Source organism: Paenibacillus spiritus, from assembly GCF_008710135.1.
In the GTDB taxonomy this organism is placed as follows: Bacteria; Bacillota; Bacilli; order Paenibacillales; family Paenibacillaceae; genus Paenibacillus_AQ; species Paenibacillus_AQ glufosinatiresistens.
This window is the reverse complement of the sequence record NZ_VYKK01000029.1, coordinates 1-57,671: the sequence shown is the minus strand read 5'-3', so window position 1 is coordinate 57,671 and position 57,671 is coordinate 1. Positions and strand designations below refer to the sequence as shown.

The 57,671-nt window shown below is 58.5% G+C and carries 49 protein-coding genes and 1 pseudogene (1 of these 50 running past the window's edge); 39 read left to right on the top strand and 11 right to left on the bottom strand.

What is annotated here, in order from left to right; all coding sequences use genetic code 11:
- Positions 1–177, top strand: the 3' portion of a protein-coding gene (locus tag F4V43_RS17650; RefSeq protein WP_150459582.1) for a DUF2628 domain-containing protein. 132 nt of this gene lie to the left of the window's left edge; the window shows 177 of its 309 coding nt (coding positions 133–309); the start codon falls outside the window, past its left edge; it ends in the stop codon at positions 175–177.
- Between the two features lie 67 nt (positions 178–244).
- Here the strand turns inward: F4V43_RS17650 and F4V43_RS17645 are convergent, their stop codons facing one another.
- Together F4V43_RS17645 and F4V43_RS17640 are read right to left on the bottom strand one after the other, a co-directional pair.
- Entirely contained in the window at positions 245–1,237 is a 993-nt protein-coding gene (locus F4V43_RS17645; protein WP_150459581.1) for an LLM class flavin-dependent oxidoreductase, read from the bottom strand.
- On the bottom strand, positions 1,234–1,731 hold the full coding sequence (locus F4V43_RS17640; RefSeq protein WP_150459580.1) for an RrF2 family transcriptional regulator: 498 nt from the start codon (positions 1,729–1,731) through the stop codon (positions 1,234–1,236). Before F4V43_RS17640 ends, F4V43_RS17645 begins: the two co-directional genes overlap by 4 nt.
- Positions 1,732–1,894: 163 nt before the next feature.
- Between F4V43_RS17640 and F4V43_RS17635 the strand changes: the two genes are divergently transcribed.
- The gene (locus F4V43_RS17635; RefSeq protein WP_223879950.1) at positions 1,895–2,482 is read left to right on the top strand and encodes a GNAT family N-acetyltransferase; all 588 of its coding nucleotides are present in this window, start codon (positions 1,895–1,897) and stop codon (positions 2,480–2,482) included.
- On the opposite strand, the gene F4V43_RS17630 is transcribed toward F4V43_RS17635, so the two are convergent.
- Entirely contained in the window at positions 2,476–3,261 is a 786-nt protein-coding gene (locus tag F4V43_RS17630) for a thermonuclease family protein (RefSeq protein ID WP_223879949.1), read from the bottom strand. The genes F4V43_RS17635 and F4V43_RS17630 overlap by 7 nt on opposite strands.
- A gap of 255 nt (positions 3,262–3,516) precedes the next feature.
- On the opposite strand from F4V43_RS17630, the gene F4V43_RS17625 reads away from it, so the two are divergent.
- Together F4V43_RS17625 and F4V43_RS17620 are read left to right on the top strand one after the other, a co-directional pair.
- Positions 3,517–5,412, top strand: a complete 1,896-nt coding sequence (locus F4V43_RS17625) for a putative bifunctional diguanylate cyclase/phosphodiesterase (protein WP_191089638.1) — start codon at positions 3,517–3,519, stop codon at positions 5,410–5,412.
- Between the two features lie 23 nt (positions 5,413–5,435).
- Entirely contained in the window at positions 5,436–6,023 is a 588-nt protein-coding gene (locus tag F4V43_RS17620) for an SMI1/KNR4 family protein (protein WP_150459577.1), read from the top strand.
- Between the two features lie 174 nt (positions 6,024–6,197).
- Here the strand turns inward: F4V43_RS17620 and F4V43_RS17615 are convergent, their stop codons facing one another.
- Complete coding sequence (locus tag F4V43_RS17615; RefSeq protein ID WP_150459590.1) at positions 6,198–7,736, bottom strand: acyl-CoA synthetase; 1,539 nt, start codon at positions 7,734–7,736, stop codon at positions 6,198–6,200.
- Between the two features lie 256 nt (positions 7,737–7,992).
- On the opposite strand from F4V43_RS17615, the gene F4V43_RS17610 reads away from it, so the two are divergent.
- The 3 genes from F4V43_RS17610 to F4V43_RS17600 all read left to right on the top strand — a co-directional run bounded on the left by F4V43_RS17610 (position 7,993) and on the right by F4V43_RS17600 (position 11,170).
- Positions 7,993–9,978, top strand: coding sequence for an asparagine synthase-related protein (locus F4V43_RS17610; protein ID WP_191089637.1), 1,986 nt, complete (start codon positions 7,993–7,995; stop codon positions 9,976–9,978).
- Positions 9,975–10,883 carry a hypothetical protein gene (locus tag F4V43_RS17605; protein WP_150459575.1) on the top strand — a complete coding sequence of 303 codons (909 nt, stop codon included), beginning with the start codon at positions 9,975–9,977 and terminating at the stop codon, positions 10,881–10,883. Before F4V43_RS17610 ends, F4V43_RS17605 begins: the two co-directional genes overlap by 4 nt.
- Positions 10,884–11,032: 149 nt before the next feature.
- Positions 11,033–11,170 (top strand): paeninodin family lasso peptide, encoded by a 138-nt coding sequence (locus F4V43_RS17600; protein WP_150459574.1) that lies wholly within the window; start codon positions 11,033–11,035, stop codon positions 11,168–11,170.
- 110 nt (positions 11,171–11,280) lie between these two features.
- On the opposite strand, the gene F4V43_RS17595 is transcribed toward F4V43_RS17600, so the two are convergent.
- Positions 11,281–12,993: an ABC transporter ATP-binding protein gene (locus F4V43_RS17595; protein ID WP_150459573.1), complete on the bottom strand. Its 1,713-nt coding sequence runs from the start codon at positions 12,991–12,993 to the stop codon at positions 11,281–11,283.
- Between the two features lie 194 nt (positions 12,994–13,187).
- Here F4V43_RS17595 and F4V43_RS17590 point away from each other — a divergent pair, with 194 nt between their 5' ends.
- The 3 genes from F4V43_RS17590 (at position 13,188) to F4V43_RS17580 (ending at position 16,445) form a co-directional block, all read left to right on the top strand.
- A complete protein-coding gene (locus tag F4V43_RS17590) occupies positions 13,188–14,933 on the top strand; it encodes a class I adenylate-forming enzyme family protein (RefSeq protein ID WP_150459572.1) in 1,746 nt (581 codons plus the stop codon).
- Entirely contained in the window at positions 14,926–16,014 is a 1,089-nt protein-coding gene (locus F4V43_RS17585; protein ID WP_150459571.1) for an acyltransferase family protein, read from the top strand. The genes F4V43_RS17590 and F4V43_RS17585 overlap by 8 nt, the downstream gene beginning before the upstream one ends.
- A gap of 101 nt (positions 16,015–16,115) precedes the next feature.
- On the top strand, positions 16,116–16,445 hold the full coding sequence (locus F4V43_RS17580) for a hypothetical protein (protein WP_150459570.1): 330 nt from the start codon (positions 16,116–16,118) through the stop codon (positions 16,443–16,445).
- Positions 16,446–16,516: 71 nt separating this feature from the next.
- Here the strand turns inward: F4V43_RS17580 and F4V43_RS17575 are convergent, their stop codons facing one another.
- Complete coding sequence (locus F4V43_RS17575) at positions 16,517–20,623, bottom strand: S-layer homology domain-containing protein (protein WP_150459569.1); 4,107 nt, start codon at positions 20,621–20,623, stop codon at positions 16,517–16,519.
- Positions 20,624–20,854: 231 nt separating this feature from the next.
- On the opposite strand from F4V43_RS17575, the gene F4V43_RS17570 reads away from it, so the two are divergent.
- The 11 genes and pseudogenes from F4V43_RS17570 (at position 20,855) to F4V43_RS17525 (ending at position 33,319) form a co-directional block, all read left to right on the top strand.
- A complete protein-coding gene (locus F4V43_RS17570; RefSeq protein WP_150459568.1) occupies positions 20,855–22,993 on the top strand; it encodes a right-handed parallel beta-helix repeat-containing protein in 2,139 nt (712 codons plus the stop codon).
- Between the two features lie 154 nt (positions 22,994–23,147).
- Positions 23,148–23,894, top strand: coding sequence for a YveK family protein (locus tag F4V43_RS17565; protein ID WP_150459567.1), 747 nt, complete (start codon positions 23,148–23,150; stop codon positions 23,892–23,894).
- The gene (locus F4V43_RS17560; RefSeq protein WP_191089636.1) at positions 23,884–24,546 is read left to right on the top strand and encodes a CpsD/CapB family tyrosine-protein kinase; all 663 of its coding nucleotides are present in this window, start codon (positions 23,884–23,886) and stop codon (positions 24,544–24,546) included. The genes F4V43_RS17565 and F4V43_RS17560 overlap by 11 nt, the downstream gene beginning before the upstream one ends.
- Before the next feature lie 17 nt (positions 24,547–24,563).
- Positions 24,564–26,405 carry a polysaccharide biosynthesis protein gene (locus F4V43_RS17555; RefSeq protein ID WP_150459565.1) on the top strand — a complete coding sequence of 614 codons (1,842 nt, stop codon included), beginning with the start codon at positions 24,564–24,566 and terminating at the stop codon, positions 26,403–26,405.
- 26 nt (positions 26,406–26,431) lie between these two features.
- Positions 26,432–27,610 carry a glycosyltransferase family 4 protein gene (locus F4V43_RS17550; protein ID WP_150459564.1) on the top strand — a complete coding sequence of 393 codons (1,179 nt, stop codon included), beginning with the start codon at positions 26,432–26,434 and terminating at the stop codon, positions 27,608–27,610.
- An 18-nt stretch (positions 27,611–27,628) separates the two neighbouring features.
- Positions 27,629–28,753, top strand: coding sequence for a glycosyltransferase family 1 protein (locus tag F4V43_RS17545; RefSeq protein WP_150459563.1), 1,125 nt, complete (start codon positions 27,629–27,631; stop codon positions 28,751–28,753).
- A gap of 4 nt (positions 28,754–28,757) precedes the next feature.
- Positions 28,758–29,702 carry a glycosyltransferase family 2 protein gene (locus F4V43_RS17540; protein ID WP_150459562.1) on the top strand — a complete coding sequence of 315 codons (945 nt, stop codon included), beginning with the start codon at positions 28,758–28,760 and terminating at the stop codon, positions 29,700–29,702.
- Positions 29,699–30,763, top strand: a complete 1,065-nt coding sequence (locus tag F4V43_RS17535) for an EpsG family protein (protein ID WP_150459561.1) — start codon at positions 29,699–29,701, stop codon at positions 30,761–30,763. Before F4V43_RS17540 ends, F4V43_RS17535 begins: the two co-directional genes overlap by 4 nt.
- 25 nt (positions 30,764–30,788) lie before the next feature.
- Positions 30,789–31,100 (top strand): annotated as a pseudogene (locus F4V43_RS20040) (glycosyltransferase family 32 protein); the annotation flags it as partial.
- Between the two features lie 402 nt (positions 31,101–31,502).
- Positions 31,503–32,144, top strand: a complete 642-nt coding sequence (locus F4V43_RS19925) for a sugar transferase (RefSeq protein ID WP_223879951.1) — start codon at positions 31,503–31,505, stop codon at positions 32,142–32,144.
- A complete protein-coding gene (locus tag F4V43_RS17525; RefSeq protein WP_150459559.1) occupies positions 32,141–33,319 on the top strand; it encodes a DegT/DnrJ/EryC1/StrS family aminotransferase in 1,179 nt (392 codons plus the stop codon). The genes F4V43_RS19925 and F4V43_RS17525 overlap by 4 nt, the downstream gene beginning before the upstream one ends.
- Here F4V43_RS17525 and F4V43_RS17520 read toward each other — a convergent pair.
- Positions 33,316–33,972 (bottom strand): acetyltransferase, encoded by a 657-nt coding sequence (locus tag F4V43_RS17520; RefSeq protein WP_150459558.1) that lies wholly within the window; start codon positions 33,970–33,972, stop codon positions 33,316–33,318. The genes F4V43_RS17525 and F4V43_RS17520 overlap by 4 nt on opposite strands.
- Positions 33,973–34,132: 160 nt before the next feature.
- On the opposite strand from F4V43_RS17520, the gene F4V43_RS17515 reads away from it, so the two are divergent.
- Genes F4V43_RS17515 through galE form a run of 10 tightly spaced genes read left to right on the top strand, consistent with a single transcriptional unit; the run spans position 34,133 to position 46,066 of the window.
- Positions 34,133–35,320, top strand: a complete 1,188-nt coding sequence (locus F4V43_RS17515; RefSeq protein ID WP_150459557.1) for a nucleotidyltransferase family protein — start codon at positions 34,133–34,135, stop codon at positions 35,318–35,320.
- Positions 35,321–35,349: 29 nt separating this feature from the next.
- Positions 35,350–36,531, top strand: a complete 1,182-nt coding sequence (locus tag F4V43_RS17510; protein ID WP_150459589.1) for a glycosyltransferase — start codon at positions 35,350–35,352, stop codon at positions 36,529–36,531.
- Positions 36,532–36,539: 8 nt separating this feature from the next.
- A complete protein-coding gene (locus F4V43_RS17505; RefSeq protein ID WP_191089635.1) occupies positions 36,540–37,559 on the top strand; it encodes a glycosyltransferase in 1,020 nt (339 codons plus the stop codon).
- Positions 37,560–37,576: 17 nt separating this feature from the next.
- Positions 37,577–38,734 (top strand): polysaccharide pyruvyl transferase family protein, encoded by a 1,158-nt coding sequence (locus F4V43_RS17500; protein ID WP_150459555.1) that lies wholly within the window; start codon positions 37,577–37,579, stop codon positions 38,732–38,734.
- A gap of 7 nt (positions 38,735–38,741) precedes the next feature.
- Complete coding sequence (locus tag F4V43_RS17495) at positions 38,742–39,956, top strand: glycosyltransferase (protein WP_150459554.1); 1,215 nt, start codon at positions 38,742–38,744, stop codon at positions 39,954–39,956.
- A 6-nt stretch (positions 39,957–39,962) separates the two neighbouring features.
- On the top strand, positions 39,963–41,171 hold the full coding sequence (locus F4V43_RS17490; protein ID WP_150459553.1) for a glycosyltransferase: 1,209 nt from the start codon (positions 39,963–39,965) through the stop codon (positions 41,169–41,171).
- Positions 41,172–41,195: 24 nt separating this feature from the next.
- A complete protein-coding gene (locus F4V43_RS17485; protein WP_150459552.1) occupies positions 41,196–42,383 on the top strand; it encodes a glycoside hydrolase family 88 protein in 1,188 nt (395 codons plus the stop codon).
- 13 nt (positions 42,384–42,396) lie between these two features.
- Positions 42,397–43,449, top strand: coding sequence for a hypothetical protein (locus F4V43_RS17480; RefSeq protein ID WP_150459551.1), 1,053 nt, complete (start codon positions 42,397–42,399; stop codon positions 43,447–43,449).
- Between the two features lie 26 nt (positions 43,450–43,475).
- The gene (locus F4V43_RS17475; RefSeq protein ID WP_150459550.1) at positions 43,476–45,023 is read left to right on the top strand and encodes a lipopolysaccharide biosynthesis protein; all 1,548 of its coding nucleotides are present in this window, start codon (positions 43,476–43,478) and stop codon (positions 45,021–45,023) included.
- A gap of 5 nt (positions 45,024–45,028) precedes the next feature.
- Positions 45,029–46,066 carry a UDP-glucose 4-epimerase GalE gene (gene galE / locus F4V43_RS17470; RefSeq protein ID WP_150459549.1) on the top strand — a complete coding sequence of 346 codons (1,038 nt, stop codon included), beginning with the start codon at positions 45,029–45,031 and terminating at the stop codon, positions 46,064–46,066.
- 196 nt (positions 46,067–46,262) lie between these two features.
- Here the strand turns inward: galE and F4V43_RS17465 are convergent, their stop codons facing one another.
- The 3 genes from F4V43_RS17465 to F4V43_RS17455 are packed head-to-tail and all read right to left on the bottom strand — an operon-like array spanning position 46,263 to position 47,362.
- Positions 46,263–46,592 (bottom strand): helix-turn-helix domain-containing protein, encoded by a 330-nt coding sequence (locus F4V43_RS17465; protein WP_150459548.1) that lies wholly within the window; start codon positions 46,590–46,592, stop codon positions 46,263–46,265.
- 15 nt (positions 46,593–46,607) lie between these two features.
- A complete protein-coding gene (locus F4V43_RS17460; RefSeq protein WP_150459547.1) occupies positions 46,608–47,066 on the bottom strand; it encodes a lasso peptide biosynthesis B2 protein in 459 nt (152 codons plus the stop codon).
- A complete protein-coding gene (locus tag F4V43_RS17455) occupies positions 47,063–47,362 on the bottom strand; it encodes a lasso peptide biosynthesis PqqD family chaperone (protein ID WP_150459546.1) in 300 nt (99 codons plus the stop codon). Before F4V43_RS17455 ends, F4V43_RS17460 begins: the two co-directional genes overlap by 4 nt.
- A gap of 325 nt (positions 47,363–47,687) precedes the next feature.
- Between F4V43_RS17455 and htpG the strand changes: the two genes are divergently transcribed.
- From htpG to F4V43_RS17415, 8 genes are all read left to right on the top strand, one after another.
- Positions 47,688–49,568 (top strand): molecular chaperone HtpG, encoded by a 1,881-nt coding sequence (gene htpG, locus F4V43_RS17450; RefSeq protein ID WP_150459545.1) that lies wholly within the window; start codon positions 47,688–47,690, stop codon positions 49,566–49,568.
- A 361-nt stretch (positions 49,569–49,929) separates the two neighbouring features.
- Complete coding sequence (locus tag F4V43_RS17445; protein ID WP_150459588.1) at positions 49,930–50,394, top strand: HEAT repeat domain-containing protein; 465 nt, start codon at positions 49,930–49,932, stop codon at positions 50,392–50,394.
- A 174-nt stretch (positions 50,395–50,568) separates the two neighbouring features.
- Positions 50,569–51,885: a diguanylate cyclase gene (locus tag F4V43_RS17440; protein WP_150459544.1), complete on the top strand. Its 1,317-nt coding sequence runs from the start codon at positions 50,569–50,571 to the stop codon at positions 51,883–51,885.
- Positions 51,885–53,168, top strand: coding sequence for an extracellular solute-binding protein (locus F4V43_RS17435; protein ID WP_150459543.1), 1,284 nt, complete (start codon positions 51,885–51,887; stop codon positions 53,166–53,168). The genes F4V43_RS17440 and F4V43_RS17435 overlap by 1 nt, the downstream gene beginning before the upstream one ends.
- Positions 53,169–53,180: 12 nt before the next feature.
- A complete protein-coding gene (locus F4V43_RS17430) occupies positions 53,181–53,924 on the top strand; it encodes a hypothetical protein (RefSeq protein ID WP_150459542.1) in 744 nt (247 codons plus the stop codon).
- Between the two features lie 192 nt (positions 53,925–54,116).
- Positions 54,117–55,250, top strand: coding sequence for an alanine dehydrogenase (gene ald, locus F4V43_RS17425; RefSeq protein ID WP_150459541.1), 1,134 nt, complete (start codon positions 54,117–54,119; stop codon positions 55,248–55,250).
- Positions 55,251–55,373: 123 nt separating this feature from the next.
- On the top strand, positions 55,374–56,627 hold the full coding sequence (locus F4V43_RS17420) for a PucR family transcriptional regulator (protein ID WP_150459540.1): 1,254 nt from the start codon (positions 55,374–55,376) through the stop codon (positions 56,625–56,627).
- Positions 56,628–56,650: 23 nt separating this feature from the next.
- Complete coding sequence (locus F4V43_RS17415; RefSeq protein ID WP_150459539.1) at positions 56,651–57,118, top strand: DUF523 domain-containing protein; 468 nt, start codon at positions 56,651–56,653, stop codon at positions 57,116–57,118.
- A 65-nt stretch (positions 57,119–57,183) separates the two neighbouring features.
- Here the strand turns inward: F4V43_RS17415 and F4V43_RS17410 are convergent, their stop codons facing one another.
- A complete protein-coding gene (locus F4V43_RS17410) occupies positions 57,184–57,315 on the bottom strand; it encodes a DUF4023 domain-containing protein (protein WP_150459538.1) in 132 nt (43 codons plus the stop codon).
- Positions 57,316–57,671 lie beyond the last annotated feature (356 nt).

The window sequence follows — 57,671 nt, the reverse complement described above, 5'->3', positions numbered from 1 at the left end:
ATTTTCGCCGTAGTGACAGGCGTCTTCACGCTTGGGTGGGGCACCTGGATTCCGAGCCTGATCTTCTCGTTCTTCTACAATAAGATCTATTTGAAAGAACTTCTGGAGAAAGGATACGTGCCTGCCGACGACATGGCGAAGTACCTTCTCCAGGAACGGGGCATCATCGCAGCCTAAGTTTTTTTAAATAAAAAGCGGACGTCTCCCCCTTCGGGCGGATGTCCGCTTTTGCTAATTCCTGGCGTTACAACAGCTCTTTCGCCAGCAGTCGGTACACATTTAGCCGGGCCTCTTGGTCGAACTGGTTGCTGTTGATCATGATTTCGTCAAAACCGTACAGTTCCTGCTCCTGCCGGAGCTGCTCCGCGATCTCGCGGGGTGTGCCGACCAGATGCAGCCTCCGGTTATGGGCGATCATGGCCCGGTCCATCTCCGTCAGCGGATAATCCTGCGCTTCCTGCGGAGACAACGTCTGGCTGAGTCTGCCCTTCATCAGGAACAGCCGGGACAAGTCAATCGGTCCGGCCAGCCATTCGGCTTCTTCCTTCGTCTCGGCAACGGTAACCGCATAGGAGACGCTGACCGCCGGCTTCTCCATGAAATAGGAAGGCTCGAAGTTCGACCGGTACGCTTCGAGAATATCCCGGGACAATTCTCCGTTGAAGAATTGGGCGAACGAATAGCCGACGCCGAGCCTTCCGGCGCGAATGGCGCTGTTGCCGCTGGAGCCGAGCAGCCAGGCTTCGGGAAGCGTCACTTCGGCAGGCGCGGCGACCACGCGGGAGTAGGCCGGGTGGTTCGGCTTGCGGTCGTTGATAAGCTGAAGCGTGACATCCAGCTTGTCGTACAGGTCGCTGTGCACATAGGGCCGTCCTTCGGCCAGCGCCTGGGTGGCGATCGGGTCGCCGCCGGGAGCGCGTCCGGCCCCGAAGTCGATCCGCCCCGGAGCCAGGGCGCTCAAGGTCTTGAACACCTCGGCCAGCTTCAGCGGCGAATAGTGCATAATCATGACGCCGCCGGTGCCAATGCGGATGCGCTCCGTCTTGGCCGCCAGATAGGCGGCGGTCACTTCGGGGGCCGAGCTGGCGAGAGAGCGGCCGTTGTGGTGCTCGGCCAGCCAGATCCGGTGATAGCCCAGCTCGTCCCCGAGCCGAGCCAGTTCGACCGAATGGCGCAGCGCGTCGGTTGACGTGCTGCCCTGCGGAATAGGAGCTTGATCCAGTATACTGATTCTCATGCGATTTCATCCTTTCGGCTTCTATTGTTGACCCACAGCCGCAGGCCGTTCATTTCTTCCCTATATTCGCCGCCGCACATGGAGTCGGCCAGAGAAGCGATCGTTTCCCGTCCCAGAATGGAGCGCCAGGAGGCTTCGGCCTCGTCCATCAGGCCAGACAGCCGGCAGCTGCAGCCCTCCTTGCGGGGCCGCTCCAGCATGTCCTCCAGAGTGCCGCGCGGGGCAAAAAGCGACTGGCGGCCTTCCACCGCCAGATAGACGTCGTAGACGGTAATCGCCTGCGGTTCCCGCTTCAGACGGAAGCCGCCCTTGGCGCCGGGCGAGGATTGGACCAGCCCGGCGTCTACCAGCCGGCGCAGCAGCTTTTGCATATAGGTAGGAGAACCGCCGAGCCGGGAGCCGATGGCTTCCCCGGGCAGCACGGCTTTATCCGGCAGCAGGCTCAGCAGCAGCAGTGCATAGACGGCCTGTTCGACTCCGGTCTTCATCTGCATAACATCACCTTCTTGCTCTATAATCTGTACAACCCGGATAATTATTATCCACGTTACTAGTATAACAAGAGCGCGGCAGTTATTCCAGCAAGGGGACAGGCGAGGAATTGAGCGAATGAAAGTCGAATAAATGAAGCATTCGAATATAGAGGAGGGATTGGGATTGGAGAGGAGAGAAGGCCCTGAACGGAGGAGAGGGGACGGAGAGGAACCGCTGCGGCTGGTACGTCCGTCCGGGGAATACCGGGAAGCTTATCTGGACTTCTACCGGGAATGGAAGGAGAGCGGCGAGACGATTGTCCCTTGGGTGGTCGACCGTGACCCCGTTGATTTTGAAGCGTATCTTCTGTTCCTAGAAGGAATGGAGAAGCGGGAAGGACTTCCGGAGAATGGGGTCCCCTCCAGCACCTTTTGGCTGGTTGGCCGAACAAGGAGGGTTCTGGGAGCCGTCAATCTTCGTCATGAGCTGAATGAGTGGCTGCTTCAGAGCGGCGGACATATCGGCTACGGAATTCGTCCCTCGCAGCGGGGACGGGGATATGCGGCCGTTCAGCTTGCTCTGGCGCTGGAACAGGCCCGCGAACGGGGCATTCCCCGATGTCTTGTCGTCTGCGACCGGGACAATCTTCCGTCGGAGCGGACGATTCGCCGCTGCGGCGGGGAGCGGGACGAGGATTATACCGAGGAGGACGGGAACGTTATCCGGCGGTTCTGGATCGGAACCGGGGGAAAGGGCGGCCTGTCCTACTGACAGGCTACCCCGTCCCCGTCGCGGTCCAGCCTGCGCGAATAGCCGGGCTCTCCGCGCCGGAGCGGAGCGGCGCCAGCGGCGCGGACGGCATCGCAGTTCGCATAGGTCACTGTTCGGGCGGACGAAGCGGAAGGGGAGCGGTCTGCGGCTGATGGCCGGGACGAATCGGCCTTGCCCGGCGCGGCTGTCTGCTTCGGTGCTGCCGATTGCTGGGGCTCAGCCGCTTCGGTTACCGGATTCCGCCCGGCTTCGCTCTCGTCGAAGCCGCGGTCCGTCGCATAGTCCTCCATGCTCCAGATGCCCCGCCGCTGCAACCGGGCGCGGTCCTGGAGGCGGCGGAATTCATCCACGTACTTGACGTTGGGCGGGTATACGGCAACGCGGGCCAGTCCTTCGGTCAGGAGCAGCTCGTTGAGCATGCTCCCGTCCTGGAGGTAGACGTAAGCGAGCAGGCGGCCGTAGCGGTCGCGTTCGGCGGCGTCGAATTCAAGCCGGACCTGTGCGTTCTTCAGCCTGCCTGCCGTATAGGCGCTGGCTTCCGGCCCGAAGGGCTGCACCGGCTTGGTCGGATGCTTCGTCTCGGGCGTATCGACCAGGAGCAGCCGGATTTTCTCGCGGGAGCCGTCAGCCATCTCGGCTGTAAAGGTGTCGCCGTCGGTTACCGCTACGACAGTGGCCCGAAGCGGATCGGGTTCGCCCGTCTCCGGACGGCTTAGCCATAAGACGGCCAGCGCGGCGAGCAGCAGACAGGGAAGAAGAATACGAAGCGTGCGAGACAATGGAAATCTCCTTTCCGTAACAGGGGATCGAATGTTCCTATGGTAGCATAGTAAGGGTTTTTACTGAAGTGTAAGTGCGAAAATGCAAGACAATATTCGACAAAAGTTCTAAACAAAGCCTGACATTTTAACGAATTATGGTGGATTCTAGGTCCAAAGTTCGGCTTTATTCATTCCCTATCTTTACAAATTGCGGTATGATGAATGGGAAAGAATAACTTGGCTGGTATTGGAGAAGGGATCAGGGATCGTCACATGTACAATCGTATTCATATTCTAAATCACCGGATTCGTTCTGTGGCGATTTATCTGATTGGGCTGTCATTCATCGCCGGAGCGGCGATCAATTATGCTTTTCAGTATCATATGAAAGATGGCCCTCTTCACGCCGTACTGCTCAACAGCGGTATTCTGGTGCTGCTGGGAACCTTGATTATGGGAATCTTCTATTCCGGTCTGCGGTCCAGAACCGTGCTTGTCGGTATTATCATTGCGCTCTCCATCCCGATTATCACGCTCCGGTTCGCCGACTGCGCGGGTGTTACGATCTGGGCATTCCCGTTCCTCTTTCTGATTCTGATGATGGTGGTAACGAATCGGGCAATCTTCGCCCTGCTGAGTCTGTCGATCCTGACGACCCAGATTCTGATGTGGGCGGCACAGCCGAAGCTTACGGTCGAGATCAACGGCGCCGACCATTTGGGGCGGATCGCCTTTTTTGTTGCCGGAATCATTTCGGCGTATTTTGTCAATAAAAGTTATATTGAGCGGCTAAGAGAGAATCACGAGCAGCTGCGGCAGATCGAGAAGCTGGCCTACCGGGACCATCTGACCGGCCTGCCGAATCTGGTGCAGTTCAGCCGCATGCTGGAGGAACGGCTGGCCAACGACGCGCCGCGGCGCCAGGGGGCTGCCGTGGTGCTGCTGGATGTGGACGAATTCAAGCTGATCAACGATACATTGGGGCATGACAAAGGCGACCGGCTGCTGCTGGAGGCGTCCAAGCGACTCGTCGGCGCCGTGCAAGGCGCCGAAATGGTCGCCCGCATGGGGGGCGACGTGTTTCTTGTGCTGCTGGAGCTGGAGCCTGAACGGATGAAGGAGCGCTATGAAGCGCTGCTCCAGTGCTTCCGCACGCCTTTTCAGATTGACGATCAGGAGATTGAGGTCACGGCCAGCGTCGGGGTAACGGTCTATCCCGAGGATGGAGTCACGGCCGCGCAGCTGACCAAGAACGCCGAAATTGCGATGTACGAGGCCAAGAACCGCGGCAAGAATCAGATCGCCGAATGCACGCCGGGACTGCGCAGCAAGGTGGAAGTGACGGTCGGAATGATGAGGCAGCTTCTGCGCGCCCAGGAGCGCAACGAGCTGGAATTGTTCTACCAGCCTCAGGTATGCTGCGGAACCGGAGCGGTCGTCGGCCTGGAAGCGCTGATCCGATGGCGCCATCCCGAGAAAGGAATGATTCCGCCGGGACTGTTCATCCCGGTGGCCGAGCAGACCGGGCTGATTCTTCCCATTGGGGAATGGGTGCTGCGCACCGCCTGCGAGCGCAACAAAGCCTGGCAGGACGCCGGCCTTCCGCCGGTACGAATCGGAGTCAATCTCTCCGTTCGCCAACTGCAGAACCCGGGCATCGTCGATACGGTCAAGGCTGCGCTGCGGGATTCGGGTCTTGAACCGCGCTATCTGGAACTGGAGATTACGGAGAGCGTCGTCATGAAGGGCACGGATACGATCGAGACCATCAACCGCCTGAAGGAACTGGGCGTATACATATCCATCGACGATTTTGGAACCGAGTATTCTTCGCTGAACTATTTGCGCAGCCTCGACGTAGACCGGATCAAGATCGCCATGCCGTTCGTACAGGGCGTGGAAGAGAGCCGGAAGGACCGGGCCATTACGAAGGGCATTATCGTGCTGGCGAAGACGATGGGCCTCGGCGTCATTGCCGAGGGCGTCGAGACCCGCACCCAGCTTGATTATGTCACTGAGCACGGGTGCGACGAAGTGCAGGGATATTATTATTACAAGCCGCTTCCGTCCGCCGAAATGGAAGAGTTGCTTCGCCAGCAGGGACTGAGCGAACGGCTGGTAACGCTGGGCCGGACCGGGCATTCAGCGGATGGATCGGCAAGAAGCTAGAATACAGACAGGGAGGCCGAAGCATGCTGCAATCTTTACTTCAGGAATATTTAACGTTGTCGGAGTCGCTTCGTCCCGGCTATATCGCCAGTCTGGGCCAGGGCGGTCCGGAGGCGGCCGCGAAGCTGGAGGCCAGCGTGCCGGATGCGCCGGAGCTGCTCCGCGTGATCTACGGAACCGTTAAAGGGACGGACAGCGGACTGGAAGAAGCCCGGCTGATCGAATTTATGCCGGGCTACCGGCTGATTCATATCGACGAGTACGAGGCGGAACGCAGAGCCTTGGCGGCTGTGCTCCGGGACAAAGGCGTCGAAGGCGGCGAGAGGCTGCTGCCGGTGCTTGCGAACTACGGGGGAGACTATATTTGCTGGATGAGGGATTCGGAAGGCGCAGAGCGCCTGTGCGATGTTTTGGCCGATTACGGCGATCCGATGATCATGTTCGATTCTCCGGAGCTGTTCCTGCGGACGCTGTGCGCGTTCTACCGGGAATCCGTCTATGCGGCCGATGAGGAGGGCTATCTCGACAGCGATCTGATCCGCGAAGGCGAGGTGGCGGCGGAGCTTAATCCGCAGTCGCCTTACTGGACTGAGCAGGAGCTCGGGGAATAGCAGCCGGCAGCCTGAGGCCGGCTCGCGGCAATGGAGTTCGGCATGCCTTACAGGAGCAAGACCGTGTTATACCGAATCGCAAAGAACCTGCCGCCCGGAGAGGCGGCAGGTTCTTTGTGATTCAGTAGAGAGGCGCCGGGGACAGACCGGACCGGCCCGGACCCCGGCAAGGGATCAAGCGTTATAGCGCTCGCGTTCGCGCAGCTCGACGCGGCGGATTTTGCCGGAGCTGGTCTTGGGAAGATCCTCGATGAACTCAATACGGCGCGGGTATTTATACGGCGCGGTCCACTCCTTGACATGCTGCTGAAGCTCCTTGACCAGCTCGCTGCAGGCGTCCTCGGCCTGGCGGAGAACCACAAAGGCTTTGACGACATGGCCCCGAATCTCGTCGGGACTGGCTACAACGGCGCATTCCCGAACCTTCGGATGCTTCATGAGCGCTTCTTCGACTTCGAACGGTCCGATTGTATAGCCGGAACTGATAATAATATCGTCGCCCCGGCCCTGGAACCAGAAGTAGCCGTCCTCGTCCTTCGCGGCCCGGTCGCCGGTGATGAAGAACTCGCCGCGGGTGGCTCCGGCTTTGCGTTCAGGGTCCTTGTAGTAATTGTGGAACAGGGCGGGCATGGAGACATGCACGGCAATGTCTCCGACTTCTCCGGCCGGAAGCGGAACGCCGTTCTCATCGACGACTTCGATGAGTCCCGGAGCCATTGCTCTGCCCATGGAGCCTACGCGCACCGGAGTGTCCGTCAGCGTGCCGATCAGCAGCGTGCTCTCGGTCTGGCCATATCCGTCGCGAATGGTCAGATTGAATTCGCGCTGGAAGGTCTCGATGACCTCGCGGTTCAGCGGCTCGCCGGCCGAGACGGCGCAGCGCAGCTTCGAGAGATCGTAGCGGCCGAGGCCGTCGAGCTTGGCCATCAGCCGGTATTCCGTAGGCGTGCAGCAGAGAACGGCGACGCCGCCGTCCTGAAGCAGCTGGAGGTAACGGTGCGGCTGGAAAGTGCCGCTGTAGACGAAGCCGGTCGCCCCGTTGCCGAGCACCGCAAGGAACGGGCTCCAAATCCACTTCTGCCATCCCGGCGCGGCGGTGGCCCAGACGACATCGCCTTCGCGGATGTCGAGCCACTGCGGCGTCGTAATCCGCAGATGGGCGTAGGCCCACCCGTGGCTGTGTACGACGGCCTTCGGATTGCCGGTCGTGCCGGAGGTGTAGGCGAGAATCGCCATATCGTCCCGGTGGGTATCGACGGCAGGCCGTTCGGCGGGCTGCCCCTTCATCAATGAGGCCAGATCGGTCCAGCCGGGAGCCGGCTCTTCCTCGCTGTCATCGAGCATCGTCAGGCGATGCGCAAGGGCCGGCAGATCGTCGCCGATCCGGTCCACTTCGCCGCAGACGCGGGACCAGGAGATGACGGCCCGGGCTTCGGAGTGGCGCAGCCGGTAGGAGAGATCCTTGGCGCGCAGCATTTCCGAAGAAGGAATAACGGCCAGCCCGAGCTTGAGGCAGGCCAGATAGACCACATAGGCCGTGATGCGCCGCGGAACCATAACCAGCACGCGGTCGCCTTTGGCCAGACCCAGCTCCGCCAGTCCGCCGGCCAGCCGGTTGGCCCGGCTCACCAGATCGCCGTAGGTGATCTCTTCGCGCGTCCCGTCCTCGCCCAGCCATTTCAGCGCCGTTCGCCCGGCCGGATGGCGTTCCATCTCTGAAGTGAGATTATAGCGCTCCGGCGCAATCCATTGCTCTATATTCAATTGAATTCATCTCCCGTAGTCGTAGGTATAAAATCGCAGTTACGCTGCTATTATAGCACGAACTTCTAGTACCAGGTTCTAAAGGTATGAACATTTCATGTAACCCCGGCCCCGAGGCTAAGGGTTGAACCTTCGTTCTTTATAAAGTACGATGAGAAGGACAGGTCTGCGAACGGCGAGCGGACCGCAAGCGATGGAGGGAATTATGGCGGCAATTAGCGGAATGTTTGCGCTCGGGAGGGCGTCCGGCGTAGAATGTGCCAAGGCCGGCGCGGAGATATGGAGCCGGCTGAACGGCTACAGGTTTGACCGAACCGGAGAATGGGGAGGGCCAAGCGGCTGGATGAGCTGCGGGCTGGTCTTCAATACCCCCGAATCCAGACGGGAGCGTCTGCCGTTCAGCCGCGAAATCGGCGGACGGCCGCTCGCGATCACGGCGGATGCGATTATCGACAATCGCAGCGAACTGCTGGAGCAGTTCGGTATTTCATCCGGCGACGCGCCCCTGACTCCCGACAGCGAGCTGATTCTGAGAGCCTATGCGAAGTGGGGAACGGACTGCGTGCGCCACCTTATCGGCGATTATGCGTTTGCCGTCTGGGACAAGAAGGCGGATCGGCTGTTTCTGGCCCGGGACCCGATGGGCTCCCGGAGCTTATACTATACGCACAGCGAGCAATTTATAGCTTTCTGTACGCTGGAACGGCCCCTGCTGGGGACCTGCGGATACAAGCCGGAACTGAATGAGCGCTGGATTGCGGATTTCCTGGCCATCGAGGGCATTCCGCATGAGACCCAGTGCGAAGAGACAATATACCGCCACATTCTTCAGCTTCCGCCCGCGCACTATGCCGTCGTCCAGGGCCGGCGGCTTGAGGTGGTTCGTTACTGGGATTCGCTGCGGGATATCAAGCCGGTGCGCTATGCCGCCGACCAGCAGTACGTTGAAGCGTTTAACCGGATATTTGAGGAGGCGGTGGCCTGCCGTCTGAGAAGCGCGGGAGAAGTGGGCATTTTTCTGAGCGGGGGAATGGACTCCGGTTCGATTGCCTCGGTGGCCGCTCCGCTGCTGGAACGCGAGGGCCGCAAGCTGTACGGCTATACGTCCGTTCCGCTGGCGGAATTCAAGGAGCAGCAGCCCAGCACCGTGATCTATAATGAATCACCGGAGGTCATGGATCTCGTTCGGGCCTATCCGAATATCGAGCCGTATTTCTCCAGTTTGCCGGGCGAGAGCAGCTTCAGCAGTATCGACGAATTGCTGGCTGCCCTGGAGCACCCCTACAAAATCTTTCAGAACGGCGGCTGGCTGCTGTCCTTCATGCGGGAGGCCTCCGGGAAGGGCTGCACGCTGATGCTGAACGGCCAGACCGGCAACGGAACGATCTCCTACGGTGTATTCCCGATTCATATGAAGACCTTGTTCCGCCAGGGCAGATGGCTGTCCCTGCTGCGGGAGATGCGGGCGGTCAGCCGGCAGAAAGGGGTGCCGGTTCGTAAGGTGGCGCTCCGCACACTCCCGGTCCTGGTTCCCTATCGGCTCAAGGCGTGGAAGAACCGCAAGGCGCTCCGCCGCTTTGACCGCTACGAGCAGGTCCCGGTATCCCGAAGCCTGGCGGCCAAGTGGTCGGTGGCGGACCGCTTGGACCGGATGGAAGCGAACCTGCCGCCGATCGAGGATTATCCCGACTACGGGGAGGATCAGAAGAGCAGAGCAGACCTGCTCGCGCTGGCGCACATCGGAGCGATCGAGACGAAGCTGTCGCTGGCAGCCCGGATTACGGTGCGAGATCCTTCGCGGGACCGCCGCGTCTACGAATTCTGCATGGGCATTCCTTATGACCAGTATGTCAAAAATGGACAGGACCGGCGGCTGCTTCGCCGGGCCATGGAAGGCAAGCTGCCCGATTCCATCCGGCTGAATACGGATTCGAAGGGCGTGCAGAGCGCCGACTGGCTGTTCCGCCTCGGGGCGGACAAGTCGGCGCTGCTGCGGGAGCTTAGCAGGGCGCTGGACGAAGGAGAGGTCCTGCCGTATGTGGAAGAGGAACGTCTTCGGGCAGGGCTCCGGCTGGAGGAAGGCCGTTCAGGTCCGATGGACGATTCGTTTGCCCGCATGGCATTGACTACGATTATTCTGGCAAGGTTCATTCAGAAGTTCAATACACCCAGGAAGGAAGAAGCCGAATGATTCCTACGAGCAGTTATGAATATCGCGCATTTGGTCTGAACATTGCTTCCGCCATCCGGCTGGACGGTCTCCTGCCGTCTTCGGGAGAACCCGATGTGCAGATTCGGGAAGGGCGGCTTCCCGTCGAGATTCCCGGGCCCGAGACGGAACCGGCCTGTGCCCGGATCGGCGAAGACGGCTTTGCTTTTCGCGTGCCGGAGATCGGCCGCTTCCTCGTCACCGGCGATTCGATACTGGTGGAGAAAGACGAGCGGAACGGTACGGACTCGCATCTGCTCTTCGTATTGGGAACCTGCATGGGAGCGCTGCTGATGCAGCGGAACCTGCTGCCGGTTCACGGAAGCGCGCTGCAGGTCGGAGACAAGCACATCATCCTTACCGGCGAATCGGGAGCCGGCAAATCGACGCTTGCCGCCGCGTTCAACCGGCGCGGCTATTCCTTCCTGGCCGACGACGTGTCGGCCCTGGAGGAGAAGGGGGACGGCTCTTTTGAGATTGTCCCCGCTTTTCCGAGGCAGAAGCTGTGGCGGGATACCGCCGAGCATTTTTTTGGCAGCGCGGAAGGGTTGGAGCGGATTCCGGGCTCCCGGGACAAGTACCATGTGCCGATGGAAGGGCTCTTCATTACGGAGCCGAGACGGGCGGATGCGCTCTTTCAACTGTCGGTTCATGAGGGGGACGACGTGCGCGTAACACCGGTAACCGGGCCCGACAAGCTGGCCGTTCTGATGAACAATGTCTACCGGCCCGAGATTGTCGGCATCTTCGGAAGGGAGCGGGAGCATTTCCTGAAATGCGCCCGTCTGGCGTCCCGGCTGTCCGTCTACAACGTGGAACGCCCGGCGGCAGGATTTACGGTGGAACAGCAGATCCGCGCCATCGAGGAACAGCTCAATCAAGGGTGAGCGAACCCTCTGTTCTTTATAACGATCAATTTGTCTTGATTTTTGGAAATAAATGAGGTATCGTAAGCACAACGATATTGCTTGACTCCCAGGCTGCTATTGCAGAACTGCCGGAGAGAGCAATATACGAAATTTAGGAGGTGAAAAGGATGACGAAAAAAGCTTGGCAGAAACCGCGTGTTGAAGAACTGAAGGTGAGTGCCACAGAGTACGGCACCAAAATCAAGGTTAACCCTGACGCTCAATTCGCTGACGGTAAAGGCAACATCTTCTATTCCTTCTCCTAATGATTCGAAGCAACGACAGCAAAGGAGCGTATGTGGATGCACATCCACATACGCTCCTTTTTTAGGTTCCGCCTCCGAAGGCGGCAGATGCCGCGCAGGCGTTCCCGGGATTAGAGCGCCTGGGATTCCGCATGCTTCAGGGCATCCTCCCGCTGCTGGCGGTAGAGGCGCCCGTCGGAGAGGCGGTAAATCTCGTCGCATACATCGAATACGGACAGGCGGTGGGTAATGGCGATGCAAGTCCGCCGGGGCTTGAGCGACCGGATGTTGCACAGCACCTTCCACTCGGTATCCATATCGAGAGCGGAGGTGGCCTCGTCCAGCAGAAGGATGGGAGCCGGACGGAGCAGCGCGCGGGCGATGGCAATCCGCTGCGCCTGCCCTTCGGACAGGCCGCTGCCGTGCTCGCCGATCCGAGTATCGACTCCTTCCGGCAGCCGCTCGACGAATCCCTTGGCGCAGGCCGCCTCCAGCGCGTCCATCATCTGCTCGGGCGTCGCGTCGGGACGGCCGATGCGAAGGTTGTCCGCAATCGAACCCGAGAAGAGGGTATTGCCCTGCGGCACATAAGAGAAATAGGCGCGCGTATCGGCGGACAGCGTCCGTTGTTCGCCGCTGCCGCTCTCCAGCAGGATGCGTCCGGCATCCGGCTCCATGAGGGCCAACAGTAGACGAAGCAGGGTGGTTTTGCCTTCTCCGGAGGTTCCGACCAGTGCGACCAGTTCTCCCGGCCGGATCTTCACATTCACATCCCGGAGAATCGGCTTCCCGGTCACGTAGCTGTAGGCGGCTCCCTCGATGCTGAGGCCGGCCTCCCCTTCAGGCGCTGCGGCTGCCGTCCGCTTCTCGGGCTTGATCCGGTGAAAAGCGACAAGCCGCTCCGCCGAGGCAATCATTCCGAAGACGCCCGGAAGCATCCGGGACAGTCCCTCCAGCGGCCCCTGAATCTGGCCGACGAGCTGGAGAAAGGCCGTGAACATGCCGAAGCTGGCCTGGCCGTTCGAGACGCGGTAGGCCCCCCAGATGAAGGCCAGGAAGAAGCCGAAGCGGTAGCCGCTTCCGAGGGTCACGTCGGCGGCAACGTTGAAGCGGTTCCGGCGGATTATCCAGTACAGCCGGTTGTCCTGCGAACGGCGGATCTGCCGCAGGCTGTCCTCTTCGTTCTCGAACGTTTTGACGATCATCAGATTCTGAATCGATTCATGCAGCAGGGAGCGGTACTGGCCCTCCGCGTTCTGGATCTGATGCTGCAACGCCTTGAGCCTGCGTCCGATGAACCAGCTGGCAAGGACCGAGACCGGTCCCAGAACAAAAGCGAACACGGCGAGCGTCGCATCATAGAACAGGAGCGTGCCGAACGCGGTAGCGAACTGCACAACCAGCGCGAGAACGCCGGGCGCAGTAACGGTAATGGTCTCGGATACCGAGTTGACGTCGCTGGTTAAATGAGTCAGCAGATTGCCGCTGTGATACCGGTTGGCCGCTCCCCATTCGGACCGGTACAGCCGGTGCATGAACTTGTGTTGCAAGTCGTTGTTCAGCGATTCCCGAAGCCGGACCACCCGCAGGGAGAGGAAGGCGTTCAGCACAATCTGCATGACCAGGATAAAGGCGAACGCCAGCAGAAAAGGAAGACCCTGGCGGAATCCCGAATGAATGGAGCGATCGATCAGCTCCTTGGAGAAGATCGCCTGAAGCGCTCCGCTTGACGAGATGATGATCTGAAGGATGGCGATGATCCAGAATGCGCCCCATTTCCCCTTCATGACGTCGCGAAGCCAAGGGTACGCATCGGTATTCACAAGGCGTTTGATTCGGTTCATGAATGGCTACTCCAGTCTGCCCGAAGGCGTTGTTCTCTGTAAGGAACAGTCTTTTAGGTGAAGTCTATCAAAGTTGGCTGAAAAATCAAGAGAGAGGATGCGTTTGAACGAAGACGATTGTTCTTTATTAAGTACGGAATTGGTGATAAATTTAATATATCGAATTGATGAGAAGTGTCGAGGGGGACTAAAGAATGCGCAGCACCCGCCGCTACAACCGGAATACCATTCCGGCGCTGCTGTACGGCCGAGCCGTCTCTTTTCCGAAAGATACCGCTTACTGCTATCCCGAATGGGGACAGTCGTACAGCTGGTCAGGGCTATGGCGAGAGACCCGGCAGCTGGCCAAAGCCTTTCTCGGCGTTGGCGTTCAGAAGGGAGACCGAATCGCTCTCTTGATGCAGGGGCGCATGGAAATGATATTGGGGATGTTCGCCGCCGCGTGCATCGGCGCTGTCGCCGTTCCGCTCAACGCCTATTCCAGAAAGGATGAAGTCCGCGAATATCTCCGGCAAACCAGGCCGGTCCTGATGATGGCAGGGACAGAAGGGCACCGGATTCATTATCCTTCTCTGCTCCGGGAGATCGTAGATGAAGCCGAGACGGCCGGGGAGGACCCCTCCTGGCTGCCGCAGCGGATTGTTGTAGTGGGCGTAGACGCCGGGGAGAATTCGTTTGATTGCTCCGGCCGGTTTGAAACGTACAGCCAGCTCATGGACCGGAGAACCGCCGTGAATGACCTGGATCTGGATTCGGCTTGCGCGGAGGTCCGGGATGAAGACCCGCTGATTCTTCTTTATACCTCCGGGACTTCAGGCGAACCGAAAGGAGTTCTGCGTTCCACCCGTTCTTTTATCGGCAAGGAGGGCTTCTCCGCCAAAACCGGGCGATCGGGTAAATTCTCCGCTTACCTCACGGACCGCATCGCCAAACGCTTCTCGGTGTTGAACCTGCTCCCGCTGTATCATTTAGGCGGATTCAGCGCCATCTTTATTTCGCTGCAGACCTGCTGCTTGCGGATGGTCATGCTGTCGCACTACAATCCGGTACAGGCGCTGACCGCTATTGAGCATGAGCGGTGCACGGTGCTGGCAGGAACGCCGTTTATGGTCCAGCAGATGCTGGCCTCGCCCAAGAGAGCCCAGTTCGATCTGACCTCGCTCCGGGGGATCACCTTTACTTCGGCCCCCATGAACAGAGTGCTGCTGGATAAAGTGTACCGCGACTCGGGCTTGCGGCTGCTGTTTCTGATGCTCAGTTACGGCTCCTCCGAAGCGGGTATAGTAGCTACAGGAATCTGCTTTGTCAATAAGCGCCCGGGAGCGCTGTCGCATTTGCTGCATCGGCTGCTCTCCCGCCGCTCTTTCCTTGGAGGGAGTATCGAACCGGGAGAGATGGAACTCGGCGATTACAGTTTTGGAGGCAAGCTGGAGCAGGGAGTTGAAGTTAAGATTGATCAGCGGGGAGAGATATTGATTCGCAGCCATAAAGTTATGCGCTACTGGAAAGAAAATCCTGAACAATTTACAGAAGACGGCTGGTATCGCTCCGGAGACTACGGAAAGCTCGGTCCGGGCAATCTGCTGATGATCGGCGGCCGGCTTAACCGGATCATCTCACGCGGCGGGGAGAAGATTGCGCCGGCAGAGATTGAGAACGCGCTGCTGCGTCTGCCCGGTGTGGAGGATGCCTTTGTGCTGGGCGTGCCGGATGAATTGTACGGAGAACAGGTCTGCGCCTGCATTGTTCCTTGTTCCGAAGCGAAACTCAGCGCAGTGACGGTTCGGGAAGAGCTGAGCGTCCATCTCTCTGCCTTCAAGATTCCCCGCCACATTCTGTTCATGACCGATTTCCCGATGTCGCCGTCCGGTAAAGTGGCTGCCTCTGACATTCGCCGGCTTGTCCTGGAACAGATGGAGGAGATGGCGGTCCATGCGTAAATACTATCCAGGCATCACACTGTTCAAAATAGCGGGTTCCCTCCTTGTGCTGGCCGCCCATATTGTGCTGTTGCAGGTTCTAAGCACAGCGATGAACGGTTCCGGTTCGCAGCTTCATTATCTTTTTAACGGCCTGAAAATCGTGGTGCCCTGCTTTTATCTGATTTCGGGCTTTCTGGTCTACCGGGGCTGGAACCGGTCGGGCTCGCCCAAGGTTTATGTGAGATCCTATCTAAGAAAGCTGCTCTTTCTGTATCTGCTCTTCATGGCCATGTTCGCCCTTCAGTACCTGCTGCCTCCGCTCATTCATGAATTCAGTCTCCACAACCTGCTTCTTCAGGCTAAAATGCTGGCTGTGGCGTTCGTTCTGAACGGTCCTTATGTCCAGCTGTGGTTCATCCCTCCGCTTTTGTTCGGAACGGCCGCCGCTTTCTGGCTGATGCGCAGACAGTCGGGCAAGGCGATTGCCGCTTGCATCGCGGCGTCCTTTCTGGCCGGACAGCTCGTCCAGGGCAGCCTTCGAGCGCTGCTTGAGTCCGTATGGGGTCCGTTCTCCTTTCTGGAGACAGGCATCGGACCCTATGCCGTGCTGATGATCGCCCGCTATTTGGGCTACGGTCTGACATTCACCGGTCTCGGCGCTCTGCTCGCGAAGCATGAAGCGAACTTTACCGGCCGCAGGGGAAGCGGACTGCTGTATACGGCACTCGGATCGTTCTTTATTGAGATCGTCTTATTGGGGGTTCTTATTCCCTGGAAGGAGAGCTATGCGCTGTCGATAAGCATGCTGCCGATGTCTGTCCTCCTGTTCTATGGGGTGCTGCGGATTCGGAGCAGCCGGCTGGAGAATTGTCACCGGGCCCTGAACCTCGGGACGATGGTCATCTTTTTCGGACATATTCCCTTGATGCAGCTGAATGTATGGATGACGGGGGATACGGCGTCGCAGGTGGGGATAGGGTCTTCGGTAGGGTACTACGTATTGACCCTTCTGGAATGCATTCTTCTGACTTGGATTATGATCCGATGGAACGGAAGACATGGGAGGCGGCCCAGACAAGGGGTAACCGCCTCTAAATAAATTGTGACCAAGGTCCCGGCTTGCTATTTACAATCTTTTGTTCCCATTATATTCTTTATAAAGAACTATCACTTGTTCAGATTGGGGGAAAACGGATAAGAATGAAGAAAAGGGTGAAACGGTTGTCCGGTTCGCTGATGGTCATGCTGTTGCTGGCTTCCATTATGCTTCCGGTTTCAGCCTCTGCTTCGCCGAGTCAATCAGCGGCCTATCAATCCTCGACCGCCACGTCTTTTTTGTCCTCGCTGCTGGGTGCCATTGGTTCGCTCTTCCACAAGGACACCCCTCCCGCCAACAACCCTCCTCAGAATCAGCAGCCAAGCGGAATCAACTGGTCGGATTGGCTGAAGGGCAACAACTGCGGAAATGGATGGTGGGGAGACACCAAGAACGACTCCTATAAGATTTGGGAGAAGTACTACTGCTATTGATTCGGCTTGAACCGCAGATGCGGAGCATCAAAAAGCTGGGTTCCGTTAAAGGAATCCAGCTTTTTGGCGTTTCAGCGCTGCACGTTGCCGCTCTGGCTGTCATTGGCCTTGAGCAGCATGGAGGCGTGGTCGAAGATATTGTTCTGAATGAGATAGGCGGGGGCTCCCGCGCCGGCATAGAGCGTGGAGAGTCCGATGCCCGCCACATTGGTGCTGACGGTATTGCCGGTGAAGCTGAAGCCGAGAACCCGGGACGGCTCATCCTTCTTGAAGAAGTTCCCTATTTTGACTACTTCCAGATTGGTTCGTTTCAGATTCATGGCGTTGAAGACATTGTTGCTCATGACCACCTTCTTCGCGCCCTGTAGCGTAACGGCGCTGGAGTCTCCTTTGACATTGAACACGGAATTCGTTACGGTCAGATCCAGATTGTCATTGTCGGCGACGAGTGCCGTATTCCCCGTCAGATTCGTGCCGAAGGAGCTCTTGTCGAACACATAAGTTCCGGCGGAGAGGGTAACCGAGCCGAAGGTGCTGCCCTCCGCCGGCTCAAAGACCGAGTTCGTATACGATCCCGGCGGAAGGGCGAGGCCGTAGGTCGGATTATAATCCAGAATCCGCAGATTGCTGAATTTATTCCCGATTGCGCCGCCGGTCAGGCTTCTCAGCGCAGGCTGGCCGGTAATGGTAATGTTCGAAGCTTCGATCGGCTGGTTGTTGACGCTCATGCCGCCGCTGGCTTTGTTCGTCAGCGTAATATTGACATTGCGGACCGTTACGCCGAAGGGAACCTTGGCATTGGTCTGAAGCGTAGCGTTCGTCATATCCATGCCGTCCACAACAATGTCGGGCCCTTCCAGGAACGTGGACGCGTCATTCATCCGGTTGTTGGTGAACCGCGCATCGTGGTAGGCGACAAGCCGGGTGGCGTCAAAATGGTTGCCGGTTACGTCGGCATTCTTGAAGGTCTGGGAGACGGCAAGGCCGATGACTCCCCGGGATGCCAGATGATTGCCCTCTACGGTAGCATTGTAGCCGTCATAGAGAATGACGTCATAGGCAGCGTTGTTATAGAACTCATTGTCCTTGATCGTTATGTTCGTATTGAGACTGCCGTTCTCGCCGTATCCGCCCTCAACGTCGATGCCCGACTGCGGAGCAACGCCCTTGATATCATGCAGGACATTGTTGAGAATAAGCGCATGGTCCGCACCGCCTACGGTGATGCCCTGACGCCGGTTGAAAGCGAACTCCGAATTGCGGACGACCGCATTCTTGGTCACGGAGCGGTTCCAGAGTTCGGCGTAGGCATCCCCGGCCCCGACTTTGTCGAAGACGAGATGGACATAAGCGGCTCCGGCCGGAAGGGTCATGGTCTCGCGGGGGGAAGCCGTCTGCTTCTTCAGGAAGCTTCCGTCCGCTTTATAGAAGAACACCTGGAAGCTGTTCGACAGGTTCGTAATATTCGAGAGCTCGAACGTGTTCTCGGTCTTGAAGATCGCATTGTTCAAGTAAATCGGGTCCTTCGTGCGAACCTGGCCCGGGCTTCCGCTTACACTCTGGCCGCTGTCATTAATGGAGCCGCTCACAAAGCTGGAAGCATACAAATCTTTGAACATAACCCCGTAACCGCCGAGCATCAGACCGTCGCCGGTGAAGTTGAAGGCTTTGACGTTCTCGACCACTGTATGGACGGCCCCTTCGATGAAAATGCCGTATCCGCCTTCATGGGTGCCGGGACTGTAGGGGTCGCGTCCCGAATAGTCATGGGTGAGACGGTCGCCCATATAGGTCCCGCCCCGGAGTGTAACATTGTTGGCCCCGTATCCGATATACATAAGATCGTAGCGTTCAACGCCGTTGGTCTCTTTCTGGAGAGTAACGTCGTCCGGGAGATCGAAGAGCATGTTGCCGACCATCTTGATTCGGCTGCTCTTGTCGATCAGATAGGTCCCTGAAGGCAGTGTGGTGGCTGTAATTCCCTGCTTATACGCCCAGGACAGCGCGCTGTTGATTCCGGCTGTCGTCTCGGCCGGATGCGTGCCGTCGTTGTAGATGCCCCACCGCTTGAGGTCGATCAGATAATGGGTCGGCTTGGCGACGGCTTCGGAGCTGGGCTGCGAGACGTTCTCCTGCTTGTCCACAGCCTGCACCTGAAACGTATAGGAGGTGCCAAAATCAAGGTCGGATACGGTATAACGGGTATCGGCCACCGGCTCCTGGTTCACAGGCTTGCCGTTAAGCAGAACCTGATAACCGGCGACATCCTTGCCGGGGCTTGGCGACCAGTTCAGCGTGACCCGGCTGGGCCCTCCGGCAGCCTGAAGATCTTCGGGCGCATCGGGAGGCGCAGCCTTCGCCGTGCGAAGAGAGGCCTCGTATCCCGGGGAGCGGTTGCCGTATTTATCGACCGTCCGCAGCGTATATCGGTATTCCTGGTCCGCCTTGAGACCGGCCGCCGTAAAAGCGCCGTCGGTAGAGATGCCCAGAAGCTCGGTTCCCGCGTAGATCTCAACCTGCTTGAAATCGGCATCGGCCGGATTGCTCCAGCTCAGGCGAAGGCTGGTATCCTTGGCTTCCGCCGCGAAGCCGCTGATTTCGGCGGGAGCCAGCTGGTCGGCCAGTGTGGCCGCCTGCACACGAACCGGCGGCGACTCTTGGCCTGCCGGATCGACCGCAACCACCTGAAGGCTGTAAGAAGTCGCGGGTTCCAGTCCCCGGAAGGTGACGGGACCGGCAAGCTCCGGTTCCTGCCGGATACCGTCCAGATAAAGACGGACTTCCTTGACCGCAGCCTGATCTGCGAGCTTCCATTCGAGCGTGATGCTGCTGCTTGTTGCCGTCCACTTCACGCTGATCGGCTCCGCCGCCGGCGCTTGGGAAGGCGAAGCGGAAGGCGCGGCCGCAGGCGAAGAAACAGCCGGTGCCGTTGGAGCCGCAGCCGAAGGCGCCGGCGTCGGACCGGCGGAAGGCGCCTGGGTAGCCGCCTGCGAAGGTGCCGGAGCGGGAGTCGGCGCCTGGGAAGCCGCGGCCGAAGGCGCCGGCGTCGGACCGGCGGAAGGCGCCTGGGTAGCCGCCTGCGAAGGCGCTGGAGCGGGAGTCGGCGCCTGGGAAGCCGCGGCCGAAGGTACCGGCGTCGGACCGGCGGAAGGCGCCTGGGTAGCCGCCTGCGAAGGCGCCGGAGCGGGAGTCGGCGCCTGGGAAGCCGCGGCAGAAGGTGCCGGCGTCGGACCGGCGGAAGGCGCCTGGGTAGCCGCCTGCGAAGGCGCTGGAACGGGACTCGGCGCCTGGGAAGACGCGGCCGAAGGCGCCGGCGCCGGAGCGGGAGTCGGCGCTACGGGCGGCTTGGCTGCCGCCTCCGGCGGAGCCGGAACGGCAACGGCTCCGCCGCCGGACGCGCCTCCGCCGATGGGCTCCGCCATTCCGCCCCCTGCGAAGCCACCGCCACCGCCTGCCAACAAGGCTTCGGGGGCGGCAATGGCCTCCGCTTCAGGCGACGCGGGGGCCGCGGAGGCCGGAGCCGCAGAAGGCTCGGCGGCTGCGGTATCATTCACTCTCAGTTCTTTATATAAAGTCCGGGCCAGAAGGGCGGCGAATTCGGAACGCGTTACCTTCTTGGAGGGCTGAAAGTTGCCGTTCTCGTCGCCGTTGGCAATTCCGCTTGCGACCAGCTTGGAGATAGCTTCGGCGGCCCAATGGCTGCCGGAGACGTCGGAGGGCGTAGGGGTCCGTTCCCCCGAATCCGGAAGATGGAAGGCTCTGGCGATAATTACCGCACTGTCCGCCCGGGTAAGCGTGTCCCCAGGCCGAAATGAACCGTCGGCATATCCTGTAATAATCGAACTCTTCTGGGCAGCCTCGATATAGGAGTAGGCCCAGTAGCTGCCGGGCACGTCCTTCAACGGCTGGGCCGGACCTGCGGCCTCGGCGCGGAGGTCGGCGGCTTGCACGATCAGCTTGACGGCCTCGGCCCGGGTAATCAGGTTCGCGGGACGGAAGGTGCCGTCCCTATATCCGCCGATGAGCTTCTGGTTATGAAGCCGTTCGATTTCCGGCAGCGCCCAGTAGGTAGATGAAATATCGCTGAAGAACGGCTGTCCGGCCGCTTGAGCGGGTTCGGGAAATTGCGCCAAGAGGGGAGTGGTCCATAATAAGGCGGCAAGTATGATTTTTTTCATGCTTGTAGTCCCTTCTCTAAAAAATACAGATTTTTCTACCGAATTCTACACTTTCTTTATCGGTAGAAGAAACGAAGGGCTGGAGAGAAGGAATGAGGTCCAAATATTCATTATCACAGGTCTAAAGACCTATTTTTTGAGGAATCTATTTCCTTTCCTTCGCAGTCCGTCCATGCTAAGGGGGAAAGGTATTCGTTTTAGAGAACAATAGGAACAAAGGAGGGGATCGCAATGAAGGGGTTGTTATCCAAGTTCATGGTAAGCGCAGCCATACTGCTGGCAGCCCAGACGGTCTACCCGGGTCTCTCCGGTCCGCTTGCCAAGGCGGACAGCAGTCCGGCGGGGGGCCTGTACGCGGCTGACCTGGCTAAATGGAGCATTTATAATAACGGCAGCCATGCGCCCGAGACGACCAAAGGAATCAACGAGGCGCTGGCCTGGGCCCACGGCCAGGGTTATAAAGGCCTTGCGCTGCCGTCCGGCACCTATTTGATCGACAAGGACAGCCGGATCAATATGGTCAGCGATATGACCTTCCAGCTTCCCGCCGATGCGGTTCTGCAGAAAGAGACGAACGGCCGCGAGCGGTATGAGCTGATGTACCTGGGATACGGCGTTCAGAATGTTACGCTGCAGGGCGGCGTCTACAAGGGAGACCGGGATACGCACGATTACACGAAGAAGGACAATCCGTACACGGCCGGGACCCATGAGAGCGGGTTCGGCATTGCCCTGGAAGGGGCCAGCAATGTCGTGATCGACGGGGTCAAGACCGTGAACTTCACGGGCGACGGCATCATTGTCGGAGGGGTCGGTCAGCTGATTAAAGATGTCTATCCCGACGGCTTCGTCTCGGGCGGGCTGGATGCGCAGGGACGCCCCGTCAAGAATGCGGCCAAGATCCGGACACGCGATCCGATCCCGCTTACGAACGACATGCTGAAACAGGAGCGGAAATTCGAAATCTCGAATACGGTCAACCTGCCCGGATGGTTCGAGGCCAACTTTTATAATAAGGAAGGGAAATGGCTTAAGAAGGTTACAGCCAAGATCAGAGACTCCGTAGCCATTCCCGACGGCGCCGTCTCCGTTCATCTCGTATTCACGCAGGCCAGCGCTCCCAAAGGCTATCTAGAGCTGTGGAGCCGGGTCGTCAGCGAGAATGTAGTCATTCAAAACAGCGAATCGGCCAACAACCGGCGCCAGGGCGTGACCGTGGGCGGCGCCGACCGCGTCCGGATTACGAACTCGGTATTCCATGACATGAAAGGAACGGCTCCCCAGTCCGGTATCGACGTTGAGGGCGGTTACGGGGAGAACGGCTATCTCAATACCAATATCCTGATCGACAACAATGAGTTCTACAACAACGCTTCCTATGATGTCATTCTCTACGACGGCCGGCAGGCGACGGTCAGCGGCAATCACTTCGCCTCCAAAGGCGTCATCGGGCTTGCGGTGGCCCCTCCTTTCCAGACGGCAGCCGTTCAGGGCAACCATTTTGACGGAACCCGGATTCTCGCGTACCACGATGCCGTCTTCACCGATAACCGGCTGAATGACTCGTACACCTATTTTGAAGGTCCGAACATTGCCATCGACGGAATGGAAGTAGTCAACGGCCAGTTGTCCGTCAGCGCCAAGACCGCATTCGGCGTCAGCGTCAAGAATGTCGATATCCGAATTACAGATAAGAAGGACGGAGGACTGTTCGTGAACGGCCAGCCGATCCAGGTTACCAACGCGACCATAACCGGGGAACCCAAGCTCAGAAGCTTCGGCGGCAGCGCCGCTGCCGGAAGTGTATTCACGAACCTGAAGGTCCTGGGGTACAGCGGAGTGTACGGCTTATCCCTTCCTCCCGGCAAATATGTGGATTCCCGTTTTGAAGCGGCGGAAGGCGGCTCGTTCGGAACGCTGTCGGCTGCGCTGCCCGGTGCGTACACCTTCGAGCGGACGACCTTTGTCACCAACTCTCTGAGCGGCGGCTATTTGTACGCGGACAACAAGGATTTGGCGCTGAGCGTGTCCGATTCGACCTTCGAAGTCCGGGGCAGTTCCCCGGCTGTAAGCGTACAATCCGCCAAGAGCGTACGTCTGGAAGGCAACGCGGTGAACGCGGCCGGGCTGGTGAACAAGAATACGGAGCTATTCAAAATCAACGACTATTTTAAACGTACGGAGCCCTGCGATGTGTTCAATGTCGTTATCAGTGGGAATACGCTGACCGGCAATCTGGCCGCGGTCGGCATCTCGACCCAGTACGCGGGAGTCAACGCCCCGCCGTACAGGGTAGAGAACAATGTGCTGGTCAAACTGACCAAAGCCTTGAAGACGAATGATATAGCCGGCGGAAATGTGCTCCGCTAGCCCGAAATTGGAAGGGCAGACCCCCGGGTCTGTCCTTTTTTGTTCTTTTGGAAGAACAGACAAGCCGAGAATCCAGAGTTGACACGTTCTATATAAAGAACTAAAATTGATGAATAATGTTCTTAATTGAAGTCCAACTAGAGGCGGGTGAACCATGGAAGAGAATATGGGCACAAAGGACCGGGACACCCTGCAGGCGGCAGGGGGCCGGGAGATCAGCTTGAAGAGCTGGTTCGATGTCATCAAACGGAGACTGTGGCTGGTGCTGCTGCCGGCTGTACTATTGGGACTGCTCGGCGGTCTCATCAGTTCGGCTCCTCAGACTCCGATGTATGAAGCCTCCAGCCGTCTCGTTCTGTCGACGGATTCGGCGGATAAGCTGGGAACGCTCCGGGTATTTATGCGTGAGCCGGTGGTCCTGGGCGATGTTATCGAGGAGCTGGGACTGCGTGAATCGGCAGGTTCCCTGCGCAGCCGGGTTGCGGTCAGAAGTGTGGACAATTCGATTATTACGGTGGTCAGCGTACTGGATGCCGATCCGGTGCAGGCGCCGCGGATTGCCAACGCCGTAGTCAGCGCCTTCACGAACGAAGCGGCCAAGCGTCTTGGCTTTACGGGCGTGAACGTGCTGACTGAGGCGAAGCCGGCGGAATACCCGATGCCGGTGAACTCATCGAGCAACCGCGCCCTTTATCTCGGCATTATGGCCGGACTTGTCATCGGGCTGGGGCTGGCCTTCCTGAGAGACTCGCTGGACGGCGCCGTTCGCGGCGAGGAAGCGCTGGAAGCTCTCGGTATTCGGCCGCTCGGACGGGTCTCGCGGTTCCGGGGCCGGGATATCCGGATGGCCCAGAGCAAACGCAAACACGAATACATAAGAGGTGAGCATTTTGGGGCGTAAGGAATCGTCGGCAACCAAGGCGGACGCCGGTAAATACCTGATCACGGCGGCGAACCCGGACTCCGCGCTCGCGGAGCAGTACCGGACGGTCCGCAATCGCATCCGGACGGCGCTGGGAGAAGCGGGTTCCATCCGCTTCGTCGTATCCTCCCCGCTGCCGGGGGAAGGCAAGACGACGTCTGCGCTCAATCTGGCCGTCAGCTTCGCAGGCAGCGGAGGGAAAGTGCTGCTGATCGATACCCATTTCAGACGGCCGGGGCTGGCTGCGCTGCTGGACGCCAAATCCTGGCCGGGCCTTACCGACGGATTAACCGGGAATGGCAAGCTGAATGAGCTGGTTCAAGAGACCGGACTGGAGCGCATTGATGTCCTGGCGGCAGGCTCGCCGCTGCCGGGAACCGGAGATCTGCTGAATCACCCCGATCTGGCGGAGTTCCTGGAATGGGCCGCTGAAGCTTACCCGGTTGTCATTATCGACGCCCCCGCCGTTCTCGATTCATCGGCCGCCGTTATGCTGGCCGGCCGGTGCGACGGCTGTGTGCTCGTGCTGCATGAAGGCCGAACGGGCGTACAGAAGGTACAGGAGGCCAAGCGCGTTTTGGAGCTTGGCAAGGCCCGTCTGATCGGAGCTGTACTTAACCGCAGCAAATAAGAAAGGAGTGGATGGCATTGATCTATAAACACCGCTTGTCGGTCTTGATGCTGCTGGATTCTCTGATTGTCGTCTCGGCTATTTTTCTGGGCGCTTTTCTGGTAAATGCCTCGTTCAACGTGTTCACCTTTCCCGTTATTGCTAGCTCGGTTGCCCTGTTCGCAAGCTACCATCTCTTTGCCTTTGTCTACCATCTCTATAAGAAGGCCTGGGAATATGCCAGCATCCAGGAGATGCTGCTCATTGCCAAGGTCGTCTCGGTCTCCATCGTCTGCGCCGGAGTGGTTCAGCTTGCGGCTACCGGCAATCTCCAGTACCGGCTGCTGCTGGTAACCTGGATGCTCCATATTCTGCTCATTGGCGGTTCCCGGTTCTGCTGGCGGGTATTCCGCACGAATGTCCTTTCGGTTCCCGGAGAGCGGGAAGACGTCAAGCGGACGCTGATCGTCGGAGCCGGTTCCGCCGGCACGATGGTGGTCCGCCAGCTGCTCTCCGGTTCGCAGGAACTGAAGCCGGTCGCTTTTGTCGACGATAACGTCAATCTGCTCGGACTGGACATCATGGGGCTTCCGGTTCTGGGGAGCACCGCCGATATTGAAGCGATTGTAACGAGCCTGCGGATCGAGCATGTGGTAATCGCCATTCCTTCCCTGGGCAAGAACAAGCTGAAGAAGATCTATGACGAATGCGCCAAAACGCCTGCCAAGACGCAGACGATCCCCTCCCTGGAAGACCTTGCCATCGGCAAGATTGCCGTCAGCCAGTTCCGCGATGTGCAGGTCGAAGACCTGCTCGGACGCGAGCCGGTAACGCTCGACCTGGAGAGCATCTCCGATTACATTACGGACAAAGTCGTGCTGGTCACAGGAGCGGGCGGCTCCATCGGTTCGGAAGTGTGCCGCCAGATCTCGGCCTTCCGCCCCCGGAAGCTCGTTCTTCTGGGACACGGCGAGAACAGCATCTACTCGATCGAGATTGAACTGAAGGCGGCGTTCCGGGATTCAGGCATTCAGTTCTACACGGAAATCGCCGACCTCCAGGACGAAGCCAAAATCATCGGCGTGATGAACTATCACAAGCCGAATGTCGTCTACCACGCCGCGGCGCACAAGCATGTGCCGCTGATGCAGCGCAATCCCGAAGAGGCGGTCAAGAACAATATTCTCGGCACGCTGCATGCAGCCAAGGCGGCCGATCTGGCCGGAGTCGGCACCTTTGTTATGGTATCGACCGACAAGGCGGTCAACCCGACGAGCGTAATGGGCTCCACCAAGCGCATCGCCGAGATGATTATTCAGAATATGGACCGGTTCAGCCAGACCAAATTCGTGGCGGTACGCTTCGGGAATGTGCTCGGCAGCCGCGGCAGCGTCATTCCTCTGTTCCGCAGACAGATCGAGAACGGCGGACCGGTTACGGTCACGCATCCCGATATGGTCCGGTATTTCATGACGATCCCTGAAGCCTCCCGGCTGGTCATCCAAGCCGGGGCGCTTGCCCGAGGCGGCGAGATCTTCGTTCTGGATATGGGCGACCCGGTCAAAATTCTGGATCTTGCGAAGAATCTGATCCGGATGTCGGGCTATTCGCTGGAAGAGATCGGAATCGAGTTCACGGGAATGCGGCCCGGCGAGAAGCTCTACGAGGAGCTGCTGAATGAGACCGAGGTCCATGAGGCGCAGATTTATCCGAAGATTTATATCGGCAAATCGACCGAGGTTGATTTCAACGGCATCCATCACCTGCTCAGCGTCTATGAAGATCTGACCATTGAGGAGCTTCGCAAGCTGCTGCTTGATATCGCCAACGACCGGCTTGAGCTGGGTTCGATCCCGCTGGCAACGGTCAGCGCCGGTTAGGCCCGGGAAGAGAGGAAGAACGGAGAATGGCCAACAAAATCCTGCTGTGCGCAACCGTCGACTTTCACTTCAGTTCGTTTCATCTTCCTGTGATGGAATGGTTCAAACAGCAGAACTGGGAGGTCCATGTCGCGGCTAACGGCGATATGGACCTCCCGTTTACCGACCGTAAATTCAACATCCCCTTCGAGCGCTCGCCGCTGGGCCGAGGGAATCTGGAAGCCTACCGGCGCCTGAAGGAACTGGTGGTCCGGGAGCAGTACCAGATTATTCACGCCCATACGCCGATGGGCGGGGCGCTGGCGCGGCTGGCTGCCGCGGGGGCGAGAAAGCGGGGGGCGAAGGTGCTGTACACCGCCCACGGTTTTCACTTTTGCCAGGGCGCCCCGCTTCTGAACTGGATGCTGTATTATCCGATCGAGAAAATGCTCGCCAGCCGGACGGACTGCCTGATTACGATCAATCAGGAGGATTACCGGCTGGCGGAGGCGCGATTCCGGCCCCGGCGGCTCGAGCATGTCCACGGCGTCGGCATTGACCGCCGGCGGTTCGCGCCGGCGGACGAAGAGACGAAGCGCCGGTTGAGAAGGGAGCTTCCCTATCCCGAGGACGATCTGCTGATCTTCTATGCGGCCGAGTTCAACCGCAATAAGAACCAGCAGCTGCTGATCCGGGCGCTGGCCAGCGTCTCCGGGGAGCTGCCGGAAGCCAGGCTGCTGCTCGCGGGACGCGGAGGGCTTCTGGAAGAATGCCGGACGCTGGCCGATTCGCTCGGCGTGGGCGACCGGGTGCATTTCCTGGGATACCGCACCGATCTGGACCGGCTGCTGCCCCTGTGCGATCTTGCCGTGTCCGGCAGCCTCCGGGAAGGCCTGCCGGTCAATATTATGGAAGCGATGGCCTGCGGGCTGCCGGTCGTGGCGACGCGCAACCGGGGGCATCTGGAACTGGTGGAGGATGGCGTCAACGGCTATATCGTCCCGGCGGAAGATCCGGGGCCGCTGGCAGTGCGGCTGCTGGAACTGGGCCGGTCAGCGGAACGGAGAAGAGAGATGGGAGCGCGAAGCCGGGCCAAGGTAGCCGACTTCGGGCTGGAACGGGTCGTTACCGAACTGAGCGGAATATACAAGACCTACATGACGGACACGGCGGAAGCGGAAGCGGAATCCGTCCGGGCCGCCGGAGAGTCCTTATCTGATTACTAAAGATGTGAGGTGCAGCACATGGAAGTCCTTCGGATTCTGCAAGTCGTTACGGTGATGAACCGGGGCGGTCTGGAGACGATGCTTATGAACTATTACCGCCGGATGGACCGGACGCGCATTCAATTTGACTTCATGGTACACCGCGCGGAGCGGGGACATTACGATGATGAGATCGAAGCCCTCGGCGGCGTCATTTACCGGATGCCTCCGATCCGGCCCGGCCATTACCGCAGCTATTTCCGGCAGCTGGATCAGTTCTTCAAGGAGCATCCTTCTTACCGGGTTGTGCATTCCCACATCAACGAGAACAGCGGCTTTGTGCTCCGCGCCGCCCGAAGAGCGGGGATATCCTGCCGGATTGCCCACAGCCATATCAGCGACCAGAAGCTGGACATCAAGCTGCCGTTTCGCCTTTATGGGAGAATGGTCATGAAGGGAAAGCCGAATGCTTATTTTGCCTGCTCCCGGAATGCGGGAAGATGGCTGTTCGGCGCCAATTCCGACATTCAGTCCAAGCTGGTCGTCATGAACAACGCGGTGGATCTGTCCGACTTTGCCTACAGCGAAGGGAAGCGAAGCGAGGTCCGTCAGGAATGGAAGGCCGAAGGACGCCTTGTGATTGGACATGTGGGGCGTTTTGACAAGCAGAAGAATCACGACTTTTTAATTGATATTTTTCAGCAGATCCATAGCCTGAATCCCGAAGCGCTGCTCGTTCTGGCAGGAACGGGGCAGCTGGAGCCCTCCATCCGGGCCAAGGTCGAACGTCTCGGATTATCGGAGCATGTCCGGTTCCTCGGCGTTCGCAAGGACATCTCCAGACTGATGCAGGGCATGGACGTCTTTCTGTTCCCGTCGCTCTTTGAGGGCCTGCCGGTCGTTCTGGTTGAAGCCCAGGCGGCCGGACTGCGCTGCGTGGTCTCCGATGCGATTACAGCCGAGTGCGATCTGTCGGGAAGAATTGAATTCCTGAGTCTGAAGCATCCCGCGGAATACTGGGCCCGCACCGTTCTGTCGCAGACCTGTGAGCATGCCGATACGGCAGAGCTGCTGCGCGGCCAAGGCTATGACACGAAGACCATGTCCGAATGGCTGGCAGGCTTTTATACCCGGGCCTCGGCGCTGTCCGGAGAGGCGAGGTGAGCATATGGTTCCGACATTGACCGTTTTTACTCCGGCTTATAACCGGGCGTCCACCCTGCCTATGTGCTACGAGAGCCTGAAGCGCCAGACCTGCCGCGATTTTGTCTGGCTGATTGTCGATGACGGTTCAACAGACCGGACCCGCGAGCTGGTGGAGAGCTGGATCGCGGAGGGACAGGTGGATATCCGCTATCACTACCAGGACAATCAGGGGATGCACGGAGCCCATAATACCGCATACGAACTGATGGATACCGAGCTGAACGTATGCATTGATTCTGATGATTATATGGCGGATGAAGCCGTGAAGACCATCCTGGACTTCTGGCGGGAACATGGAGGAGAGAATGTTGCCGGAATTGTCGGCCTGGACGCCTCTCCCGCGGGGGAGGTTATCGGTACCCGACTGCCGGAAGGAATGAAGGCGGCTCCCTTGAGCCATCTGTATGACAAGCATGGGGTCTTGGGCGATAAGAAGCTGGTCTACCGGACCCGGCTGATCCAATCCGCTCCGCCGTATCCGTTGTTCCCCGGGGAGCGATATGTGCCGCTGGCTTATAAGTATCTTCTTATCGACCAGCAGTATCCGCTGCTGCTGCTGAACCGGGTGCTGTGCCATGTCGAATACCGGACGGACGGATCGAGTCTGAATATGTTCAGCCAGTACCGCGCCAATCCGCGCGGGTTTGCCTTTTATCGCAAGACGGCCATGCGGTATTCGCCCACATTGCGCAAAAGGTTCCGCGAAGCCATTCACTATGTCTCCAGCAGCCTGATGATCCGCAACCGCCGCTTTCTGAGCGAATCGCCGAACAAGGCGCTTACGCTTCTGGCGGCTCCGCTGGGCAGTCTGCTCTACTTCTATATTCAGCGGACTTCCCGATCGGCGCCGGCTTCGGTGACGAAACAATCAGGAACCGCAGGTAGCCAGGGGAGCGGGGTTCAATGACCATTCTCTGGCTTCAGCTCGGCTTTGCGTTTCTGTGCGCATTGCTGGCCCGCTATTATGCCGTCCCGGCATTGGCCGGCTCCCTTCCGGTGCGTCCAAACCGTATGCTCGTCGCCCTGACGGCGGTGAGCTTCATAGCAGTTGCCGGGCTGAGGAACAACATCGGGGACACGGTCTTTTATGTTCACAGCTATGAGATCACCGATTTCACCTGGACGTATGCGCTGCACCACAGCGACATGGGCTTCAGTGTCCTTCAGATGCTGCTCCAGCAGATCAGCGACGATCCGCAGATCCTGATCTTTACCACAGCCCTGATTACCCATACCCTGATTATCTGGACGTTCTACCGGTATTCCCGGCTGTTCGAGCTCAGCGTATATGCGTTTATTACCTCCGGCGGTTTTGTCGTCTCGATGAACGGTATCCGCCAATATTTGGCGGCGGCGATTGTGTTTGCGGCCACCCCTTATATTATGAAAGGGAACTGGGCGAAGTACATGCTCGTTGTTCTGCTCGCCGCCCTGATTCATCAGAGCGCGCTTATCCTTATTCCCATCTATTTCATTGTCCGGCGGGAAGCCTGGAAGGGCTCGACGTTTGCCCTGCTGGGTGTGGCGGTGGCGATTGTGATCGGCTTCAACCAATTCTCGGAGCTGCTGTTCTCGGCCATCCGGGATACGAAATATGCGACCTACCAGGACTTCACCGAGGGCGGCGCCAACGTGCTCCGGGTCTTCTTTTACGCCATCCCGCTGGTGATTGCCTTTGCGGGGAGACGCCGGCTGAAGCAGCTCTATCCCAAGATTGACATTCTGGTGAATCTGTCCCTGATCGGCATGGTTCTGATGATCGTTTCCACGCAGAACTGGATTTTTGCCCGGGTGGCGATTTACTTCAACCTTTATCAGATTCTGCTGTGCTCGTGGGTGGTCAAGGCTTTTCGGGAGAAGGATCAGAAGCTGGTCTATCTGGCCTTGCTCGCCGTGTACGTCCTTTATTTTTTCTACGAGAACGTGATTTCCCTTGGCCTTATTTACAGCAGCGATTATTTGCCCTGAACCGGAAACGAAAGGAGAATGAAGCATGGAGACCCAGGCAGCCATACCGAAGATTATCCATTACTGCTGGTTCGGCCGCGGCGAGAAGCCGGCTCTGGTGGAGCGGTGCATCCGCAGCTGGCGCAAGCATCTGCCGGATTATACCATTAAGGAATGGAACGAGAACCATTTTGACGTGGAGAGCAACCGCTATGTCAGAGAAGCGTACCAGGCGCGCAAATACGCCTTTGTCAGCGACTACGTCCGTCTGCACGCGCTCTACACCGAAGGCGGCATCTATATGGATACGGATGTGGAGGTCGTCCGCTCGCTGGACCGGTTTCTGACCCTGGGAGCCTTCTCGGGCTTCGAGGATGACCACTTCCTGCAATCCGGTACGATGGGGGCGGTGGCAGGGCATCCCTGGATTCGGGAGCTGCTGGACTATTATGAGGGCAGACCCTTCCTGAAACCGGACGGCTCGCCGGACACCACGACGAATACGGCCGTAATCAGCGACATCTGCCGGCGGGAGGGCCTTGAGCTGAACGGCCGGCTGCAGACCATAGCCAACGGGGTGACCTTCTATCCCCGCACATATTTCAGTCCTTACGATTATATCAACGGCGGCAACTATTTATCGGAGGAGAGCTATACCATCCACCACTTTGCCCAATCCTGGCTGCCGCTGCATGTCCGGCTAAGAAGCAAGCTCAAGCGGAGAATCAGCCGGATCGTCGGCCCGGACAACATCGCCAGAATGCGGGATTTGCTCACGCCCAAAAGACTTCTGGACCTGCTCGTGTCCTGCACGCTCCTGCTGGTCCTGTCTCCGGTCATCGCCGCCACGGCGATTCTGGTGCGGATCAAGCTGGGCTCGCCGGTCGTGTTCCGGCAGCAGCGGCCCGGCCTGCACGGCAAGCCGTTCCATATCTACAAGTTCCGCACCATGACCGATGCGAGAGACGGCGAGGGCCGGCTGCTCTCCGACGAGCTGCGGCTGACCCGGTTCGGGCGGCTGCTGCGCAAATACAGCCTCGACGAGCTTCCGCAGCTGTGGAATGTCGCCCGGGGCGAACTGAGTCTGGTCGGTCCCAGACCCTTGCTGATGGAGTACCTGCCCCTTTATAATGAGCAGCAGGCCAGACGCCATCAGGTGAAGCCGGGCATTACGGGCTGGTCGCAGGTGAACGGACGGAACGCGCTGTCCTGGGAAGAGAAATTCGATCTGGATGTCTGGTATGTGGACCATCGAAGCTTCAAGCTGGATCTGCGCATTCTGTTCATGACGGCGGGAAAAGTCTTCCGGTCGGAGGGCATTCAGAACGGCAATCATGTCACGATGCCGGTATTCCGGGGAACAGTCTTACAAGATGAACATAGAGAGCAGGGATTTCAATGACGCATTCGCGCATCCTGTTGTCTCCCCCGCACATGAGCGGAAGGGAGCAGCATTATATTCAGGAAGCTTTTGAGACGAACTGGATTGCGCCGCTCGGGCCGAACGTCGATGCCTTCGAGCGGGAAGTAGCCGATTATGTTGGCACCCGGGGAGCCGCGGCGCTGAGCTCGGGAACGGCTGCGATTCATGTCGCGCTCCAGCTGCTGGGCGTGGGCAGCGGAGATGTCGTCTTCTGCTCGTCCATGACCTTCATTGCCAGCGCCAATCCGATTGTGTATCAGGGAGCGGCGCCGGTCTTCATCGACTCGGAGCCGGAATCCTGGAACATGTCGCCTGCGGCGCTGGAACGCGCTTTCGCTGAAGCGAAGGCGGAGCAGCGGCTGCCGAAGGCGGTAATCGTGGTGAACCTGTACGGACAGAGCGCCAAGATGAATGAGCTTACAGAAATTTGCGGCCGTTACGGCGTCCCGGTTGTCGAAGACGCCGCCGAATCGCTGGGCACGACCTACGAAGGGCGGCCGAGCGGAACGTTCGGACGTTTCGGAATCTTCTCTTTCAACGGCAACAAGATCATTACCACTTCGGGCGGGGGAATGCTGGTCTCCGATGATCCGGAGGCCCTGAACCGAGCCCGCTTCCTGGCCACCCAGGCCAGAGACGCCGCGCCGCACTACCAGCACAGCGTCATCGGGCACAATTACCGGATGAGCAACCTTCTGGCCGGCGTTGGCCGGGCCCAGCTGGAAGTGCTGGACAGCCGCGTCGATGCCCGAAGAGCCGTGTTCGGCCGGTATCAGGAAGCGCTGGGCCGCGAAGAAGGGCTCCGCTTCATGCCCGAGCTCGCGGGAACCCGGTCGAACCGCTGGCTGACGACCCTGACCTTTCAGGGTGAAGGCGCAGCCGCGAAGGTGCATGGCGTGCTGAACCGGCTGGCGGAGGAGAATATTGAAGCCCGTCCGCTCTGGAAGCCGCTGCACCTGCAGCCCGTGTTCGCGGGCGTGAAATTCTATCCTCACTCCGACGGCGTCTGCGTGTCCGAAGAGCTGTTCGAATCCGGACTGTGCCTGCCTTCCGGCTCCAGCATGTCCCAGAGCGAGCAGGAACGCGTCATCGAGGTCGTCCGGCGCACGCTGAATGAGAGCGCCGGGTCGCTTCCGTCGCTGCGTTCCGTCTAGAGATACCGCTCCCCGGCGTTCCGGGTCCGGATGGGCCGGGCCGGGGTTCCATAAGCGACGGTGTAGTCGCCGATGTCGGCGACTACGGTCGACCCGGCGCCGATCACGCAGTGCATGCCGATCTGTATGGAATGAATGACATTCGCGCCTACGCCGAGCGCCGTGTAATCGCCGATGGCCACATTGCCGGCGGCCACGGCTCCGGGAGCCAGCGAGACGCAGTCGCCGGTCCGGCTCTCATGCTCCAGAATGGAGCCGGAGTAGAGAATGCCGTGACGGCCGACGACGGCATCGCTTCCCAGGACTGCGCCCGACAGAACGACGGTGCCTTCGCCGACGGCGGCCCCCCGGGCAAGGCTTGCGCGGGGATGAACGACCCGCGCATAACGGAGTCCGGGAAGCCTCCGGCGGATCCGTTCGGCAATAAGCCCGCGCGTCCAGTTGTCTCCGACGGCAATAAGCCCTTCGCAGCCGGCTGGTGCGCTGCGGACCAGCCAGTCCTCGTCTCCCAGAACCGGATAGCCGTGCACGGTGAAGCCGGGCGGCTTGTGCGAATCAATAAGCCCCCGTATCCGGTATTTTCCCTCTTGCTCGGCAGCGTCGATCAGAACCTTGGCATGTCCGCCCGCTCCGATAATCACCAGTTCCCGCATGTCTCCCTCTCCTTCCAGCATCCACTATAGCATACTCGCAGCCGCTGCCGGCAATATGGGAATTGACACCTTGGCATCAAGGATGGTACGCTTTATTTGCGTTCGTTTTATAGAACGATTTTTTCATTTTGTTCGTTATTGCTGAATCGAGGAGTCGACTATGGCATATTCATGGGCACAGCGAATTGAAGAACTTCCTGTTGAAATGAGACTGCTGCTGGCTCTGCTCTCCAGAGACGGCGAGACCGGCAGTCTGTCCGAAGCATATGATTCCGTCTGGGAACAGGTGGATTGGGATCAGTTCATCGAATTGGCAATGCATCACCGGGTGTTCCCGAACCTTTACCCGATCCTTAAGAACGGATACAAGGAACGCGTTCCCGAAGAGGTTCTGCGCCGCTGCTACGAATTGTACTCCCGCAATACGCTGCAAATGCTGTATTTTACCGCAGAAATGTCGAAGCTGGGCCGGCTTCTGTCGGATCACGGCATTCGCTGCCTCTTTCTCAAGGGGCCTGTGCTGGCTCAGGACCTTTATGGAGAGGTCTCGCTTCGGACATCCAGCGACCTGGATGTGCTGGTGCCGGTGGAGATGCTGGATGAGGCCGAAGCGCTGCTGGCCTCGTCGGGCTATATCAAGGACGAATACATCCGAAGCGTGCTGAATGACTGGAAATGGCGGCACCACCATTATGCCTACGTCCATTCCGCCACGGGTCTCAAGGTGGAGGTTCACTGGAGATTGAATCCGACGCCTGCCCTGGATCCCCGGTTCGACGAACTGTGGGAACGGAAGAGAGTCAGCACGCTCTCTGCGGACCCCCTCTATTATCTGGGCAGAGAAGATCTGTTCTTCTTCCTGGCAACGCACGGCGCCCGTCACGGCTGGTCCCGCGTGCGCTGGCTGCTCGATATCCATAAGCTTCTCGGGCAGAATCCCGACCCGGACCGCCTGACCCGAACGCTGAAGAAATATAATGTCGTCTCCATCGGCGGACAGGCGCTTGCGCTGGCCGACCGGCTGCTCTCGAGCGAAATGGCACCTGAGCTGCGCAAGCTCAGGGATCGTCCCCGGTCGCAGAAGCTGGCGATGGAGGCTATGTATTACGTGGAGCGGCGAATCAACCTTCACAACAAGCCGCTCCCCGAAGAGGTGGAGCGGTATCATAAACGCCACCAGTTCCGGCTGCTCGCGCCGGGACGGAAGACGTTCTTTACGCTGAGTCTGCTGTTCCCGTATCCGGAAGACGCCGATACGCTGCCGCTGCCCAAGCGGCTGCACGTCCTCTATATTCCCCTGCGGCCTGTGCTCTGGCTGTGGCGCAAGACAGGAGGGCGGGGCCGGTGAAGAAGAAGATGCTGATCGCATCCTACGATATGGAGATTGGCGGCGTCGAGCGAAGTCTGGCTGCTCTGCTGGAGCATCTGGACTACGAACGGTTCGATGTCGATCTGATGCTCTATCGCCACCAGGGGGAATTGATGGATCTGATTCCTGATCGGGTGAATCTGCTGAAGGAAGATCCGGCGTACGCCACCTTCCGGCACTCCGTCAAGGACATCCTCCGCAGCGGCCGATTCCGTATTGCCGGAGGAAGGCTGCTGGCCAGATTCCGCGGCGAGTATGTGCGCCGCAGAACCGGGATCACGGAACCGGGCTATTACCAGATGCAGCTGATGTGGAAGCATACGCTTCCCTATCTGCCATCCTTGAACAAGCGGTATGACATTGCAGTCAGCTATTTATGGCCGCATGATTTTGTAGCCGAGAAGGTGGAGGCCGACCTTAAATTGGCCTGGATTCATACGGATTACTCCACCATCTTCACCGACCGCGGCCTCGATTATGAGCGGTGGAGCCGGTTTGACCGGATTGTCGCCGTATCGGAGGCGTGCCGGGACGCTTTTCTGGTCCGCTATCCCGAACTTGCCTCCCGGGTTGGGGTAATGGAGAATCTCTGCTCCCCGGACTCGATCCGGAAGCTGGCAGCGGAACCGGTGCCGAACCCGGTCCGGGAGGACGCCGGCTTCAAGCTGGTTACGGTGGGCAGGCTCTCCTCCGCCAAGGGCATTGATCTTGCGGTCGAGGCCCTCCGGCTGCTGCGCAGCCGGGGATATGACGACATCCGGTGGTATGTCGTCGGGTACGGAGGGGAAGAGCCCGCCATCCGCGGGCTGGTGGAACAGCACGGCCTTGCCGATTCCTTCTTTCTGCTCGGCAAGCAGGTGAATCCTTATCCGTATATGGCAGCCTGCGATCTATATGTTCAGCCGTCCCGCTATGAAGGCAAGGCCGTTGCGATTACAGAAGCGCAGATTCTCGGCAAGCCGGTACTGATTACCCGCTATCCGACAGCGGCCAGCCAAATCCGGAACGAAGAAGACGGTCTTATTGTAGAGCTGTCCCCGGAAGGCGTGGCGGAAGGGATTGAGCGGCTTTACCGGGATGCGCTGCTGCGGAACCGTCTGGCGGAGAACGGCGGGCTGGGAGATCACAGCGGCAGCGGCCAATTGGAGGCGCTGTACGGCTTCTTGAATCTGGAGGTGGAGGCGCGTTGAGGCCTGCCGTGAGTGTAGTTGTTCCCGTCTACAATGCGGCCTCCCGGTTGAGCGCGTGTGTGGAATCGCTGCTTGGGCAGACGCTTGGGGAATGCGAGTTTATCTTCGTCAATGACGGTTCCTCCGACGGGAGCGGAAGCATCCTGGACGCTTATCAATCAAGGGACCCGCGGGTCCGGGTTATCCATCAGGAGAACCGCGGGGTCAGCGAAGCGCGCAATGCCGGAATTCAGGCGTGCTCCGGCTTCTATATCGGATTTGTGGATGCGGACGATACCGTGGAAGCGGATATGTTCGAGCAGCTGTACCGGACGGCTGCCGCCGAGTCCTGCGATGTCGTGATCTGCAACTACGAGAGCGAGACGGGGGCCCACAAGCAGATCACCCGGTATCCGTTTCCTTCCGGCCGGGTGCTTCTCCGGGAAGAGCTGGACCGGGAGATTCTGCCCTATTACATAAGCGATGAAGACTGCAATTCCGTATGCAACAAGCTGTTTCTCCGGTCGATGATCGAGAAGCATTCACTCCGGTTTCCGCAAGGAGTGGATTTGGGCGAGGACGGGATATTCAATGTACGGTTTCTTCTGAAAGCCGAACGCGCCTTCTATCTCGATTATACCGGCTATCATTATTTGGACAATCCGGGAAGCGCCACCCGGAATATCGCGGGCAAGGACTATTTCCGCAAGGCGCTGGAGCGGTTCGAGGCGCCTCTGCCGGAAGGCTTCGAGGCCCGGGTGGGCGGAACGGATATCCGCCGGCTCCGCTCGGTCCGGTTCATCCGGACGGCGGCGTCCCTGGTTCACATGTATATGGAGCCGGCCCGGGACATGAGCCTCCGTCGCCGGATGGCCTACTTGAGAAAGATGCTGAATCATCCCGGGCTGCGCACGGCTTTTCCCGATTACTACAAGGAAGAATATCCGTCGCTTGACACCTATCAGCGGGCCGTTATCGACGCCATGAGCCGAAGAAGACTGGGACGCCTGTATCTGCTAACCGCTTACAGCCGCATCCGAAACCGTTAGAAGGGGGAAACAACCAAGTGAAGATTATGATGTTCGCTCATAATGGCAGCGAGAACCGGGGCTGCGAGGCGATTGTAAGATCCTCCGCCAGCCTGATCAAAGAGAGAATCAGCGGAGCCAAGATTTACCTGGCCTCCGAGAAGCCGGAGAGCGATGCGGGAATTCCCGCGCTGGACGGCATTTATGACGGCTCCAAGCGGCCGCTGACGAAGCCTTCGTTCGATTGGCTCGTCTCTTCGGTCCTGTTCAAGCTGTTCAAGGACGAATCCTACGGACTGGGACGCATCGAGCGCAACCTGATCCGCCGCATTCCCGATACGGACGTGTGCCTCTCGATCGGCGGCGACAATTACTGCTACGGGGAACAGCCGGGCTGGTATGAAGTGGACCGCCGGATCAAGCGTCAAGGCAAGAAGCTTGTGCTGTGGGGCTGTTCCATCGGCGAGGAAGATATGTCCGAACGGAAGCTGGAGGACCTGCGGCAGTTCGACCTGATTTTGGCCCGGGAGACGCTGACCTACGACATGCTGCGGGGCCAAGGACTGAACAATGTCCGGCTGTGCGCGGACCCGGCGTTCACCATGACCAAGGAGGAGCTTCCGCTTCCCGAAGGATGGCAGGAGGGGAACACCGTAGGGCTCAACTTCAGCCCGCTGGTCAGCGGCCGCAACCGGCGGTCGGGTGAGGCGGTTCATGCGCTGATCCGCCATATCCTGGACAAGACGGACATGACGATTGCGCTTACGCCCCATGTCATGGTGGAAGGCAACAACGACTATGAGCTGCTGAAGAGCTTCCATGAGCAGTACCGGGATACCGGCCGGGTCCTCCTGCTGCCGGGCAATCTTACCGCCGTGCAGTACAAGGGCTATATCGCCCGGATGCGGTTTTTTGTAGGCGCCCGGACCCACGCCACCATCGCCGCCTATTCGAACTTTGTGCCGACGCTTGTTCTGGGCTACAGCGTCAAGTCCAAGGGAATTGCCAAGGATCTGTTCGGGGAAGAGAAGCTCGTTCTCGGCATTGACCAGATTTCGGACGGGGATGTGCTGATCTCCAAATTCAGCGAGATGATGCAGGAAGAAGGCGAAATCCGCAAGACGCTCATGCTGGCCATTCCGCGCATTCAGGAGCTTTCTTATAAGGCGGCGGACTATTTAAGGGAACTGGCATGAGGCGGCTATGAAGACCAAACTTCTTTTTGTCATCCCCAGTCTGACTTCCGGAGGCGGAGAACGCAGTCTGATCAATTTGCTCAGCCAGATTGATTACGGCGTCTATGACGTCGATCTGTTCCTGATCAATCCCCGAGGTCTGTTCATGGAATTCATCCCTCCCGAGGTGCGGGTGCTGCCCCGGCCGAAGTCCCTGGAACGCTATATGCGGCATCTGCCGCGGGCGGTTGCCGGTCTTGCAGCCAGAGGGCGCTTCGGCCTCGCTCTTCGCCGGATTCTCTTCAGCCTGGCGAACCGGGCAGCGGGCAATGATTCGGTTAAAGAGCAGCGGGCCTGGCGGCATCTGGCTCCCGCTTTTCCGGAACTGGCCGGCTCCTACGACGCTGCCGTCGGGTTTCTGGAGAAGACTTCGATTTATTACTGTGTGGAGAAGGTGAAGGCCCGGGTCAAAGTCGGCTGGATTCACAACGACTATGACGAGCTCGGAATGGACCCGGAGCTGGACCGGCCGTATTTCGAACGCCTTCAGCATTTGGTGACCGTGTCCGAGGAGTGCGCGAGCAAGCTGGAGCAGCGTTTTCCCGAGAAGAGCGGCCGGATTCATATCCTTTATAATATCGTCTCTCCCCGGGCGATCCGGCGGCTGGCCGGCCAGCCGCTGCCGGACGCGGACGTCACCGGGTTCCAGGGCAGGCAGGGGGAAGCGGTGCGTCTCCTCTCCATCGGACGTCTGCATCCGCAGAAAGCGTTCGAGCTTGCCATTGAGGCGTGCCGGCTGCTGCGGGACCGGGGCTACGAGATTCACTGGGACGTTATCGGCGAGGGCGAGGAGCGGAACGCGCTGACCGCGCAGATCGAGGCCTGCGGGCTGCAGGACCGCTTTCGGCTGCTCGGACTGCGCTCCAATCCCTATCCGTACATTCAGGCTGCGGATATCTATGTGCAGACTTCGCGGTTTGAGGGCAAGTCCATTGCGATTGACGAGGCCAAAATCTTGAACAAGCCGATTGTCGTGACCGATTTCAGCACCGCCGTCGATCAGATTGCGAACGAGACGGACGGTCTTATTGTCGGCATGAACCCGGAAGCGATTGCCGCCGGCATCGCCCGGCTGATCGACGATCCTGCCTTGCGCGAACGCCTCTCGGCGAACCTGGCCGGGCAAGACCTGGGAACCGAGAACGAAATCTACAAGTTCTATAATCTGCTGGCATCGAGGTGACAGGAAATGCCCCGAAAAACAAAGCTGCTGTTCGTGCTGAACAGCCTGGTCTGCGGCGGTGCGGAGAAATCGCTGATTTCTCTCCTGCAGGTGCTGGATGAATCCAAGTACGAGGTCGACCTTCTGCTGCTTCGGCACCAGGGCATCTTCATGGATCAGATTCCGCCCTATGTGCGGCTTTTGAAGGAACCGAGGAATTACCAGCTGTTCGATATGCCAATCCGAAGCGCCCTGCGGCGCTGTGTGAGTCAAGGCCGGCCCGGTCTTGCGCTGGCCCGTGTACAGGCGGGACGGCTGTTCCGCCGAGAGGGCAATCCCGGAGTCCGGGAGCAGCGTCTCTGGACGTATGCGGGACAGGCGCTGGAGAAGCTGCCGGGAGAGTACGATGCGGCCATCGGATTCATGGAGAACGCCCCGCTCTACTATGTCATCGAGAAGACCAAGGCGGCGCGCAAGATCGGGTTCATTCACAACGACTATGATCATCTGGGCGGCGATCCGGCATTCGACGAGCCGTATTTCGAGCGGCTGGATGCGCTGGTTACCGTCTCGGACAAATGCGGAGACATCCTTCGGGAGCGGTTCCCGAAGCTGAGCGGGAAGGTACGGGTGATTCACAACGTGGTATCGCCTGCCCTGATCCGAACCTTGTCGGAGGAAGCGGCCGATTGGGGCGGCACGGGACAGCGGGAGATCAAGCTGCTGACGATCGGAAGGCTGACCCGGCAAAAAGGGCTCGACTACGCGCTTGCGGCATGCCGTCTGCTGATAGAGCGCTATCCCGGACTGTGCTGGTACGTTGCCGGGGAAGGCGAAGAGCGGGCCGCGCTGGAGGCCGAGATTGCCGGCAGCGGGCTTCAGAAGCACTTCATCCTGCTCGGGCTTCGCGCCAATCCGTATCCCTATATGCGCGAGGCGGATATCTATGTACAGCCCTCGCGGTTCGAAGGCAAGTCGATCGCGATCGACGAGGCCAAGATTCTGGGCAAGCCGATTGTCGTCACCGACTTTCCGACGGCGGCCGATCAGATTCGGGACGGCGTGAACGGCCGTATCGTAGCGATGAATGCCGCGGCGCTGGCCGAAGGCATCGTCGAATTGCTGGAATACCCGGAGCGGGCCCGCCGCTTCCGTGAACATCTCGGCTCGGAAGAGCTCGGGACCGAGTCGGAGATTCAGAAGCTGATGCAATTAATTGAAGCCCATACGGCTTAACCCGGAGAAAGGAAGAGCTTCTTCATGGCTGTTCAGATTGTGCTCGCTGTTTTGCTGCTGTGCCTTCTTGCAGTTCTGGCTGTGGATGGCATTCCCCTTGCCCTCAAGTGGCTCTCCCGCATTCATATTGGCCGTTATCCGGACCGCGGGATCTGGAACCGACAGATTGTGGCCGTTGGCAGACAATGGCTGCGGCGCACCCCTTCCATACCGGTAACGGACCAGACCCGTCTCATTGCGCTTGATATGCTGCGGGGCCGTTATTCCAAAGCCTCGATTCAGCACTGGCAGGAAGCGGCGCTAATTCTGGGATTGATCGAGCAGATGGAGAACGTTCCGTCGGCCGAGGACGCCCTGGCCGTCGAAACCCGATTGGCGGCATACTTCCGCCCGGATGGAGGCTGGAGGGAAGCGCCGAAGCTTGTGGACGGGGCCATTCTGGCTTATGCGCTGATGAAGGCTCCGTCCTTTGATGCCGGTAAGTACCGGCAGGCGATGGATGGGGTCTGGGAAATGATTCAGAATCATCTGGGAGAAGACGGGACCGTCAAATACCGCAATGGCATGCCGGACTATCGGTATGTGGATACCATCGGCTTCATCTGCCCGTTCCTGGTCCGTTACGGCCTGCTGTACGGCAGGCCGGAATGTCTGGAGCTGGCCGTCCGCCAGATTACAGAGTTTGAACGCCGCGGCATGCTCGCGGACAGTCCCGTTCCCTTCCACGCCTATTCGGTCAAGGAAGGGCATCTGCTCGGGCTCCAGGGCTGGGGGCGAGGGATCGCCTGGTATGCCATCGGCCTGATGGATGCCTGGAAGGAGCTCCCCGGGGATCATCCGGGCAAGGAACGGCTGCAGCAGGCGATTCTGCATGTGGTTCCGGCTGTTCTCAAGCTTCAGGGAAGCGGAGGACAGTGGAACTGGAGCGCCACCCGGCCGGAAGCAAGAGCCGACTCGTCGGCCACGGCCGTGCTCAGCTGGTTCCTGCTGGAAGCGTCGGCAATCGACAGCATCGCCGCCGAATGCAGGGCCGCGGCTGAAGCGGCCGCAGGGTATCTTATGAAGGTGACCCGGCGCAGCGGGGTGGTCGATTTTTCACAAGGGGATACCAAAGATATTGGCGTCTACTCCGTTCTGTTCGAACGCCTCCCGTTCACCCAGGGCTTCAGCATTCGCCTCTCGGCCCGGCTGGCCCGGCGGACTTCATCGTAGAAAGAAGGACATTATGCTCTCCTATGTTTTATGGACTCTCCCGATTGACGCGGTGTGCCTGCTCGCAGTCTTCTTTCAAATGAGACGGATCGGCAAGCCGATCGAGACGTACAGATGGTCCATTCAAGTACACCGGGCGGACGCGCCGCTGGCCTCATCCGCCCGCCTTTCCATCCGCAGAGACCCGTCTCTGCGTCCGGAGGATGTAACCGACGTTTATGCAGAGACGGTGGCCGACCCCTTTTTACTGGTGGATGACAACCTGACTTATCTCTTCTTCGAAGTCTACAATGTCGTTACGGAGAAGGGAGAGATCGGCTTGGCCCGCAGCCGGGACGGAGAGGACTGGACATATGACCGGATCGCGCTCGCCGAGCCGTTCCATCTTTCTTATCCGCAGGTCTTCAAAAGCGGGTCCGCGTATTACATGATACCGGAGTCCGTCGCCGACCATCGGGTGCTTTTATACAGAGCCCGGAATTTCCCCTATGATTGGGAAGTGGAGAAGGTGCTGCTGGAAGGCGATTACGTGGATTCTTCCCTCTTTCAGTATGGAGGGCGCTGGTGGATGTTCAGCGGGTCGCATCAGGGAACGCATCTGTTCTTGGCGGATTCTCTGGACGGAGAGTGGAAGGAGCACCCCCAGAGTCCCATTCTCCGGGACACCATGAACAACGCCCGGCCGGCAGGGAGAGTTCTGGTTCATGAAGGCCGGATCTACCGGTATGCCCAGCACGGAGAGCCGTATTACGGGCATTCGGCGTACCGGTTCCGGATTACCGAGCTGACGGAGCAGAGTTACCGGGAAGAAGCGGGCGAACTTGTTCTGGAAGGCGGAGCAGCGCCGTGGAACCGGGCCGGCATGCATCATCTGGACCAGCAGCAGCTGGATTCCGGGGAGTGGCTGATCGCTGCCGACGGACACTCCATCAGGGTGACGCCGTATCTGAAGTGGCGTATCCGCCGACTCCGGCTTCGTCTCTATGTCAGATGGGGCGGACGTCCGTCAAGACGCCGCGCCATACGCCCCCGTTCCGGCGGGATGGGCAGCCGTGCCGGCAAGTGATGATTTGAAATGAGGCGGGAATCAAGATGAGAGTCAGAAATTCGATGATCAATATCATAACGGGGATTGGCAACCAGCTGGTGATTACGCTCTTGAGCTTTATCTCCAGAACCGTCTTCATCAACAGCCTCGGGATTGAATACCTGGGCGTCAACGGCCTCTTTACGAACATTCTGACCATGCTGACGCTGTCGGAAGCCGGAATCGGAGCGAGCATCATGTACAGCCTGTACAAGCCCGTAGCGGACAATGACCGGGACAAAATCAAGCGGCTGATGCGGCTCTACCGCAACGCCTATATGGTGATTGCGCTGGTCGTTACGCTTCTCGGTTTGTCGATCCTGCCGTTTCTGGGTACCATCGTCAAAGACTCCGGCGTGGAGCATCTGCATGCCATCTATCTGATCTTTCTGCTGAATACCGTTGCCCCTTACTTCTTCTCCTACAAGAACGCCTACCTGAGCGTGAACCAGAAGAATTACATTGTCACCGCGGCGTTCTCGGTCAATTCCATTCTCTCTACCGGCCTCAAGATCGGTATTCTGTATTTCACCTCCAACTATATTCTGTTCCTGATCGTGGACAGCTTCATGACCATTGTCACTTCTGCGGTGCTGAACCGGATTGCGAACCGGAAATACCCCTATCTCAAAGAGAAGGCCGACGGCCCCCTGGACCCCGAGACCAAGGGGGGGATCATCCGCAACGTCAAGGCGATCATTTTGCAGAATATCGGAGGCTTTCTTGTCCTGGAGACAGAGAGCATTATCATCTCTACTTTTGTCAGCATAGCGGCGGTCGGGTTATACTCGAATTACAAGATGCTGATCGATATTGCCCGCACCCTGATCAATCAGGTCTTTCAGAACCTGTATCACAGCGTCGGCAATTTGGTCTCCAGCGAATCCAGGGAGAAGGTATACCGCATCTACCGGGTCATGTGGATGGTCAATTTCTGGCTCTACTCGCTGCTGTCGATCGTTCTCTTCGTGGTTGTCGGCCCCTTTATCAGCGCCTGGATCGGCGACCGCTATCTCCTGCCGACCTATGTGCTGGGCCTGCTGCTGCTGCTGTTCATGGAACGCGGCATGCGCAACTCCGTCAGCACGGTCAAGACCACGGCGGGCATCTTTCACGAAGACCGGTTCGTTCCGCTCGGACAGGCGGCAGTCGGGCTGACCATCTCGATTGTCCTGGTGCAGCGGATCGGGATTGCGGGCGTCTTCACCGGGTCGCTGATCGGCGCGCTGGCCATGCCGTTCTGGACGACGCCTTATCTGGTGTATACCAGAGTGTTCCATCTGCCGGTTATCCGGTATTTCCGCAGCTATCTAGCCTACCTGGGCATCGGCGGGGCCGCGCTGGCAGCCGCCTGGTTCGGAACGCAGTGGCTGCCGGTCGGCGGATTTGCCGGCGTTGCACTCAAGGGCGCGTTGTCGTTTGTCATGGTCAATTTGATCTATGGCTTGTGCTTCTGCAAGACAGAGGAATTCGCTTACCTGGTTCAGATCGCCAGAGGAATGTGGAACCGGATAGGCGGAAGATGGAGACCGTTACCTAACAGGGAGGCGTAGCTAACATGGCAATCTTGATTACGGGCGGAGCCGGATACATCGGCAGCCACACGGCAGTGCAGCTGCTTGAAGCCGGATATGAAATTGTGATAGTGGATAATTTCTCGAACAGTCATCCGGAGGCGGTGCGCCGGATCGGGGAAATCGCCGGGAGAGCGTTTGCGTTCTACGAAATGGACCTGCTGGACCGGGAGCGTCTGGAGGAGGTCTTCTCCAATCATTCGATCGAGGCAGTGATTCACTTCGCCGGACTGAAGGCGGTGGGCGAATCGGTTCGGCTGCCGCTGCTCTACTACCGGACCAACCTCCTCAGCACGGTTACGCTCTGCGAAGTTATGGCGCAGTACGGCGTCTTCCGCCTGGTCTTCAGCTCTTCGGCCACGGTGTACGGCAATCCGAGCCGGGTGCCGATTACCGAAGAGGCCGAGCTCGGCGCGACCAATCCGTACGGACGGACCAAGCTGATGATCGAAGAGATTCTGCGCGACCTTTATATCTCCGACCCGCGCTGGTCCATTTCCCTGCTTCGCTACTTCAATCCGATCGGCTCCCACAAGAGCGGGCGGATCGGGGAAGACCCGAACGGAATTCCCAACAATCTCATGCCTTACATCTCCCAGGTGGCGGTCGGGAAGCTGGAGAGAGTCTCGGTCTTCGGCAGTGACTACGATACGCCGGACGGAACGGGGGTGCGGGATTACATTCATGTGATGGACTTGGCCGACGGTCATCTGAAGGCGCTGGAGCGTCTGAGTGACCGCACGGGAGTAGAGGCCTACAATCTCGGAACGGGGCAGGGGTACAGCGTGCTGGAGATGATTGCCGCATTTGAAGCGGCTACCGGCACTTCCATTCCCTATGCCATCGGCGAGCGCCGGCCCGGCGATATTGCGGCCTGTTACGCCGATCCCGCCAAGGCAGCAAGCGAGCTGAACTGGCAGGCCCGGCGGAGCGTCTATGAAATGTGCGAGGACACCTGGCGCTGGCAAAAGAACAACCCGAACGGCTACCGCGGCAGCGGGAGCGCTGCGGTCCGGGGATAGCAAGGAGCGAGGCGGCAGGAGAGCGCCTTCTCGATTCAAGCGCCTCCCGGTTCAGGGACCCCAAGTCCCGCATGCCCCGCATGCCCCGCGAAACTCCAAGACCAACAAGGCGCCTCCCGGCATTTGCCGGAGGCGCCTTGTTGGTCTCGAAGCGGTGCTTGCCAGAAGCGGAAGCGGCGGAACAGGAGCCCGCGGGCTACCCTCTTCTCAGCTTCCACTTGTTGTATTCCAGAAACTCCCGGAACTGAACCTTGCTGATGCCGGATATCATCGCTTCATGCACCAGATCCGTCCACTCATGGTCCATATCATGGCTCTTGTCGAAGGAGCGCTCCGATTGAAGGAACTCCTCGGCCGAGATTCCAAGCACGCCCCCGACTTTCTCCAGGAATTGAATGGAAGGGTTCTGCTGGATGCCGCGTTCGATAGAACTGAGATAGGACTTGGCAACTCCCGCTTTCTCGGACAGTTCCGTCAGGGAGTAATTCTTCTTCTTGCGAAGCTGCTGAATTCGTTCACCGATCATCGCTGACCTCCTACCTTATGATTTAGCCGTATGGGCATACTTGTCCACGGTAACGAACCGGTCCATGACCTCGGCTCCCGATACATAATAAGGACCGCTGCGCAGCCAGGCATGCGCGATCAGCCGTCCCTGCTCGTCCTTGCCCGTGCCCAAATACAGAGTGCTGGCAATCCCCCGGCGGGCAAGCATCTTCATGCAGGCAATGGCCCGAACCAGGCATTTGCTCTCCCAGGGAGTATAGCGGCCCGTGACCAGCACGGCCTTGGCAATTTCGCGTACGACAGGGATCTGTTCGGGAGCGAGGGAAGCGTCGGATTCCATCCAGCGTTCTCCGAGCGAGGGCGCCACCTTGGCGAATTTGAACAGAATCAGCACCCGGGCCAAGGCAAGTCTGACAAAAGCCTCGGCGTACAGGAGCTGAAGCCTCGGTCCAAGGCGGAGCAGCGCCAGAAGCCGGCGAGCCGCGCGTCTCATTGGGGGCCGTCGATCCGGATCAGACCTTCGCTCAGCAGATGCTGAAGGAAGGGCATGACGTCCTGCTCGCAGATTTCGGCATCGATTTCATAGATCTCCTGAAGGGAGACAATCAGGGCCTGAACCGTTCGGGGGGATTCAATCAGACTCCAGATATCCCCGCCGACTTGGCCGAGATTGTAGTATTTGCCCTGCTCCAGATTAAACATTACCTTCTCTCCGTCCATATCGCTGACGACATTGCCTTCGCACTGTACGACAACGGTTTCGGGAGATAGCGCCGTATTTTTGCTCATCCGAATATTCTCCTTAGATTATCAGTTTCAGATGTTCTTATGAAAGAACAGGACCGCTACCAGGAAGAAATATGCAACGGACACGTCAGGAAACACGTTCTTAATAAAGAACATTGGTTCTGTCCTAAAATTACACTTCTTTCGGTTCATTGTCAACCTACTTAAGAGGGTAACGAGGGGGTAGGGGAGGAGTAGAGTGCCCATATTTTAGCGGATTTGACCTGAATGGATAGATATGATATATAAAAAAGTAGAAAAGGTTAGCACTCTTGATAATCGAGTGCTAACAGCAGTCATTTTATTGCAGAAAGGGAGAGCCCATTTCATGGCCAAAAAGCAATTCCAAGCCGAATCGAAGCGCCTGCTGGAGATGATGATCAACTCCATCTATACGCAGCGCGAGATCTTCCTGCGCGAACTGATCTCCAACGCCAGCGATGCCATCGACAAGATCTACTACAAGGCGCTGACCGACGAGTCGCTCGTCTTCAACAAGGATGATTACTTCATTAAGATTTCCGCCGACAAGGACAACCGCATCCTGACGATTACCGATACGGGAATCGGCATGACGCAGGAGGAACTGGAGAACAACCTCGGCGTCATCGCCAAGAGCGGCTCGCTGGCGTTCAAGAGCGAGAACGAGGCCAAGGACGGGCACAACATCATCGGCCAGTTCGGTGTCGGCTTCTACTCCGCCTTCATGGTCGCCGACCATGTGGCGGTAACCAGCCGCGCGCTGGGATCGTCCGAAGCGTTCCGCTGGGAATCCGACGGAGCGGACGGCTATACGATTGAACCGGCGGAGAAGGATGCGACCGGAACCGAAATCGTCCTCAAGATCAAGGCCAATACGGAAGACGACAATTACGACGAGTTCCTGGAGGAATACCGCCTCAAATCCATCGTCAAGAAATACTCCGACTTCATTCGTTATCCGATCAAGATGGACGTGACTCGCAGCGCCTTGAAAGAAGGCACGGAAGACGAGTACGAGCAGAAGACCGAAGAGCAGACGGTCAACAGCATGGTGCCGATCTGGCGGAAGAACAAGAGCGAACTGACCGATGCCGACTACGAGAACTTCTATCAGGAGAAGCGCTACGGATTCGACAAGCCGCTGAAGCACGTCCATATCAGCGCAGACGGCGCGGTGGTCTATAATGCCATCCTGTTCATCCCGGAGAGCACGCCGTTTGATTACTACACCAAGGAATATGAGAAGGGTCTGGAGCTCTACTCCAACGGGGTTCTCATCATGAGCAAGTGCGGCGACCTGCTGCCCGATTATTTCAGCTTCGTGAAGGGCATGGTCGATTCCGAGGATCTGTCGCTCAACATTTCGCGCGAAATGCTGCAACATGACCGCCAGCTCAGCCTGATTGCGAAGAATATCAAGAACAAGATCAAGAGCGCTCTCCAGAGCTTGCTGAAGGACGAACGCGACAAGTATGAACAGTTCTATAAGGCGTTCGGCCGGCAGCTCAAGTTCGGCGTCTATAACGACTACGGCATGAACAAGGATGTGCTGCAGGATCTCCTGCTGTTCCATTCTTCCAAGGAGAACAAGCTGGTCACCCTGGACGAGTACGTCTCCCGCATGCCGGAAGACCAGAAATACATTTATTACGCCTCCGGCGAATCCATCGAACGGGTTGAGAAGCTGCCGCAGACGGAGCTGGTAGCGGACAAGGGCTATGAAATCCTGTACTTCACCGACGACATCGACGAGTTCGCGATCAAGATGCTGATGAGCTACAAGGAGAAGGAGTTCCGTTCGGTATCGAGCAGCGACTTGGGCCTGGAAGCGGAAGACGGCGGCAAGGCGGGCGAAGAGAGCGGCGGCGAGAACCAGGAGCTTTTCGAAGAGATGAAGAGCATCCTGGGCGGCAAAGTGAAGAACGTCAAAGCGTCCAAACGCCTTAAATCGTATCCGGTCTGCCTCTCCACGGAAGGAGAGCTGACGATCGAGATGGAGAAGACGCTGCGCGCCATGCCCAACAGCGGCGACATTCAGGCCGAGAAGGTGCTGGAGATCAATGTGGGCCACGAGGTGTTCCAGTCGCTGAAGGAAGCGAGCGGCAAGGACAAGGAGAAGCTGGCGCTCTACACCAAGCTGCTGTATAACCAGGCGCTGCTGATCGAAGGCCTGCCGGTAAGCGATCCGGTTGAATTTACGAACGATATTTGCAAAATCATGGTCTGACGCCTTCCGTCAGACCCGGTTTCATCGAGACGGCGCGGTGCCCGCACAACGGGTCCCGCGCCGTTTTGCCGTCCCGGCACTTCCGCTCCGCTGAAGCGCCGCTCTCTGATTCTTCGCTCTTCTCGATTGTCTGGGCCGTCCCGTACGGACCTGACGAAGTGGAAGGGATGCGGGACCGGTGCCGGGTGGCGTTAGAGGATTATGAGGGTTTTACCCGGACCGTTCCGCGCTGGTGGGAAGAATCTTGAGTCCGGTGGGGGCCTGGGTTACAATGGAATAGCGATACTGCGTTGATGAGCCGGTCCACCGGCCTGTCCAGACTGACGATAGAAGGGGACTAACCGTTTTGAATAAGGAAGAAATGAACCTGCAACATCCCAATGAAGAAGAGAACGCCTCCGCGGCAAGCGACGGGCTTCCGGCCCACTATGCCGAACTGAAGAAGGCTGCCGGACGGTCCGCCGACTGGAGAGCCCGCCTCGCCGCAGTTGAAGAGCTTGGACATTACCCGCACCGTCAGGTAACCGATATTCTCAAGCGTCTGCTGGAGAACGACCCTGTCTACACCGTACAGGAAGCTGCCTACCGTCAGTTGAAGACGTTCGGCGAGCAGGTCTCTCCTCCTTCCAAGAACCGGCCCGAGCCGTTCCGGGGCGTAAGCAAAATTGCGCTCCGGATCAAGAAGAGCCTTCCGCGTGAGCATACGTATGAGGAATTCCGGGACAAATTCCGCAAGATGCGGATTGACGTGTACGACGCTTTCGAAGGGGAGAAAGGCGAAGCCTTTGACGAATGGCTGCGCGGTGTTTGGTCCAACGCCAAGTAACAGGACTGTAGCAGGGGTTTATCTGATGTACGAGCTTTCCGCATGAGTCGGAAGGCTCGTTTTCTTATGTCGAATCTCGTACGTTTATGTAGGATTTGCGGTATACTGCCGATATAGGAATTAAGACAAGCCCTCAGTTCGGGCTTCACACTGAAGTTGGCGGAGGAACAGCCCATGCGGTTATCCATCAGATTGAAACTATACATGAGTTTTGCTATCATTATCGCGCTGTTTCTGACGACTACGGTCGTGTCCAACCTTTTGACTAACCGGATTGTCCGGCTGACCGACAGCATCCTGCAGTCGGAGGTGAGACTGGAGGTCGTTCAGCGCATCAATCTGTTCGCCCGAACCGTCAACGACAACGGGGCGCACTACATGCTTGCTCCGATGAGCAGCGAACGGGATTTTGAATCCCGGTTCAAAGCCAGCGTGTCTTACCTGGAAGACGAGATCGACAAGCTCGACAAGCTGACCCAGGATGAGCGGAGCCGGGAGCAGATCGAAGATTTCCGCCGGAAATGGTCGGCTTATCTGAAGGTCAAATGGAACATTATCGACCAGAAGGAGCAGGGACAAGTCGGAGCGGCTCAGGTACAATATACACGGAACAGCTTTGACCCGGTCGCCTTTGCGCTCCATGCCTTCTCCAAGGAAGAGCAGGAACGAATCGACGGCTACCGGAGCACCATTGAACGCAGCGTCCGGCTGAACCGCACGCTGACGTACTCGGCGGCTTCAGCGGCTATTGTGCTGTCCCTGGTCGTCGCGTTCGTCCTGTCGAACTGGATGGTCCGCCGGATCGACCGGCTGAAGTCCTCCGCCCAGACTGTAGCGAGGGGAAATCTTGATGTGCCGCCGCTGCATTTTCAAGGTAAAGACGAGCTGCGCGATCTTGCGGAAGCCTTCAACACCATGACCGGCTCGCTGCGATCGGTGGTTGATTCCAACCAGCTTCTGCAGCAGCTGTCCGAACGGGACGGATTGACCGGAATCGCCAACCGGCGCCGGTATGACAGCGGATTGGCCCAGGAGTGGGAACGGCTGGTTCGGGAGGGGGGAGAACTTTCATTGGTGCTGTGCGACATTGACTACTTCAAAAGGTTTAATGATTATTACGGCCACCAGGAAGGCGACCGTTGTCTTCGTCTTGTAGCGGGCGTTATCCAGGAAGCCGCACATGACAGGGGGGCACTGGCTGCGCGGTATGGCGGCGAGGAGTTTGTCGTGCTCATGCCGGATTCTTCGCTGGATGACGCGCTTGGCATGGCGGAGCGCATTCGGGAAGGCATTGACGCGCTTCGCCTGCCGCATCGCGCCTCCAGAGTCGGAGAGACGGTGACCCTGAGCCTCGGCGTAGCCCATGCCGTTCCCTCTTCCGGAGAACCGCCCGAAGAGCTGCTGAAACGGGCGGACGGAGCTCTGTACGAAGCCAAGGAGGCCGGCCGTAACCGCATCGGAGTGTCCGGGACGGAGAGGAGCAATCCGTGATGCGCACAGACCTGCTCACTCGGTTCGGCCGCCTTGTCGCTCCGCTGCTCAAGCCGGCGGCAGCCTGCTTGGCGCTGCTCCTCTTGCTGTCCTGTTCGGGCACGCAGGGCGGGGACGAGCCCGTATTCCTGACCTTCTGGACGACATCGGACGACGAAGAGACGGCTTTTCTTCGGGAGAAGATCGACCTCTTCCAGAAAGAACATCCGAATATCAGAGTGACACTGTTCAAGCGTCCGTTCCCTGCCGCGACCAATGAATTCAAGACCGCCATTCTGGGCGATCAAGCCGTCGATATCTTCCGGGCCGACAACACCTGGATTCCCGGCTACGCCAGTCTGGACATCGTCTATCCACTGGATTCGCTGATCACTTCCTCCGAGCGCTCCGGTTTTCTGGGTTCCGCGCTGCAGGCAGCGATGTATCAGGGCAAGCTCTACGGACTGCCGTCTGTGGTTGAAGTGCCCGCTCTGCTCTACAACAAACGCCTTCTGGCCGAAGCCGGCTACGAACAGCCGCCGAAGACCATGGAAGAGCTCAAGAAAGCCGCTGCGGCGGCCACAAAAGACGGGCACTACGGGTTGTATGTATCCGAGGACTCCTATTTTGCCCTCCCTTATCTGTGGGCGTTCGGCGGCGGCATGATCGGAACGAGAGGCGAGATATCCATCGATTCGGCTCCTTCCAGACAAGGCCTGTCCTTTATGGGGGAGCTGATGCGGGTGGGCGTAACCCAGCCGTATTCCGACTTCAACAACGGCTACAACACCATGATCGACGACTTCAAAAAGGGCAAATCCGCCATGATCATCACCGGTCCCTGGGCTGTCGGAGATGTGCTGAAGGGCCGCGAGTTCGCCGGAGCGGCCGACAGCCTGGGCGTTGCCCCCATCCCTTCGGGCCCGGGAGGCCAAGGATCGCCGGTGGGCGGACAGACGCTGGTCATCAACCGCTACACCCAGCATCCGCGGGAGAGCTATGAACTGATCTCGTATTTAACGAGCGCAGAGATTCAGGCGGAGCAGAGCCGGCGGCTGCGTACCTTGCCGACCCAGGCGGCAGCCTATCTGGACGAGGAACTGTCTGAAGATGACATTGTACAGGGCTTTCGCCTGCAGATGGACACCGCCCGCGCGCTTCCGGCCATTCCGGAAGTATCGGATCTTTTTCTGGACTTCACATCGAACCTGAACGTCATGCTTCTGGGGAGACTGAGCGTGGAAGAAGGGACAGACCGGATTGCGAATGACTGGCGGTCTCTGCTGCAAATTCCATCAGAATGAAGAGGGGGCGTCATGAGAAGAAGAATACGGAACTCCGGCAAAATCTTGCTGACGCTTGTCCTGCTCACCTTGCTGGCCGGCTGTGTCCAGTCCGGCGGGGAGATGACGGTGCACCGGGACGGAAGCATCGACATGAAACTGAGCGTTGTCATGGACGACCGGACCCGCTCCCTGCTGGGAAGCAGGGGAGAGGCGGCTATCGACGAACTGCTGGCCGAGGGAGGACCGCCTTTTGTCAAGAATGAAGAAGACGGCCGGTTGGGTTACAACCTAAGCCGCTCCTACGATTCCTTTACGGATTTCCGCAACGCGGTCCGGGAACAAATGAACTCCGCCGTCTTTGCCGACGCCGGGGATTGGGTAGACGTCTCCGTACAGAAGAAGAACCGCTGGTTCTATTCGGTCTATTCGGTCCGGATTGCCGTGAAGCCGGAGGCTTACATGGATCGGGCGGAAGCGAAGCTGGACAGTCTGGGAAGAACGGGGGCGATGGCCAAGCTGCTGCTGCGCCGGTTTGTGTTTGATTTCAGGCTGAACCTGCCTTTTGATCTGGCAGGGGCCAATAATGCGGATGAGGACCGGGGACGAAGCCTGGTCTGGCATATTCGTCCCGTTGACCCGCAGCCGGTGGAGATGGAGATCCGGGTGCCGAACCCGGCTCGGATAGCAGGAGCGGCAGGTGCCGTACTGCTTCTTGGAGCGGGAGGCGTTGTCTGGCTATGGCGTAAGCGCAGGAAATCACGTAAGAACAAATGAATGCGTAAGAACAAATGAATGCGCAAGAATAAGCGACTGTGTAATTATAGGTGACACGTAATTCGTTGAAGTTCCTCTTTGTGATTCAACACAAGCATGTCAGCTCCGGTTTTCTGTTTTTCACAATCCTTTTCAGTCGGTATGACGTTATAATTATTGACATGAAGGGCCAGAGGAGAGGAGAGATTGGACATGATTATCGGAATTCCCAAAGAGATCAAGAACAATGAGAATCGGGTGGCCATTACCCCTGCAGGCGTTGTGAGTCTGGTTAAAGAAGGACATCGCGTGCTGGTAGAGGCCGGCGCCGGCCTGGGCAGCGGTTTTCGCGATGAAGAATATGAACAGGCGGGAGCAGCGCTTGTCCGGGATGCGGCGGAGGTCTGGAGCGCGGCTGAAATGATTATGAAGGTCAAGGAGCCGCTTGAGAAAGAATATGCCTATTTCCGACCGGGACTGCTCTTGTTCACCTATCTTCACCTGGCGCCCGAGCCGGCACTGGCGGCCGCTCTTCAGCAGAAAGGCGTAGCTGCGGTTGCCTACGAGACGGTTACCGACGGCCGCTCCCTGCCGCTTCTGACTCCAATGAGCGAAGTGGCGGGCCGAATGGCCGTTCAGCTCGGCGCCCAATTCCTCCAGCGCAATCATGGCGGACAGGGCATTCTCCTCTCGGGAGTGCCGGGAGTCAGCCGCGGCAAAGTGAGCATAATCGGCGGCGGAGTCGTAGGAACGAATGCCGCCAAACTGGCTGTCGGCTTGGGGGCTGACGTTACCATTGTCGATGTCAGCGCCGATCGTCTCCGGCAGCTTGACGATATCTTCGGTACGCAGATTCATACGCTGATGTCGAATCCGTTCAATATTGCCCGTGCCGTTGCCGAAGCGGATCTGCTGATCGGAGCGGTCCTGATTCCGGGTGCAAAAGCGCCTAAGCTGGTCACCGAAGAGATGGTGCGGTCTATGAAGTCCGGTTCGGTTATAGTCGACGTCGCTATCGACCAGGGCGGCATCGTCGAAACCATCGACCGGGTCACTACCCACGATCATCCGGTCTTCGAGAAGCACGGAGTCCTGCATTACTCGGTAGCCAACATGCCGGGGGCCGTTCCGAAGACATCGACACTGGCGTTGACGAATGTTACCGTGCCGTATGCGCTGCAGATTGCGAACAAAGGTCTTGCGGCGGCTCTGCGGGAGAATTCGGGTCTAAGGGACGGTCTCAACATTGCAGGCGGGGCCGTGACCTGCGAGGCGGTCGCCAAAGCGCTCGGCCAGCCTTATGTGCTGGCGGAAGAGGCGCTCTCCCGCACCTTTGTGGCCCGATAGACACATCGAGGAATAGGAGATGGGACAGCCGGTGCGCCGGTTGTCCTTTTTTTGCTTCCGTGGAGAATCCCGCCTGCGTTCCATAGTATAATAGACCTCAAACCTGATCAGGAGTTGGCGACCATGGAACATTCCTTTGACCGTTCGTTTGACAGCCTGGAATCGCTGGCCGATGCGCTTGGCGATAGTCTCCAGGCCCAGGTAACGATAGAGGACGAGAACCACCATGTCATCGGCTACAGCTCCCATCGCTTCGAGAGTGACCCGGCCCGGATTTCTACCATTATCGGCAAAAAAGTCCCCTCCGCCGTCATCGCAGGACTCCGGCAGCAAGGGATTCTGCAGGCGCTTGAGAACGCCGCCGGCCCGCTTCGCATACCGGCCCTCCCCGAAGTCGGCCTTGGCCCGAGGCTGGCCGTTTGCCTCAAGCACCGCGGAGAAGTGCTGGGTTATATCTGGGTGGTGGATACCGGCGATTTGAGGCTTGGCCTGGCTGAAGCAATTGTGGAGCAGGCCGCCAGGAGCGCAGGGCGGTACCTACTGAAGCAGCGCGGATGGAAGGCCAGGCAGGAGAAGACCCAAGAGGACTTTTTCTGGAAGCTGCTGACCTCGTATTACGAGACCGAATCCTCCATCGCCCGGGATGCCGAAGCCCTCTCCATCCTGCTCCCCGGAGCTTACCATATCGGCGTGTTTGAGTGCGGCCGAAGAGTCGACGAGAATGTCCAGCTTCGCTTTCGGCAGGCCTTTGCGGCGGAGAACAAAATCCGCCTGCTCTTTCAGACCTGCGAGCACGAGCGGATCATCGCGCTCTTCTCATTCGCCGGCTGGCGGGGAGGTCCCTTGGGACGGGCCGAACTGCTTCGCCAGCTTGTCGAGCGGGCCGGCGGCGAAGGCGGCGGCCGTTCCGCGGGTTGCAGCATGGAGACTCGGGAATACCGTCAGGCGGGGGCGGCTTACCGGGAAGCGAAGGCCGTGCTTGAGCTGCGGCGCCTTTTTCCCTACCACGCTCGCAGCCTGCTGCTCTACGAGGATGCCGGCTTTCTCCGGCATCTCCCGGATATTATGGAGATCAAGCGGGCGGGCACGCGGCCGAGCCCGTTTTTGCAGCCGCTGCTGGACCATGATGAAGAGCATAAAAGCGAACTGCTGCGGACGCTTGCCGTGTATCTCTCGCTCGATAGTCATCTGAAGGAGTCGGCAGCCTATTTGCATATACACACGAACACTTTGATGTACCGATTGAACCGGATTGCCGAAATCGCCGGCGTTTCGCTCAAGAACGCCCACTACCGGACATCGGTATATATTGACCTGCTGACGGAGCAGACGGAGCGGGTGAACATGTGGCTGGCTGCGCACCCGGATCTGGGGTAATCATATAGAAGGAGACAACGCGGATGTGGATGATAAGTGCTTGTCTGGCCGGAGAGGAATGCCGCTATGACGGCAGACATGGACGCATCGATACGATAGCTCGGTTGGTGCGGGAAGGAAAGGCGATTCAGGTCTGTCCGGAAGTGCTGGGCGGATTATCGACGCCGCGAGAGCCTGCCGAGATTATAGGCGGGACCGGTGAGGATGTGCTGGCGGGACGCGCCCGGGTAATGAACCGTGCGGGCGAGGATGTGACAGAGGCTTTTATTCAAGGTGCGAAGCAGGCGCTGGGGCAAGCCCGGCGAATGGGGATCACCAAAACGCTTCTCAAGCAGAACAGTCCTTCATGCGGCAGTAAACAGATTTATGACGGACAGTTCGCCGGCGTACGGGTTCCGGGAGAGGGCGTCACAGTTGCTCTTCTGCGTCAAGCGGGAATTGAAGTCTACTCCGAAGACGAATGGATTGAGGTCATAGGCGGAGAAGACTGAAGAGGAAAGGGAGACCCGAACGCACCTGCTCGGAGTCTTCCCTGGAATAGAGGCGGACACGCAGCCTACTTATTGGTGCTGTGCTGTTTATTCGGGAGCCGGTTGCCGGGACTTCCTTTCCCCTGATGTTCCTGATTTTTACGCTCTTTGTTCTGCTGCTCGTGCAGCTTGTCAACGAACTCGCGAGTGTTATCCATAAGATCTCCTCCTGTCTGAATCAAAGGCTGGATTTAAGGTTCCCGGGAGAAACGGAAGTCATGCGAAGTTTATTTTAAAAAATGCTTGCATGAGAAATGGATGTATGGTATATTCTAATTCCGGCCAAGAAATACAGGCTGTCGAGTGGTACAAGCTCGATAAAGAGATTGAAAAATAAAGCTTGCATCTTCAAACCGGACATGCTATACTATAAGAGTTGCTGGCGAGTTATTAACCAGCAACGCCGAGTTTGATCTTTGAAAACTGAACAACGAGTGAGTATTAATCGAGAGTAACATCTCGTCAGATTCATCTTATGAGCAAGTCAAACGAACTTGTTCGTCCGAAAGGGTAT

What these genes read in the sequence shown, in the direction of transcription:
- F4V43_RS17645 (WP_150459581.1), bottom strand. Translation starts at nt 1,237, where the DNA reads ATGAGAATCAGTATACTGGATCAAGCTCCTATTCCGCAGGGCAGCACG.
- F4V43_RS17640 (WP_150459580.1), bottom strand. Translation starts at nt 1,731, where the DNA reads ATGCAGATGAAGACCGGAGTCGAACAGGCCGTCTATGCACTGCTGCTG.
- F4V43_RS17625 (WP_191089638.1), top strand. Translation starts at nt 3,517, where the DNA reads ATGTACAATCGTATTCATATTCTAAATCACCGGATTCGTTCTGTGGCG.
- F4V43_RS17620 (WP_150459577.1), top strand. Translation starts at nt 5,436, where the DNA reads ATGCTGCAATCTTTACTTCAGGAATATTTAACGTTGTCGGAGTCGCTT.
- F4V43_RS17615 (WP_150459590.1), bottom strand. Translation starts at nt 7,736, where the DNA reads ATGGAACGCCATCCGGCCGGGCGAACGGCGCTGAAATGGCTGGGCGAG.
- F4V43_RS17610 (WP_191089637.1), top strand. Translation starts at nt 7,993, where the DNA reads ATGGCGGCAATTAGCGGAATGTTTGCGCTCGGGAGGGCGTCCGGCGTA.
- F4V43_RS17605 (WP_150459575.1), top strand. Translation starts at nt 9,975, where the DNA reads ATGATTCCTACGAGCAGTTATGAATATCGCGCATTTGGTCTGAACATT.
- F4V43_RS17600 (WP_150459574.1), top strand. Translation starts at nt 11,033, where the DNA reads ATGACGAAAAAAGCTTGGCAGAAACCGCGTGTTGAAGAACTGAAGGTG.
- F4V43_RS17595 (WP_150459573.1), bottom strand. Translation starts at nt 12,993, where the DNA reads ATGAACCGAATCAAACGCCTTGTGAATACCGATGCGTACCCTTGGCTT.
- F4V43_RS17590 (WP_150459572.1), top strand. Translation starts at nt 13,188, where the DNA reads ATGCGCAGCACCCGCCGCTACAACCGGAATACCATTCCGGCGCTGCTG.
- F4V43_RS17585 (WP_150459571.1), top strand. Translation starts at nt 14,926, where the DNA reads ATGCGTAAATACTATCCAGGCATCACACTGTTCAAAATAGCGGGTTCC.
- F4V43_RS17580 (WP_150459570.1), top strand. Translation starts at nt 16,116, where the DNA reads ATGAAGAAAAGGGTGAAACGGTTGTCCGGTTCGCTGATGGTCATGCTG.
- F4V43_RS17575 (WP_150459569.1), bottom strand. Translation starts at nt 20,623, where the DNA reads ATGAAAAAAATCATACTTGCCGCCTTATTATGGACCACTCCCCTCTTG.
- F4V43_RS17570 (WP_150459568.1), top strand. Translation starts at nt 20,855, where the DNA reads ATGAAGGGGTTGTTATCCAAGTTCATGGTAAGCGCAGCCATACTGCTG.
- F4V43_RS17565 (WP_150459567.1), top strand. Translation starts at nt 23,148, where the DNA reads ATGGAAGAGAATATGGGCACAAAGGACCGGGACACCCTGCAGGCGGCA.
- F4V43_RS17550 (WP_150459564.1), top strand. Translation starts at nt 26,432, where the DNA reads ATGGCCAACAAAATCCTGCTGTGCGCAACCGTCGACTTTCACTTCAGT.
- F4V43_RS17545 (WP_150459563.1), top strand. Translation starts at nt 27,629, where the DNA reads ATGGAAGTCCTTCGGATTCTGCAAGTCGTTACGGTGATGAACCGGGGC.
- F4V43_RS17540 (WP_150459562.1), top strand. Translation starts at nt 28,758, where the DNA reads ATGGTTCCGACATTGACCGTTTTTACTCCGGCTTATAACCGGGCGTCC.
- F4V43_RS17535 (WP_150459561.1), top strand. Translation starts at nt 29,699, where the DNA reads ATGACCATTCTCTGGCTTCAGCTCGGCTTTGCGTTTCTGTGCGCATTG.
- F4V43_RS19925 (WP_223879951.1), top strand. Translation starts at nt 31,503, where the DNA reads ATGCGGGATTTGCTCACGCCCAAAAGACTTCTGGACCTGCTCGTGTCC.
- F4V43_RS17525 (WP_150459559.1), top strand. Translation starts at nt 32,141, where the DNA reads ATGACGCATTCGCGCATCCTGTTGTCTCCCCCGCACATGAGCGGAAGG.
- F4V43_RS17520 (WP_150459558.1), bottom strand. Translation starts at nt 33,972, where the DNA reads ATGCGGGAACTGGTGATTATCGGAGCGGGCGGACATGCCAAGGTTCTG.
- F4V43_RS17515 (WP_150459557.1), top strand. Translation starts at nt 34,133, where the DNA reads ATGGCATATTCATGGGCACAGCGAATTGAAGAACTTCCTGTTGAAATG.
- F4V43_RS17510 (WP_150459589.1), top strand. Translation starts at nt 35,350, where the DNA reads ATGGAGATTGGCGGCGTCGAGCGAAGTCTGGCTGCTCTGCTGGAGCAT.
- F4V43_RS17495 (WP_150459554.1), top strand. Translation starts at nt 38,742, where the DNA reads ATGAAGACCAAACTTCTTTTTGTCATCCCCAGTCTGACTTCCGGAGGC.
- F4V43_RS17490 (WP_150459553.1), top strand. Translation starts at nt 39,963, where the DNA reads ATGCCCCGAAAAACAAAGCTGCTGTTCGTGCTGAACAGCCTGGTCTGC.
- F4V43_RS17485 (WP_150459552.1), top strand. Translation starts at nt 41,196, where the DNA reads ATGGCTGTTCAGATTGTGCTCGCTGTTTTGCTGCTGTGCCTTCTTGCA.
- F4V43_RS17480 (WP_150459551.1), top strand. Translation starts at nt 42,397, where the DNA reads ATGCTCTCCTATGTTTTATGGACTCTCCCGATTGACGCGGTGTGCCTG.
- F4V43_RS17475 (WP_150459550.1), top strand. Translation starts at nt 43,476, where the DNA reads ATGAGAGTCAGAAATTCGATGATCAATATCATAACGGGGATTGGCAAC.
- galE (WP_150459549.1), top strand. Translation starts at nt 45,029, where the DNA reads ATGGCAATCTTGATTACGGGCGGAGCCGGATACATCGGCAGCCACACG.
- F4V43_RS17465 (WP_150459548.1), bottom strand. Translation starts at nt 46,592, where the DNA reads ATGATCGGTGAACGAATTCAGCAGCTTCGCAAGAAGAAGAATTACTCC.
- F4V43_RS17460 (WP_150459547.1), bottom strand. Translation starts at nt 47,066, where the DNA reads ATGAGACGCGCGGCTCGCCGGCTTCTGGCGCTGCTCCGCCTTGGACCG.
- F4V43_RS17455 (WP_150459546.1), bottom strand. Translation starts at nt 47,362, where the DNA reads ATGAGCAAAAATACGGCGCTATCTCCCGAAACCGTTGTCGTACAGTGC.
- htpG (WP_150459545.1), top strand. Translation starts at nt 47,688, where the DNA reads ATGGCCAAAAAGCAATTCCAAGCCGAATCGAAGCGCCTGCTGGAGATG.
- F4V43_RS17445 (WP_150459588.1), top strand. Translation starts at nt 49,930, where the DNA reads ATGAACCTGCAACATCCCAATGAAGAAGAGAACGCCTCCGCGGCAAGC.
- F4V43_RS17440 (WP_150459544.1), top strand. Translation starts at nt 50,569, where the DNA reads ATGCGGTTATCCATCAGATTGAAACTATACATGAGTTTTGCTATCATT.
- F4V43_RS17435 (WP_150459543.1), top strand. Translation starts at nt 51,885, where the DNA reads ATGCGCACAGACCTGCTCACTCGGTTCGGCCGCCTTGTCGCTCCGCTG.
- F4V43_RS17430 (WP_150459542.1), top strand. Translation starts at nt 53,181, where the DNA reads ATGAGAAGAAGAATACGGAACTCCGGCAAAATCTTGCTGACGCTTGTC.
- ald (WP_150459541.1), top strand. Translation starts at nt 54,117, where the DNA reads ATGATTATCGGAATTCCCAAAGAGATCAAGAACAATGAGAATCGGGTG.
- F4V43_RS17420 (WP_150459540.1), top strand. Translation starts at nt 55,374, where the DNA reads ATGGAACATTCCTTTGACCGTTCGTTTGACAGCCTGGAATCGCTGGCC.
- F4V43_RS17415 (WP_150459539.1), top strand. Translation starts at nt 56,651, where the DNA reads ATGTGGATGATAAGTGCTTGTCTGGCCGGAGAGGAATGCCGCTATGAC.
- F4V43_RS17410 (WP_150459538.1), bottom strand. Translation starts at nt 57,315, where the DNA reads ATGGATAACACTCGCGAGTTCGTTGACAAGCTGCACGAGCAGCAGAAC.